64 protein-coding genes and 1 pseudogene (1 of these 65 only partly in view) are annotated in these 57,671 nt (G+C 36.1%); 48 read left to right on the top strand and 17 right to left on the bottom strand.

What is annotated here, in order from left to right; all coding sequences use genetic code 11:
- The first annotated feature begins 167 nt into the window (after positions 1-167).
- Positions 168-764, top strand: coding sequence for a DJ-1/PfpI family protein (locus tag Ana3638_RS11510; protein ID WP_161838154.1), 597 nt, complete (start codon positions 168-170; stop codon positions 762-764).
- Positions 765-945: 181 nt separating this feature from the next.
- Here Ana3638_RS11510 and Ana3638_RS11515 read toward each other — a convergent pair whose 3' ends face one another.
- The 4 genes from Ana3638_RS11515 to Ana3638_RS27040 form a co-directional block, all read right to left on the bottom strand.
- Positions 946-1,710, bottom strand: a complete 765-nt coding sequence (locus Ana3638_RS11515; protein ID WP_161838155.1) for a MerR family transcriptional regulator — start codon at positions 1,708-1,710, stop codon at positions 946-948.
- A gap of 362 nt (positions 1,711-2,072) precedes the next feature.
- A complete protein-coding gene (locus Ana3638_RS11520) occupies positions 2,073-3,263 on the bottom strand; it encodes an SDR family oxidoreductase (RefSeq protein WP_161838156.1) in 1,191 nt (396 codons plus the stop codon).
- A 29-nt stretch (positions 3,264-3,292) separates the two neighbouring features.
- Positions 3,293-3,883 (bottom strand): TetR/AcrR family transcriptional regulator, encoded by a 591-nt coding sequence (locus tag Ana3638_RS11525; protein WP_161838157.1) that lies wholly within the window; start codon positions 3,881-3,883, stop codon positions 3,293-3,295.
- A gap of 98 nt (positions 3,884-3,981) precedes the next feature.
- The gene (locus Ana3638_RS27040; RefSeq protein WP_408609520.1) at positions 3,982-4,155 is read right to left on the bottom strand and encodes a TnpV protein; all 174 of its coding nucleotides are present in this window, start codon (positions 4,153-4,155) and stop codon (positions 3,982-3,984) included.
- 132 nt (positions 4,156-4,287) lie between these two features.
- Here Ana3638_RS27040 and Ana3638_RS11535 point away from each other — a divergent pair, with 132 nt between their 5' ends.
- Entirely contained in the window at positions 4,288-5,616 is a 1,329-nt protein-coding gene (locus Ana3638_RS11535; RefSeq protein ID WP_161838159.1) for an MATE family efflux transporter, read from the top strand.
- A gap of 272 nt (positions 5,617-5,888) precedes the next feature.
- Here Ana3638_RS11535 and Ana3638_RS11540 read toward each other — a convergent pair whose 3' ends face one another.
- Positions 5,889-7,523, bottom strand: coding sequence for a M3 family oligoendopeptidase (locus Ana3638_RS11540; RefSeq protein ID WP_246241017.1), 1,635 nt, complete (start codon positions 7,521-7,523; stop codon positions 5,889-5,891).
- Positions 7,524-7,806: 283 nt separating this feature from the next.
- Between Ana3638_RS11540 and Ana3638_RS11545 the strand changes: the two genes are divergently transcribed.
- From Ana3638_RS11545 to Ana3638_RS11555, 4 genes are all read left to right on the top strand, one after another.
- Positions 7,807-9,084, top strand: coding sequence for a M23 family metallopeptidase (locus tag Ana3638_RS11545; protein ID WP_161838160.1), 1,278 nt, complete (start codon positions 7,807-7,809; stop codon positions 9,082-9,084).
- A 157-nt stretch (positions 9,085-9,241) separates the two neighbouring features.
- Positions 9,242-9,802, top strand: a complete 561-nt coding sequence (locus Ana3638_RS11550) for an RNA polymerase sigma factor (protein ID WP_161838161.1) — start codon at positions 9,242-9,244, stop codon at positions 9,800-9,802.
- 8 nt (positions 9,803-9,810) lie between these two features.
- A complete protein-coding gene (locus tag Ana3638_RS25135) occupies positions 9,811-10,053 on the top strand; it encodes a hypothetical protein (protein ID WP_246241019.1) in 243 nt (80 codons plus the stop codon).
- 59 nt (positions 10,054-10,112) lie between these two features.
- A complete protein-coding gene (locus Ana3638_RS11555) occupies positions 10,113-11,501 on the top strand; it encodes a LolA family protein (protein WP_246241022.1) in 1,389 nt (462 codons plus the stop codon).
- Between the two features lie 155 nt (positions 11,502-11,656).
- On the opposite strand, the gene Ana3638_RS11560 is transcribed toward Ana3638_RS11555, so the two are convergent.
- Positions 11,657-12,160, bottom strand: a complete 504-nt coding sequence (locus Ana3638_RS11560) for a hydrolase (RefSeq protein WP_330587991.1) — start codon at positions 12,158-12,160, stop codon at positions 11,657-11,659.
- A 238-nt stretch (positions 12,161-12,398) separates the two neighbouring features.
- Between Ana3638_RS11560 and Ana3638_RS11565 the strand changes: the two genes are divergently transcribed.
- The 18 genes from Ana3638_RS11565 (at position 12,399) to Ana3638_RS11650 (ending at position 34,228) form a co-directional block, all read left to right on the top strand.
- Positions 12,399-13,496, top strand: coding sequence for a KamA family radical SAM protein (locus Ana3638_RS11565; RefSeq protein ID WP_161838162.1), 1,098 nt, complete (start codon positions 12,399-12,401; stop codon positions 13,494-13,496).
- 159 nt (positions 13,497-13,655) lie between these two features.
- Complete coding sequence (locus Ana3638_RS11570; protein ID WP_161838163.1) at positions 13,656-14,417, top strand: serine hydrolase; 762 nt, start codon at positions 13,656-13,658, stop codon at positions 14,415-14,417.
- Between the two features lie 157 nt (positions 14,418-14,574).
- Positions 14,575-15,660: a dipeptide epimerase gene (locus tag Ana3638_RS11575; RefSeq protein WP_161838164.1), complete on the top strand. Its 1,086-nt coding sequence runs from the start codon at positions 14,575-14,577 to the stop codon at positions 15,658-15,660.
- Positions 15,661-16,105: 445 nt separating this feature from the next.
- Complete coding sequence (locus Ana3638_RS11580) at positions 16,106-17,992, top strand: peptide ABC transporter substrate-binding protein (protein ID WP_161838165.1); 1,887 nt, start codon at positions 16,106-16,108, stop codon at positions 17,990-17,992.
- A gap of 392 nt (positions 17,993-18,384) precedes the next feature.
- Positions 18,385-19,326, top strand: coding sequence for an ABC transporter permease (locus tag Ana3638_RS11585; RefSeq protein WP_161838166.1), 942 nt, complete (start codon positions 18,385-18,387; stop codon positions 19,324-19,326).
- Complete coding sequence (locus tag Ana3638_RS11590; protein WP_202621605.1) at positions 19,326-20,318, top strand: ABC transporter permease; 993 nt, start codon at positions 19,326-19,328, stop codon at positions 20,316-20,318. The genes Ana3638_RS11585 and Ana3638_RS11590 overlap by 1 nt, the downstream gene beginning before the upstream one ends.
- Before the next feature lie 12 nt (positions 20,319-20,330).
- Positions 20,331-21,371 carry an ABC transporter ATP-binding protein gene (locus Ana3638_RS11595; protein WP_161838167.1) on the top strand — a complete coding sequence of 347 codons (1,041 nt, stop codon included), beginning with the start codon at positions 20,331-20,333 and terminating at the stop codon, positions 21,369-21,371.
- The gene (locus Ana3638_RS11600; protein WP_161838168.1) at positions 21,368-22,309 is read left to right on the top strand and encodes an ATP-binding cassette domain-containing protein; all 942 of its coding nucleotides are present in this window, start codon (positions 21,368-21,370) and stop codon (positions 22,307-22,309) included. The genes Ana3638_RS11595 and Ana3638_RS11600 overlap by 4 nt, the downstream gene beginning before the upstream one ends.
- Before the next feature lie 534 nt (positions 22,310-22,843).
- A complete protein-coding gene (locus tag Ana3638_RS11605; RefSeq protein ID WP_161838169.1) occupies positions 22,844-23,635 on the top strand; it encodes a serine hydrolase in 792 nt (263 codons plus the stop codon).
- 113 nt (positions 23,636-23,748) lie between these two features.
- Positions 23,749-24,570 (top strand): C40 family peptidase, encoded by an 822-nt coding sequence (locus tag Ana3638_RS11610; RefSeq protein ID WP_161838170.1) that lies wholly within the window; start codon positions 23,749-23,751, stop codon positions 24,568-24,570.
- 49 nt (positions 24,571-24,619) lie between these two features.
- Positions 24,620-25,615: a dipeptidase gene (locus Ana3638_RS11615; RefSeq protein WP_161838171.1), complete on the top strand. Its 996-nt coding sequence runs from the start codon at positions 24,620-24,622 to the stop codon at positions 25,613-25,615.
- Positions 25,616-25,827: 212 nt separating this feature from the next.
- Positions 25,828-26,670, top strand: coding sequence for a serine hydrolase (locus tag Ana3638_RS11620; RefSeq protein WP_161838172.1), 843 nt, complete (start codon positions 25,828-25,830; stop codon positions 26,668-26,670).
- A 181-nt stretch (positions 26,671-26,851) separates the two neighbouring features.
- Positions 26,852-27,586, top strand: a complete 735-nt coding sequence (locus tag Ana3638_RS26230; RefSeq protein WP_161838173.1) for a zinc ribbon domain-containing protein — start codon at positions 26,852-26,854, stop codon at positions 27,584-27,586.
- A gap of 717 nt (positions 27,587-28,303) precedes the next feature.
- Entirely contained in the window at positions 28,304-29,320 is a 1,017-nt protein-coding gene (locus Ana3638_RS11630; RefSeq protein ID WP_161838174.1) for a LacI family DNA-binding transcriptional regulator, read from the top strand.
- Between the two features lie 114 nt (positions 29,321-29,434).
- Positions 29,435-30,883: an extracellular solute-binding protein gene (locus tag Ana3638_RS11635; RefSeq protein WP_161838175.1), complete on the top strand. Its 1,449-nt coding sequence runs from the start codon at positions 29,435-29,437 to the stop codon at positions 30,881-30,883.
- Between the two features lie 160 nt (positions 30,884-31,043).
- Positions 31,044-31,943, top strand: coding sequence for a carbohydrate ABC transporter permease (locus Ana3638_RS11640; RefSeq protein ID WP_161838176.1), 900 nt, complete (start codon positions 31,044-31,046; stop codon positions 31,941-31,943).
- Positions 31,943-32,812 carry a carbohydrate ABC transporter permease gene (locus tag Ana3638_RS11645; protein WP_161838177.1) on the top strand — a complete coding sequence of 290 codons (870 nt, stop codon included), beginning with the start codon at positions 31,943-31,945 and terminating at the stop codon, positions 32,810-32,812. Before Ana3638_RS11640 ends, Ana3638_RS11645 begins: the two co-directional genes overlap by 1 nt.
- 420 nt (positions 32,813-33,232) lie before the next feature.
- Entirely contained in the window at positions 33,233-34,228 is a 996-nt protein-coding gene (locus tag Ana3638_RS11650) for an ABC transporter substrate-binding protein (RefSeq protein WP_161838178.1), read from the top strand.
- Between the two features lie 108 nt (positions 34,229-34,336).
- On the opposite strand, the gene Ana3638_RS11655 is transcribed toward Ana3638_RS11650, so the two are convergent.
- From Ana3638_RS11655 to Ana3638_RS11665, 4 genes are all read right to left on the bottom strand, one after another.
- Positions 34,337-34,675, bottom strand: coding sequence for a DUF4366 domain-containing protein (locus Ana3638_RS11655; RefSeq protein ID WP_246241025.1), 339 nt, complete (start codon positions 34,673-34,675; stop codon positions 34,337-34,339).
- A 77-nt stretch (positions 34,676-34,752) separates the two neighbouring features.
- Positions 34,753-37,104, bottom strand: a complete 2,352-nt coding sequence (gene pcrA, locus Ana3638_RS11660; RefSeq protein ID WP_161838179.1) for a DNA helicase PcrA — start codon at positions 37,102-37,104, stop codon at positions 34,753-34,755.
- 398 nt (positions 37,105-37,502) lie between these two features.
- On the bottom strand, positions 37,503-38,366 hold the full coding sequence (locus Ana3638_RS26235; protein WP_330587996.1) for a PEP-utilizing enzyme: 864 nt from the start codon (positions 38,364-38,366) through the stop codon (positions 37,503-37,505).
- Positions 38,363-40,126 carry a PEP/pyruvate-binding domain-containing protein gene (locus Ana3638_RS11665; protein ID WP_330587997.1) on the bottom strand — a complete coding sequence of 588 codons (1,764 nt, stop codon included), beginning with the start codon at positions 40,124-40,126 and terminating at the stop codon, positions 38,363-38,365. The genes Ana3638_RS26235 and Ana3638_RS11665 overlap by 4 nt, the downstream gene beginning before the upstream one ends.
- Before the next feature lie 224 nt (positions 40,127-40,350).
- Here Ana3638_RS11665 and Ana3638_RS11670 point away from each other — a divergent pair, with 224 nt between their 5' ends.
- Positions 40,351-40,935 carry a TetR/AcrR family transcriptional regulator gene (locus Ana3638_RS11670; RefSeq protein ID WP_161838180.1) on the top strand — a complete coding sequence of 195 codons (585 nt, stop codon included), beginning with the start codon at positions 40,351-40,353 and terminating at the stop codon, positions 40,933-40,935.
- A gap of 149 nt (positions 40,936-41,084) precedes the next feature.
- Entirely contained in the window at positions 41,085-41,696 is a 612-nt protein-coding gene (locus Ana3638_RS11675) for a DUF1836 domain-containing protein (RefSeq protein WP_161840532.1), read from the top strand.
- A 144-nt stretch (positions 41,697-41,840) separates the two neighbouring features.
- On the opposite strand, the gene Ana3638_RS11680 is transcribed toward Ana3638_RS11675, so the two are convergent.
- The 5 genes and pseudogenes from Ana3638_RS11680 to Ana3638_RS11700 all read right to left on the bottom strand — a co-directional run bounded on the left by Ana3638_RS11680 (position 41,841) and on the right by Ana3638_RS11700 (position 44,578).
- Positions 41,841-42,146: a YerC/YecD family TrpR-related protein gene (locus tag Ana3638_RS11680; RefSeq protein WP_161838181.1), complete on the bottom strand. Its 306-nt coding sequence runs from the start codon at positions 42,144-42,146 to the stop codon at positions 41,841-41,843.
- 105 nt (positions 42,147-42,251) lie between these two features.
- Positions 42,252-42,464, bottom strand: a pseudogene (locus tag Ana3638_RS27045) (hypothetical protein); the annotation flags it as partial.
- 38 nt (positions 42,465-42,502) lie between these two features.
- Positions 42,503-43,366, bottom strand: coding sequence for a tyrosine-type recombinase/integrase (locus Ana3638_RS11690; RefSeq protein ID WP_161838182.1), 864 nt, complete (start codon positions 43,364-43,366; stop codon positions 42,503-42,505).
- A 189-nt stretch (positions 43,367-43,555) separates the two neighbouring features.
- A complete protein-coding gene (locus Ana3638_RS11695) occupies positions 43,556-44,233 on the bottom strand; it encodes an ImmA/IrrE family metallo-endopeptidase (RefSeq protein WP_161838183.1) in 678 nt (225 codons plus the stop codon).
- 6 nt (positions 44,234-44,239) lie between these two features.
- Positions 44,240-44,578, bottom strand: coding sequence for a helix-turn-helix domain-containing protein (locus tag Ana3638_RS11700; RefSeq protein ID WP_161838184.1), 339 nt, complete (start codon positions 44,576-44,578; stop codon positions 44,240-44,242).
- 259 nt (positions 44,579-44,837) lie between these two features.
- Here Ana3638_RS11700 and Ana3638_RS24695 point away from each other — a divergent pair, with 259 nt between their 5' ends.
- From Ana3638_RS24695 to Ana3638_RS11720, 4 genes are all read left to right on the top strand, one after another.
- Positions 44,838-45,161 (top strand): helix-turn-helix domain-containing protein, encoded by a 324-nt coding sequence (locus tag Ana3638_RS24695; protein WP_202621606.1) that lies wholly within the window; start codon positions 44,838-44,840, stop codon positions 45,159-45,161.
- 5 nt (positions 45,162-45,166) lie between these two features.
- Entirely contained in the window at positions 45,167-45,355 is a 189-nt protein-coding gene (locus Ana3638_RS11710) for a helix-turn-helix domain-containing protein (RefSeq protein WP_161838185.1), read from the top strand.
- 122 nt (positions 45,356-45,477) lie between these two features.
- Positions 45,478-45,678: a hypothetical protein gene (locus Ana3638_RS11715; protein ID WP_161838186.1), complete on the top strand. Its 201-nt coding sequence runs from the start codon at positions 45,478-45,480 to the stop codon at positions 45,676-45,678.
- 3 nt (positions 45,679-45,681) lie between these two features.
- Positions 45,682-45,834 (top strand): hypothetical protein, encoded by a 153-nt coding sequence (locus tag Ana3638_RS11720; RefSeq protein ID WP_161838187.1) that lies wholly within the window; start codon positions 45,682-45,684, stop codon positions 45,832-45,834.
- Here the strand turns inward: Ana3638_RS11720 and Ana3638_RS11725 are convergent.
- Positions 45,831-46,001 (bottom strand): hypothetical protein, encoded by a 171-nt coding sequence (locus Ana3638_RS11725; protein WP_161838188.1) that lies wholly within the window; start codon positions 45,999-46,001, stop codon positions 45,831-45,833. The genes Ana3638_RS11720 and Ana3638_RS11725 overlap by 4 nt on opposite strands.
- A 99-nt stretch (positions 46,002-46,100) precedes the next feature.
- Between Ana3638_RS11725 and Ana3638_RS11730 the strand changes: the two genes are divergently transcribed.
- From Ana3638_RS11730 to Ana3638_RS11795, 16 genes are all read left to right on the top strand, one after another.
- Entirely contained in the window at positions 46,101-46,361 is a 261-nt protein-coding gene (locus Ana3638_RS11730; RefSeq protein WP_161838189.1) for a hypothetical protein, read from the top strand.
- A gap of 264 nt (positions 46,362-46,625) precedes the next feature.
- Positions 46,626-47,126 carry a siphovirus Gp157 family protein gene (locus tag Ana3638_RS11735; RefSeq protein ID WP_161838190.1) on the top strand — a complete coding sequence of 167 codons (501 nt, stop codon included), beginning with the start codon at positions 46,626-46,628 and terminating at the stop codon, positions 47,124-47,126.
- Between the two features lie 9 nt (positions 47,127-47,135).
- Positions 47,136-47,732: a hypothetical protein gene (locus tag Ana3638_RS11740; protein WP_161838191.1), complete on the top strand. Its 597-nt coding sequence runs from the start codon at positions 47,136-47,138 to the stop codon at positions 47,730-47,732.
- Complete coding sequence (locus Ana3638_RS11745) at positions 47,732-48,388, top strand: AAA family ATPase (protein ID WP_161838192.1); 657 nt, start codon at positions 47,732-47,734, stop codon at positions 48,386-48,388. Before Ana3638_RS11740 ends, Ana3638_RS11745 begins: the two co-directional genes overlap by 1 nt.
- Positions 48,372-48,974, top strand: a complete 603-nt coding sequence (locus Ana3638_RS11750; protein WP_161838193.1) for a hypothetical protein — start codon at positions 48,372-48,374, stop codon at positions 48,972-48,974. Before Ana3638_RS11745 ends, Ana3638_RS11750 begins: the two co-directional genes overlap by 17 nt.
- Positions 48,975-48,986: 12 nt before the next feature.
- The gene (locus Ana3638_RS11755) at positions 48,987-49,466 is read left to right on the top strand and encodes a CHC2 zinc finger domain-containing protein (protein ID WP_161838194.1); all 480 of its coding nucleotides are present in this window, start codon (positions 48,987-48,989) and stop codon (positions 49,464-49,466) included.
- Positions 49,463-51,364, top strand: coding sequence for a DUF927 domain-containing protein (locus Ana3638_RS11760; protein ID WP_161838195.1), 1,902 nt, complete (start codon positions 49,463-49,465; stop codon positions 51,362-51,364). The genes Ana3638_RS11755 and Ana3638_RS11760 overlap by 4 nt, the downstream gene beginning before the upstream one ends.
- A gap of 229 nt (positions 51,365-51,593) precedes the next feature.
- The gene (locus tag Ana3638_RS25150) at positions 51,594-51,737 is read left to right on the top strand and encodes a hypothetical protein (RefSeq protein ID WP_246241028.1); all 144 of its coding nucleotides are present in this window, start codon (positions 51,594-51,596) and stop codon (positions 51,735-51,737) included.
- Positions 51,738-51,861: 124 nt separating this feature from the next.
- Positions 51,862-52,008 carry a hypothetical protein gene (locus Ana3638_RS25160; RefSeq protein WP_246241030.1) on the top strand — a complete coding sequence of 49 codons (147 nt, stop codon included), beginning with the start codon at positions 51,862-51,864 and terminating at the stop codon, positions 52,006-52,008.
- On the top strand, positions 51,999-53,375 hold the full coding sequence (locus tag Ana3638_RS11770; RefSeq protein WP_161838196.1) for a DEAD/DEAH box helicase: 1,377 nt from the start codon (positions 51,999-52,001) through the stop codon (positions 53,373-53,375). Before Ana3638_RS25160 ends, Ana3638_RS11770 begins: the two co-directional genes overlap by 10 nt.
- Positions 53,368-53,679 (top strand): hypothetical protein, encoded by a 312-nt coding sequence (locus Ana3638_RS11775; protein WP_161838197.1) that lies wholly within the window; start codon positions 53,368-53,370, stop codon positions 53,677-53,679. The genes Ana3638_RS11770 and Ana3638_RS11775 overlap by 8 nt, the downstream gene beginning before the upstream one ends.
- 3 nt (positions 53,680-53,682) lie before the next feature.
- Positions 53,683-54,522: a DNA cytosine methyltransferase gene (locus tag Ana3638_RS25165; RefSeq protein WP_246241033.1), complete on the top strand. Its 840-nt coding sequence runs from the start codon at positions 53,683-53,685 to the stop codon at positions 54,520-54,522.
- A gap of 35 nt (positions 54,523-54,557) precedes the next feature.
- Complete coding sequence (locus Ana3638_RS25170) at positions 54,558-55,415, top strand: DNA cytosine methyltransferase (protein WP_246241036.1); 858 nt, start codon at positions 54,558-54,560, stop codon at positions 55,413-55,415.
- A gap of 11 nt (positions 55,416-55,426) precedes the next feature.
- The gene (locus Ana3638_RS11785) at positions 55,427-55,657 is read left to right on the top strand and encodes a hypothetical protein (RefSeq protein ID WP_161838198.1); all 231 of its coding nucleotides are present in this window, start codon (positions 55,427-55,429) and stop codon (positions 55,655-55,657) included.
- On the top strand, positions 55,654-56,424 hold the full coding sequence (locus Ana3638_RS11790; RefSeq protein ID WP_161838199.1) for a DNA adenine methylase: 771 nt from the start codon (positions 55,654-55,656) through the stop codon (positions 56,422-56,424). Before Ana3638_RS11785 ends, Ana3638_RS11790 begins: the two co-directional genes overlap by 4 nt.
- Before the next feature lie 10 nt (positions 56,425-56,434).
- The gene (locus Ana3638_RS11795; RefSeq protein WP_161838200.1) at positions 56,435-56,794 is read left to right on the top strand and encodes a hypothetical protein; all 360 of its coding nucleotides are present in this window, start codon (positions 56,435-56,437) and stop codon (positions 56,792-56,794) included.
- An 11-nt stretch (positions 56,795-56,805) separates the two neighbouring features.
- On the opposite strand, the gene Ana3638_RS11800 is transcribed toward Ana3638_RS11795, so the two are convergent.
- A complete protein-coding gene (locus Ana3638_RS11800; protein WP_161838201.1) occupies positions 56,806-57,045 on the bottom strand; it encodes a hypothetical protein in 240 nt (79 codons plus the stop codon).
- Between the two features lie 90 nt (positions 57,046-57,135).
- On the opposite strand from Ana3638_RS11800, the gene Ana3638_RS11805 reads away from it, so the two are divergent.
- On the top strand, positions 57,136-57,405 hold the full coding sequence (locus tag Ana3638_RS11805; RefSeq protein WP_161838202.1) for a hypothetical protein: 270 nt from the start codon (positions 57,136-57,138) through the stop codon (positions 57,403-57,405).
- A gap of 13 nt (positions 57,406-57,418) precedes the next feature.
- Positions 57,419-57,671, top strand: partial view of a DUF1492 domain-containing protein gene (locus tag Ana3638_RS11810; protein ID WP_161838203.1) — the 5' portion only. Its footprint extends 194 nt past the window's final position; 253 of the gene's 447 nt are visible here — the first part of the coding sequence; its start codon is at positions 57,419-57,421; its stop codon lies beyond the right edge, outside the window.

Below are 57,671 nucleotides of genomic sequence, written 5' to 3' on the forward strand. Positions count from 1 at the left end.
ATATTAAGAGTATTATCGTATTTAATGATTAATAAATCAGTTATAGTAGTTCAGAATAGAAATAAAAAGATTGGAACTAGGTAATCGGGAAACTAGATTATTGTATTTGAAAACTATCTAGTTTCATAATTACCAAAAGATTTGAAAATTTGAGAAGGTGGAAAGTTATGAATATTAATATTATCCTTTTTCGCGATTTTGAGACCTTGGATGTTTTTGGCCCGGTAGAGATATTAGGAAAATTACCGGATGAATACAAGATAAAATATTATTCTCCGGAGGGGGGGATTGTTTTAAGCAGACAGGGAACCCAGGTGGTTACAGAGCCGCTTAATACAATAGGACATCAGGAAATCCTTTTAATTCCGGGAGGACAGGGTACTAGAGAACTGGTGTTAAATGAAGATTTCATACATCAGTTAAGGGTTATAGCTGAGCAATCCCTATTCTGCTTAACAGTATGTACCGGATCAGCTTTATTAGCCAAAACCGGATTGTTAAAGAAGCGGAGAGCAACATCCAATAAAAATGCCTTTCGGTGGGTAATGTCAGTTGATAGGGAGGTAAATTGGATAAAAAAAGCGAGATGGGTAACAGATGGTAAATATTATACTTCCTCGGGCGTATCTGCCGGTATGGATATGGCTCTGGGATTTATTGCGGATCAATTTGGACCGAAAAAAGCTAAGGAAATAGCACAAAGTATCGAATACATATGGAATTCAGATCCGGAGAACGATATTTTTGAAAGAGATGATATATAATTAAGAATGGTATGCCGGGAAGATTAAAATTCCATGGCATACCATTCTTATAGCAGTAAAAGAGCATGATGATTTCTTACATGAACCGGGTAATATCAGCATTAACCAGTAACTATCAATATAAACCAGTAAAAATAAAAGGATTGTAAAAATTTATTAATCCGATAAGAAAGAGTTTAAATTACTTCACTGTACCAGTATAAACCAAAATTGCATCTCTTAAGAACCTGGCAGTACCCGGTTGTTCTTTATCGTAATAAGCGGTAAAACGCTCATCATCTACGTACATCTGCGCTATACCCGCATGTGCCTCCTTGGAATAACTGTCCCAATAAAAGCATAGCCATTTCCGGTGAAGATCTGCTACTTCCTGTGCCAGTTCACCTGCCGGATCCCCGGTTTTATAGGCTTCTTTTAATTTCTCTGTTATTTCTTCCGCCAGTTTTGTTACCGTATCATATTCTTCCTGCGTCATATTTTTGACTTTCTGATTGGATTTTTCAACGGTTTCTTTTCCGTACTTTTCACGGATTTCTTTTCCGTATTTTTTTTCATTTTCATCTATAAGATTCTGTTTGAAACCTTCAAATTTTTCTTTATCAGACATGATTGTTCTCCCTTCGGTTACAGCTATAGTTTTTTCAACATTAGCAATTAATTGATTAAGTTGTTCTCGTTTTTCAAGAAGTTTTTCATGGTGTTCTCTTAACGCTTTGGCCCCATCAAAGGATGGTGCAGTTACTATTTCCCTGATATTTTCCAGACTAACTCCCAATTCCCTGTAAAAAAGTATCTGTTGTAAACGGTTTACCTCGGAAGTTCCGTAAATACGATACCCGGAAGAATTGATTCTTGCTGGTTTTAAAAGTTCGATTTCATCATAATATCTGAGGGTTCTTGTACTGACTCCTGCCAATCCCGCTAACTTTTGAACCGTATATTCCATAAATGTCTCCTTTCTTTTTGTAATAACGCGCGTTGCAAGGAAGACAGTGATAACTTTTGTTTAAGAATCATCATCGAACTTCTTTGCAAGTTTTATCATAGACTATTACGCTGCGTAAATGTCAATACCTTTTTTGAATTTTTATAGTTTTAATTTTTATTTTGTATCCCACGTAATATTCAGTTTTCATTGAACTGTTTTGTCAAAGGTAGTTCGGAGATTCCTCCATCCTTTTGTTTCTTATATATAAAATGAGCCGATAATCGAGGTTTTACCCACTGACTATTGGCTATGCATTTTTGCGTCTGGTTCCTTGATAACAATAGTATTCAGTTGTCGGACGTTCACCATGAGGAAGATACTTATATAACATCAATTATACCTTGCAGAGTATCAATCCAGCTATTTAGAAGTTTTGTGTCATTAGCCAGCTGTGTCGCATTTTTTTCGTAACTTTGGAGCAGTTTCTTTTGATGTTTATAAAAACTCTGCCACTTTATGAACATATCTTTGCTGTTTAAAAGGCTATCCCATTTTTGATTTTGAATATGGCTTTGTAGGGTTTCCAACTGTTTTTTGAAACTTTCGGCCGGTATCCCCATTTGCTTTTTGAAATCAGAAAGAATAAACTGTTTTTGAAATAGGTTTTTCTTTTGCCAACTTTGATATTGGTCCAAAAAGGTATTAGAAATATCTGTAAATAGTAATATTAATCTATCGTAGTCGACTTGGTGCGGTATATTATCTTGCTTTGTTGCGTCACTAATTATCAGTCCTTCATCCTCCAATGCCTGGGAAGATAATATTTCAAGCCCATTGTACTTTTTTGCATTTACGACTGAAACGGCATAACCAACCCCTGCCAACTCAGCGTCTAAAATGTATTCTTCATGAGCCTTGAAAAAATCTTCCGATGTAATTCCCATTGAAGATGCCACAACTTCTACCGCTTTAACGGCGGTATCTGTTTTTACAAATCCGGGAGCTATTGAGTATGTAATAATATGTTCAGAAACTTCTTCAGATATAATGTTGCAAAGCTCTACCTGCGCTGACTTGAATATCTCATAAGCTCCCATAAAAGGCTGTGCCCCTGTTGACGGAACAAAGACGATAATTCCGCCTGTATTTCTCATAAACGGGAGGAATTTTTGTGCTAACAGGACAGGCGCTCTCAAATTTACCGCATAGCTCAAATCCCAATCGGATATTGATACTGCTTCAATGGCTCCCATCGGAACAACAGCGGCATTATTTATAATGACATCAAGTTTAGTGTATCTGTTCGATATATATTCGTGTAGTTTATCAATCTGTTTTTCATCTGAAATGTCTATTTGAAAGAAATCAACATTTTCATTCTTATATTCGTTGTTAATTAATTTCTGTGCTTGCTTTCCTTTTAAGGTGTCTATTTCCGCAATGATTACCTTAGCACCCATATAAGAAAACGCGCGTGAAGCTTCAAAGCCTATCCCACCGCCACCGCCTGTTATCAACACAGTTTTGCCTAAAAGTGCTGTTTTGCTGTAATTATTATTCTCAAGAAACATATTGCTATCCTCCAAAAAATGAGTTTATTCTAATTTTCATGGTCAGTACTGCTTTTTAACAAATCAACAAACCAATTACTTTCCGGGTATGGTGTGTTGGGATTAAGGGCAATCATTTCCACGTATGATTGTACGGAAAGCCAAAATGCCAGTGCTAATGCCATAGGATTTCCTCTGCGAATCAGTTCTTGATGTTGACCTTCTTCGATAAGGCTGATTGATTTAGCGATCACGTCGTTTTGTTCAAGTTTGCTCCTTATATGGCTTGGTAAGCTTTGATTGCGCTGTGCTTGGTTCATCAGAACAAATAATTCCGCAATAAAATGGTCTGATTTTACCATATCAAAGATGTGGATTGATGATTTCAAAAAAAAGTCAAGTGGATTGTCATATTGAGGAAAGTATTGCCCTGAACGACCAGACAATCCAATATTAATCAATTCTTCATGTAAAAGCTCAATTGATTCAAAGTAGTGATACAGTAAACCAACACTCATTCCTGCTTTTTTTGCAATATCATTTATTTTTGTAGCTTCATAACCCTTGCGGATAAAAATACTCAATCCTGCTTTTAGGATATCTTGCCGCCGTTTTTCTTTCTGCTCATTTCTTTTAGTCATTCTATGCACCTACATATTAAAAAAAAATTCATTGAATATATATTCAATATATATATATCATCCATTCAAAAATAAGTCAAGACTTTGCGTGAAATTTTCTAAGTGACTACGTCCCAATCCCTATCCCGGAGGTGCGGGAAGAGTTGCTCCGACAATAGCACTCTGCCATACTCTATTGGCAGGTGTTCTTTTAGAAACGCTCGGCGCATTCTGTCATAGCATCCTCTGTGCCGCAAACCTCCTGACCGCAGCGTAACGGATTCTAAGAATATCCGCTTTGATCAATTATACAATATAAAACATTGTTTAAAATAATCCATTGTGATATGATACAAAACGTAACATAAATTTGGGATTTCGTTGGAAAAGGCTTAATTAACTTGTAGACTACCGAGGAGAAGGGCATGTTCACAAATAAACAACTTTATAAACTCATTATTCCACTTATTATAGAGCAGCTTTTGGCCGTAACCGTAGGTATGGTAAATATTATAATGGTAGCAAGAGCCGGAGAAGTAGCAGTTTCGGGTGTGTCCTTAGTGGACACTCTGAACGTATTGCTCATTACCATATTTTCTTCCCTGGCAACAGGGGGAGCGGTAGTTGCAGCCCAGTACATTGGACATAAGGAGACGGAAAATGCCTGTAAATCTGCAAAACAATTATTACTCATTTCAACCATTATAGCACTTATCATTATGGCATTCTCTTTATTGGGTAATTATTATATACTTAGGATTATTTATGGCAATATTGATGCGGCAGTAATGGATAATGCAAGAATTTATTTCTATGTAACTTCTTTTTCTTTCCCTTTCCTAGCAATCTATAATTCCTGTGCTGCCCTTTTTCGAGTTATGGGAAATTCAAAAATTTCCATGTACGCATCGTTAATCATGAATGCTATTAACATAGTTGGAAGTGCTGTTTTAGTTATGGGATTTCATATGGGGGTTATGGGGGTTGCTGTTCCCGCTTTATTAGCCAGAATTTCTGCTGCTTTAATCATGCTCTTTTTGATACGTAATAAAAAGAATCCTATCTACATTGACCACGTAATGAAGTTAGGACTAGACATTCCAATGATTAAACGTATTTTGCAAATAGGTGTTCCGAATGGAATTGAGAACGGTATATTTCAAATTGGTAAAATTCTGGTACAGGGCCTCACTGCAAGTTTTGGTACGGTTGCTATGTCTGCAAATGCTGTTGCACAGACCATTGCCGGATTAGAAATTATTCCGGGCAACGGTATAGGGCTTGCCATGATTACGGTAGTCGGACAGTGTGTGGGTGCCGGTGACTACGGACAGGCGAAAAAATATGCGATTAAATTGTTAAAACTTACATATGCAATTATGCTGGTACTTAATATTGGAATTATTTTATTGAGAAATCCAATTGTTAATATCTTTAATTTATCAACGGAGACTAACGCACTTACCTTACAGTTGATTATTTATCATAGTATTTGCTGCTGCACCATATGGCCGATTGCTTTTGCTTTACCCAATGCCATAAGGGCTGCCAACGATGTTAAGTATACCATGGTTATTTCAATTATTTCCATGTGGTTATGGAGAATTGGTTTCAGTTATATTTTAGCCGACTTTTTGAAACTTGGTGTGTTGGGCGTATGGATTGCAATGACAATTGATTGGTTTTTTAGGGCAATTTGCTTTTTGATTCGATTTATTAACGGTAAATGGAAACTTCATTCTTTTATACATTAAGGTACTTGTATATATTAAGAAACTATTAATACATTGGGAAACTTTTATTCATGGTTTATCATTTGGTATTAAAAATACAAAACCCGCACCACTGCACATGATTATCAGTGATACGGGTTTCTTCCGGTTTATGCGAAAGTAAAGTTAATCTTACCTATTAGTTAATTCCATAAATAAATCGATGGAATCGGAAACTGTTTTAAGACTTTGCCTCCAGAAATCAGGGTTAGTCAAATCAATATTTGCCATAAGTGCAACATCCTCAACTGAGCTTACCGTTGTTGCATTAAGAAGGGCGCGGTATTTTGGCACAAATGCGGAACCCTCTTCCTGGTACTGTGCATATAACCCCTTGCAAATAAACCGCCGAAAGCATATGGAAAGTTATAAAAATTCAGGGAATCACGGTAATAGTGACTCTTGCAGATCCACATAAAGGGATGCAGCTGTGAGTGGTCGAGTCCATCACCATAGGCTTCTTTTTGAGCGTTTAACATCATTTCTTCCAACACCGGAGAAAATAAAAAGGCTTCTTTGCGTTTTTCAAATACTGCGCTTTCAAATAAGAAACGGGAATAAATATCACAGATAATCTGGGTAACATCCTGAAGCTGACTTTCCACAAGTGCTAATTGTTCCTGGCCTTCTGCATCTTTTATTGCAGCATTCATAATGACTGTTTCATTAAAAGTTGATGCGGTTTCCGCAACCGGCATGGAATAATCCCAATTTAGGGGCAAATGCTCCTGTATATTAAGGCCATGATAGGCATGACCCAATTCGTGGGCTAAAGTAACCACATCACTTAAGGTACCGTCAAAATTAGTTAAAATTCGGCTTTGTTTTACATAGGGGAGATTATCACAGAAGGCGCCTCCCACTTTTCCGGTATGAGGATAGAAATCGATCCAATCCTTATCAAAAGCTTCTTCGATCATATCTGCCAGATCATCTGCAAATCCACGGAAATGAGAAACTAAATATTCCTTGGCATCCGCTATAGTAAAGGTACGGCTGGACTCTCCAAGGGGAGCAAATAATTCATACCAGGGAAGTCCGTTTTTATGACCCAAAATTTCTGCTTTTCTTCTAAGATAAGCATGGAATTTAGGTAAGTATTCTTTTATTGCAGTGAACATAGCATCCAGAGTTTCCTGTTTCATTTTAGAGTGAATCAGAGTCATGGATAAAGCGGATTTATAACCTCTTAAATCCACAATGGTGTTTACCTGCGATTTTAAATTATTTAAAGAAAATGCAACGGCATCCTTTATTTTATAATAGGAAGCTAATTCTGCTTCATATGCACTTTTTCTAACGGCAGGGTCATTGCTGTAAGCGAGATTGCGAATGGCAGAGAGGGTAGTTTTCTCACCGTTATAATCTACCTCCAAGGTTGAGGTTAAGTACTGCTGCATCATCGACCAGGCTGAACCGGCAGATAAATTCAGCTTGGCAATTACCTCCTCCACTTCATCGCTTAATGCAAATTTTGCATCTTTTTTAATTTCCTCTAAAAAGAATTTATAACCTTTTAACATCTCATTTGTTTCAATTAACTGATCCAATGTTTCAGCTTTTGCTATATATTTTTTTATCATAGCAATTTCTTTTGACAATGTGCTGTCAAGTTCCTCGACCTTACCGAGTAAAGCGGTTGTCTCACTATCCGTCGTATTAGTGGATTGACGGAGAAAAAGATAAGAGCTTAGCTTACTTGCAAGTACGGTATATTCCTCAAGATACGAGATTATGGCCGAAACTGCTATCTCTTCCGTATGTTCCTTTAATGTTGTTACATATCCTTTAATTGTTTGAATTAATTCATTAAATTTCTTTAAATCAAAAATAAAGGCTTCATCCTGATATCCTTTATAAAGTACATCTAATGACCATTCTGAATTCATAGTAGCCTCTTTCTTAGGGGTATTATATAACTCTACATCCTGGTTGTTTAATCCCCAATCTTTAATTAATGCCTGTATCTAATTATAGCATATTTTTCCAAAATGAAAAAGATGTTTTTGTTTAAATAATTTTTCAGGTGAATATTCCGTTTTTATTTTTTATTCGGAATAGGAAACTAAACTTATTATTGATTGGTAAAATTAATAATCTTTAAAAGAGACCGGGAATTTTTGAACTCAATAAAACATAAAATTATATTACAGTTTGTATGTGAGGGTGCTCATGATTAAAAAAGTTAAAATCAAATATGGAATAATAGGTGAACTTATCATATTATTTGCTTTAGCTTCCTATCTGATATATGAAAATTATTTAGATGGATCCATAGGTACTTTTTTTCCTAATTCCAAGACAGATTATATAAAGTGGGTAGACTTTGATGTCTGTTCTTCTGCCATGGGAAAAGCATATGAATATGATGTTGAATCCCAGACACAGGAAGTGAAACTGAATTGGATTGAACTGTTAGCATACTTGGGAACCAGGTATGGAGGAGATTTTTCCAGGTACAAAGAAAAAGATTTAAACGAATTAGTCCGAAAGCTTCAAAGTAAGGAAGAAAGTATAGGTGCACTGACGGAAGAACTAAAATACTATAATTATTATTATGAAGCCTATAGTGCGGTACTTGGCGGTTTTGTAGGTGAGTATCAGATACAGGTTCCCAGTGAAGAAAATCCGGAAGAAAAGGTTTGGGTAAAAAAATACGGGCTGAAAGCCTTTTTACCTATCGCAAAGTATTTTCCGTACAGCGATTATGATGATTTTGGAGTATCCAGAAGTTATGGGTATAAGAGAAGACATTTGGGGCACGATATGATGGGGCAGACAGGCACTCCGGTTATTGCAGTAGAATCCGGATATGTGGAAGCTTTAGGTTGGAATCAATATGGAGGCTGGCGGATCGGTATTCGCAGCTTTGATGGTAAACGGTATTATTATTATGCTCATTTAAGAAAAAATTTCCCTTATAATAAATCTCTGGTAGTGGGAAGCATAATACAGGCAGGAGATGTAATCGGATATCTTGGCAGGACCGGTTATAGTGCCAATGAAAATGTAAATAATATAGATACACCACATCTTCATTTTGGAATGCAGCTGATTTTTGATGAATCTCAAAAAGAGGGATATAATGAAATCTGGATTGACTGTTATGATATCATTAAGTTTTTATACCGCAACCGTTCGGAGACAGTTAAAAATACTGAGACGAAAGAATGGTACCGGATTTATGAAATGAAAGATCCGGCTGTGGATTATTATATTCAAAATAAAGATAAAATTAAAAATACAAATATAAAACATAATACGGATGAATCTTCTCCGGGTGAAATGAAAGAAGAGAACCAGGGTAATACGCAGGAGAATAATGGTAAAGAAGAGAATCCGAGTATTCAGGAAAATAATAGTAAAGAAGAAAATCAGGGGAATGCAGAAGAAAATAAAAACCAAGAAGAGAACCAGAGTAATATCCAGGAAAATAATAATCTGGAATAGAATGAGAATAATACCCAGGAAAATTAATTGCATAGTACCCGTTATTACATATTAAGAAATACAAAATGTTACATAGGTTTTTGTAACGTTTTGTATTTTTTTTACGTCTATTTATATGAAAGACAATTTTTAGGGAAGAAAGGAGGAATTACTGCAAATGCAAAAAAATGAAACTGGAGTACAAAATCAGAAAGACACCAAGGTAAATGGTATCAACCTAACTGAGGGATTTATCGAAGAGTTATGCTCCAGCACATGGAAAGAGGTTTATAAATTTGTTTCTTATAAAGTCGGTAACCGGACGGAAGCGGAAGACATTACTCAGGAAGCTTATGTGAAAGCCTTGGATTATTTAAGAAAAGAAAATGTTGTTATAGATAACTATAGTAATTTCTTAAAAACAGTGGCTATGAATATTCTAAGAGATGAGTGGAGAAAGAAACAGCGTGCCGGCAAACAATTTGATTTAGAGGAGTTAAGTACAATGGATTATAAAACGGAAGATTTTACCGAGGAAAGCATCAGGCGGGAATTGATTGGAGCTGCTTTAAATTGTTTGAGTATCGACCAGAAAAGAGTGATTGAATTACGGATTTTAAAAGGGTTTTCTACTTCAGAAACAGCAAGGATTTTAAAGAAGAAAGAGGCCACTGTCAGAGTAATACAATACCGTGCCTTGCAGGAATTGGCATCTGTTTTGGATAAAAATATAATTTAGGAGGAGATATGTTGAATAATCGAATTAAAAAAATATCAAATTACATTGACCAGCTGAATAAAGAAAAGAAACCAAATGAACATAATAAACCAATGAAAGATAATGAAGATGAAAAACTCATGGAAACCGTCAGATTAATTAAAAGTCTGAAAGAAGTAGAATATCCTAAGAAAGAATTTAATGAACAATTGACAGAAACCTTATCGAAACAATTCTTAAACGGAAATGGGTCAAATAATACTAAAAAATAAAGAAATCCCAAAAAGTATGGAAACCTGCCGTAGCAGTTATAGCAGCTGCTCTAGTCATAGTGGTTACCTTAAATTTTATTCTGCCGCAGACAAATCTTAACATTGTCTATGCAATGGAGCAGGCCTTTGGGGAGGTTAAGGCTTACCACGGAATAATGGAAATTACCCAGACTAATGAAGATGGTATAGTAACAACTCAGGCAGTACGTGAAGTCTGGGCAGATAAAGACGGGAACTATTATGTAAAAGAATTGGAGGGTACAGGAAGTGGAATTACCACCATTAACAACGGTCAAAAAAAATGGCAGATAGATACTGATTTAAAGGAAGTATATCAATTTCCGTCATTTCCTGATCCATACCATTTTACTTTCGAAATAGGCAGTGAGATAGAGAATGTAAAAAATGCTCTGGAAGTAAAGGTTGTGGGAGAAGCAGAAATTGCAGGCAGAGAAACATCAATCCTTTCCGTAAGACCGCAGGGAGGAGATTCCTATCGGTTATGGGTGGATCAGGAAACCAATATGCCTCTTCAAAAAGAATCTGCATTTCAAAATGCGATTCAATATAAAGTTACTTATAAAGATATAAAATTCCTGGATTCTATTCCGAAACAATTGATATCCTATCAGCTGCACAAAGGTTATAAAGAGATTGCATCGGATACGGAGCAATTTGTCGGAAATCTGGACGAAGCAGCAGCTGTCGCAGGATTTATACCAACAATTACGGATATTTTACCGGAAGATTTTGTATTATCAAAATATTCCGTAGATACAGAGAAGAAAGAGATTAAGACATATTACCTTTCAAAAGATAAACAAAAAACCGCTGTTATAGCACAACATAAAGCAACAGGTAATTGGAAACCGGATTCGTCAGCCATATTAGGCAAAGTAAATAATAATACAGCTGAAATTTCAACAAATGCAGAGATAGCAGCAGGAAATATGGGAGGCGGAACATATGGTGGCATAACCGGTATAAGCTCTATCAGGTGGCAGGAAGACGGAATGGAATATACCATTTACGGGGAACTTACTATGGAGGATTTATCGAATTTTGCTGAAAGTATATCCCAAGGTGAGGTAAGCATTCCAAACTCTGAGGCCGAATTACAGGATAAACCGCAGGTAGAAGTACCGTATGATTTAGAAGTAGAAAAAAATGAACAAAAAAGTGTCGATGCCGGTCATTCTCCCTGGAAGCTGGACCCTGTTTTTGTAACACAGGTATTTGCAAGTCTTTTGATTTCTCCCGAAGGAATTGTAGGAGATTATCCGATTGCTTACGAAGATATCAATATTATTAAAAATAATGGAGAAATGGCAATTGCTGAGATAAAAGGAGATGTAACAACGGTTGGCCGTGTTTATTTAAAACGCCTGGTAAGACAGGATTCTACCGGTATATGGACAGTAATCGGTTATGATCCTGTAAAGAAATGATAAAGGACAGAATTGTGTTGTTTAACACAGTAACCGGAGAAACTCGCAAAGCGTGTTTCTTCCGGTTACTGGCATAAGCCGTTATATATTTCATCAGATTTCCATTTCAGGAATCAAACTTCTCATAGCCAATATGGTTTTTTCAATTAATTCCGTTATTTCCCATCCCAGCATACCTGCCCATTATTAATAACTTCCCTGGAACATCCGGCAGCAAAATTAGCAGTCTTATATTTCTTCATCACTGATTTCACTTCCAGATCCGATACGCTCTTTGAAGGCCGCATGATAGCTACGGCACCGATTAGACCGGTTAATTCATCCACTGCATACAATACTTTCTCCATAAATAATTCAGGTTTAATATCTACGGTAATGCCGTATCCATGACTGGCGGCAGCTCTGATGATACCCTCGTCAAGATCCAGCTCTTTCATTAATTCCTGACTTTTAATGCAATGCTCGTTCGGATAAAGTTCAAAATCCAGATCGTGGAGCATACCGACTGCTTTCCAAAAATCTACCCGGCTTGGATCATACTCTTTTGCAAAATAACCCATAACACCGGAAACAATTTTTCCATGTTTTAAATGAAATTCATCCTGATTATATTTTTTCAATAAATCATATGCTTCTTGAACGGTTGGAATATAACTCATTTTTTTCTCCTATCTTTCTCATTTTTTTCTATTTATGTGTATATTTGTCCATATCTTATATCTTAATGATAATAATGTCAACTGCTATAAATAATCAGCAACTATTATGATACGGCTGCAAAATATAAGATGAAAAGCTTTCCTGAATTTGACAGTTTTATTTAATTTGTGTTAAACTAAATTTGTAACTTTACGGCTGCTGCAGTTATTTCAGCACTTTATATTTAGGAGGTAATAAATGGATTGGGCCAAAGAACTTGAGCAGAATGTAACAACAGTAGAGGAGTTAGAAGAAAAATTAATGCTTCATTTTACAACGGAAGAAAAGGAAAAGCTAAATGAGATTATTGATGCTTATCCTATGTCAGTAACGCGCTTTTATTTATCTCTGATTGATTTTAAAGATGAGCGGGATCCGATACGCAGAATGTGTATTCCATCTGTGAAGGAAACGGATATGAACGGTAGTCTTGATACAAGCGGTGAATCAGATAATACGGTCGTAACTGGCCTGCAGCACAAATACAGGCAAACAGCCTTAATTTTATCAACAAATCAATGTGCCATGTATTGCAGGCATTGTTTCAGGAAAAGGCTGGTGGGTCAAAGCAGTGCAGAAATTATCAAACATATGGATGAAATTATATCATATATAAATAATCACAAAGATATCAGTAACGTATTGATTTCGGGTGGGGATTCATTTTTAAATACAAATAATACAATAAAAAATTATTTGGAAAAGCTATCAGCAATGGAGCAGCTTGATTTTATCCGTTTCGGAACGAGAGTTCCAATCACATTTCCAATGAGAATTTATGAGGATAATGAGCTTTTAAAGATTTTAAGGGAATATAGCAACAAGAAAAAGATATATATTGTAACACATTATAATCATCCGAATGAACTGACGGAAACCTCCAAAAGAGCAATTAATGCATTAATTGATTGCGGAATTATTATTAAGAATCAGACGGTATTATTAAAAGGTGTGAATGATGATTCTAACATATTAGCAGATTTAATTAATAAGATGACAGGATGGGGTATTATCCCATATTACATATTTCAATGCAGGCCGGTATCAGGAGTTAAGAACCAGTTTCAGTTGCCGCTTATGAGAGGGTATAAAATTGTAGAAGAGGCAAAAGCCAGATTAAATGGACATGGTAAGTGTTTTCGATATGTTTTATCAAACAAAAACGGTAAAGTCGAGATATTGGGTATTTTAAAAGATAATACTATGCTTTTTAAATATCATGAATCAAAAGATGAGGCCAATTATGGGAAAGTATTTACGAAACCGATAGGGAAAGACCAGTGTTGGATTGACTAATTAAAAATGCATAATTATAATAGTTTATGAAAGGTTATTGACATTACAGATTGTATTTACTATAATGTTTTACATCAAACAAGGGAGTAGTCAGGGGATTACTCCCTTATTTATAACAGGAGTAGTTACTCCTGCTAAAAAATGTAGAGAGGTAATACCGTGAAAGAGAGATTATTAGAACAGTTAAAATCACTGAAAGGTGATATCAGTTTCTATTATAAAAATTTAATAACCGGAGAAGTCATTGGGTTTAAGGAAAATATTCCTTTAGAGGCAGCCAGTGTCATAAAGATTCCCATTTTAATTGAAGCTTTCTTAAGGATTTCGGAGGGAAACATACATAAGGATGATATAATAGCAATAAAAAAAGAAGATAAATTACCATCCTGCGGTGCTTTGAATTATATGCATGACGGTCTGAGAGTTACTTTCGAGGATCTATATACATTGATGATTATCTTAAGTGATAACACTGCAACGAACCTTTTAATAAAACAGCTTGGAATGGATAATATCAATATTACTATGCAGAATTTAGGCTTAAAGCAAACGAAGCTTAACCGCTTGCTGTTTGATGCAAAGCAGTCTGCACTTGGAATTCAGAATTATATTTCAGCCGGTGAGATGGGTTATCTGTTAGAAAAAATGTATTTCGGAGAATTAATATCTCCGGAATCTTCTTTAGAAATGTTAAGAATACTTAAAAATCAACGGTTAAACGGTAAAATTCCATTTTATATTCATGGCAGGGCAGACGTAGCACATAAAACCGGTGAAGATGATGGAATTACCCATGATGTGGGAATTGTTTACGCACCGCAGCCATTTGTGGTTTGCTTCTGCGGGAATAAGGTTGATGTACCTGTTTTTGAAAGATTCATGCAGGATATAACTCTAACTCTTGTAGAAATGCAGGAATAGCCAAAACAAAAAGTTAGAATGCAGACATTCAGAGAATATTACAGGTATCATAAAGTATGATAGGCAGCAGAACATAGTATGGCAGCAGAACACAGTATAGACGTTAGAATAAAAAGAAAATTAATAAAAGCCTTAAGAGGCGGACTGGAGGTTACATATGTTTATTAAAAATATAGAAATTGGTGAGATATTTATTCCACTGGCCAGACCATTTAAAACGGCTCTTAGAACGGTTAATAATGTCGAAGATATTGTAATTAAGATTGAAACCGATACGGGGCTTACCGGTTTTGGGGAAGCACCGCCAACCGCGGTAATAACAGGAGACACAAAGGGTTCCATTGTTACGGCTGTCAGGGATTTTATCACACCTGCCATAGTGGGGATGGAGCTTGATAATCTGGATGGAATTTTCCGCAAATTAAATTCCTGTATCGTCAAGAATACATCTGCCAAAGCTGCAGTAGATATGGCAATTTATGATTTATATGCAAAACAGCATAATACCCCTCTATATAAATTATTAGGGGGAAATAAAAATCTGATAGAAACGGATATCACAATCAGTGTAAATCCAATTCCGGAAATGGTTGCAGACAGTTTGGATGCAGTGGATCACGGGTTTAACATATTGAAAATAAAGGTTGGCAAAGAGGGCTTAAAGGATGTGGAACGTATCCAGGCAATAAGAGAAGCAGTAGGGCCTGAGATAAAAATCAGGGTTGATGCCAACCAGGGCTGGAATGCAAAGCAATCCGTGCAGATCATTACGGCAATGGAAGATAAGGGGCTTAATATAGAATTAGTAGAGCAGCCCGTTACGGCCCATGATTTTAAAGGAATGCAGTATGTTACAAGCCACGTTACAACCCCTATATTAGCAGATGAAAGTGTCTTTTCCGCAGAAGATGCAATCAATCTTATACAAAATGGCGGTGCGGATCTGATTAATATAAAACTTATGAAGACCGGCGGGATTTATAATGCCTTAAAAATATGTGATATTGCAGAAATCTATGGTGTGGAATGTATGATCGGCTGTATGTTAGAAAGTAAACTTTCCGTAAGTGCCGCAGCACATCTGGCAGCTGCCAAAGGGGTAATTACGAAAGCAGATTTAGATGGCCCGTCCCTTTGCAAAATAGATCCCTTCACCGGAGGCCCGTTATATGAAGAAAATTTGATTCGTATGAATGAAACACCTGGTATTGGAATAGAAAAAGTTCCGGGGTTTAACGAATAATTATAAAAATTGGTCTATTTTCTTCCATTGACACTTGAATCAGTAAGTAGGATAATGTATACTTAATTAGAGTATATTTGCATACGTGTATTCTATTCACCAATTGCAGTTTAAAGGGAACTGATTTTGTTAATACCTTACATAGTTTAGTATATATGGATGAGTTATTTCGAAATTTTAGAATTACATAGTATACTTTAATAATAACAGCATTATTTGCAATATTTATAGCATTATAAAGGTATTTTTTAAAATTAATGTTTCGTAAAATGATATTATAAGAGGTTAATTTTTTCTTATACTTTGCTGCGTTAATTTCTTATCATAATATAGGATATTTGTATTTGACTGATATAGCCTTTTAAGTAAGCATACGTATTAGGATAAATATCTATATGATAAGTGAAAGATTAGAGAAAAAAATGATAAAAAGAGGAGGAAATTTATGAAGAAAAAATTAGTTGCTTTAGCAGTAGGCCTTTCTTTAATTGCTTCTGTATTTTCAGGCTGCGGTAAAAAAGGCGGATCGGATGATTCCGTATATCGGAAGCTTTATTCCAGCGAGGTAACCACTATGAATTATCTGGTTACCAATTTAGAGAATGAATATACGATTGGTGCCAATGTTATTGATACCTTAGTCGAATATGATAGCTTAGGCCAGATACAACCATCCCTTGCAGAATCCTGGGAAATGAGCGAAGATGGCCTTACCTATACTTTTAAGTTACGTCAAGGTCAAAAGTGGTATGATTATGAGGGAAATGAAGTGGCAGATGTTACTGCGGATGACTTTGTAAGCGCTGCAAAATATCTGCTGACCCCTGCAAATGAAAGCGGTACCGTACAAAATTATTTCGGTATTATCAAAAATGCGGACGAATATTATAACAGCCAGGTTACGGATGATCCGGAAACAGAAGAAGTAGAAGGCAATAACTTGGATATTGATTTTTCTGAAGTTGGTGTTAAGGCTCTCGATAATTACACTTTGCAATATACATTAGCACAACCGACACCATATTTCCTATCCTCATTAACTTATGTATGTTATATGCCGGCTTACGGACCGTTATTAGATCAGTTAGGTCCTGAATTTGGTACGGATAACACAAAGATGTACTATAACGGAGCATATATTCTAAGCGAATTTGCACCTCAGGAAAAACACGTTTTTACTAAAAATGAACACTATTGGGATGCAGACAAGGTATATGTAACTAAAATAGAAGAAACTTATAATTCGGAAGCACTTACTCTTGCACCTATCATGGCTGAGAATAATGAAATAGACTACGCTGAGATTGGTGCTGATATAGCGGATGACTGGTTATCGGATTCAAACAGATCACAAATGGTAAGCAAAACCCGTATGAAGTCATCCTATTCCTATTTTTACAGTTTTAACTATGATCCACAGTTTGATGCGGAATATGAACCGGATAACTGGAAACTTGCTGTTAATAATGAAAATTTCCGTCAATCCTTAAAAGCCGGATTAGACCGTATTAAAGCTCTCACAATCAGTGAACCTCAGGACCCGAAAGCACGCGTCAGCAACACCATTAATCCGGCTAACTTCGTAGATTTAAACGGTAAGGATTATACGGAATTCGGTGATCTTGCTGCAATTACCAGCGGGGACAGTTTTGATGAAAAGGCAGCTCTGTCTTATAAAGAAAAAGCAATGACGGAATTAAAAGCAGAAGGTGCTACTTTCCCTGTTAAGATTTTAATGCCATATAATCCAACTACTACCAATTGGGATAAAGAATGTGTTGTAGTAGAACAGCAGCTAGAAGCCTTACTGGGAAAAGATTATATCGATATTATTGTTGAAGCCGGCCCCGGTACTGACTTCTTGTCACAGGTACGCCGTGTTGGTAAGTATGCATTTATGTTATGTAACTGGGGTGCAGACTATGCGGACCCTCAGACCTGGACGGATCCGTTCACAGCCGAAAACTCCTACAATTTCATGGATATTGCCATGAATAACGGAGATGGAGTAGCGGATACCGTTAAAGAATATTATTCCTTGGTAGATGCTGCTAAGGCAATACCAATTGATATTAACGCAAGATATGAAGCTTTTGCCAAAGCAGAAGCATATTTGATACAACATGCTCTTGCAGTGCCTTATTCCATAAGCAGTACCTATTTTGTGGTTACGAAGCTCAATCCGTTTGAAGGACAGTATGCTCCTTTCGGTGTATCCGTATTACGTTATAAAGGCCAGCATCTGTTAGATAAACCAATGTCTATGGATGAATTCAATAAAGCTCAGGATGATTGGAAAGCTGCACGTGAAAAACTTGCCGCACAGAAATAATATAACTTTTTAAAGTAAGCAAAATTCAATGAAGAGGTTGTCCCATATGGTGGTTTACAACCGCCATGGGATGACTTTTTATTTCCGCGAAAGCAAAGTGAGAATTAGCAAGCTTGCTTGCAATAATTCGAACGGACACGCGGGCCGAAGAAACTCGTAAAGCGTGTTTCTTCCGGTTACTTGGAAATTAAAAGTACTCTGTTAAGCAATGGGATTGACAGAAGATACGTTTTTTATTTCAATCATATTGTCTAGCGGAGTAAAACAGAAATTGTAAACAGTTTTTTGAGAATAAAGCAAAAAATACTTTAGCATCATATTTCTCCGATCTAATAATTGTCTAAGCATAAGATTTTATTGACTAACCAAAAAAAGAAAAAAGGAGCCGTACAATGATAAAATATCTTGCCAAAAGATTAGCACGATCCGTTATTACATTAATTATTATTATATCGATTGTATTTATATTGCTTCGTTTGATGCCTATAGAGGGCTATTTCCAAAATTTTGATAAATTAACCAAAGAGCAGATTCATACAGGTATTGTTAATATGGGATTGGACAAACCTGTTCCGATACAGCTTAAGAATTTCTTTATTCAGTTGTTACATGGGGATCTGGGAGTTTCCCGTATATACCGTGCCAATGTTCCCATAACTAAGATTCTCTCCGGAAAAATTCCCATTTCCTTGACTCTCGGCGGAATATCTTTATTCTTATCCCTTGTATTAGGTATTCCTCTTGGTACTTTAATGGCAAGGTCTAAAGGAAAGTTCTGGGACAAGTTCGGAACCGCATTTATTGTATTTATTCAGGCTGTGCCGGCTGCCGTATATTATTTATTCATTCAGGTATATGGACATGATTTTTTTGGTTTTTCCATGTTATTTAGCAAGGATAATTTCGCAACCTGGATATTGCCTATTATCTCTTTATCATTAGGTAATATTGCTTATTATTCCATGTGGCTGCGCCGTTATATGGTGGACGAGAGCAATAAGGATTATGTAAAACTGGCTGTTGCCAAAGGTGTTTCCAGTAAGAATATTATGATGAAGCATATATTCCGTAATGCATTTGTTCCCATGATTCAATATTTGCCCAGTTCATTTTTAAATACCATTATCGGTTCTATCTATGTAGAATCTTTATATAGTGTACCTGGTATGGGAGGGCTGTTGGTCGATGTTGTAAAACGTCAGGATAATACCATGGTACAGGCGATTGTTATTCTTTTTGCCTGTGTAGGTATTCTTGGTTTAATTCTTGGTGATATACTAATGACTATCATTGATCCCAGAATCAGTTTCAGTAAAAAGGGAGGTGCCCGTTAGTGACTATATTAGGACATAAATCCGTTAAGTTAGAAAACAGTATTAATGAAACAACAAAAGGGGCACAGAACGATTTATTTGAATTTGCAGAATATGATGAGAGCTCTGCGGAAAAAACAGGATATTCCAATTATTCCTATTGGAAAAGTACGATACAGGCATTTTTACATAATAAAGTAGCCGTAACTTTACTTGGTGTTATTCTGTTTATTTTATTATTTACCTGTATTCAGCCCTTTTTACCCGGACAGATCGATCCTAACCTGGTTAATAATAATGCCAGCGGAATGCAGATCAGCAATCATAAACCGGACTCCACATTCTGGTTTGGAACCAATTCCATAGGACAGGACTTATGGAGCCGTGTATGGGCCGGTACCCGTACCTCCATTACTATTGGTTTTTTAGTTGCGCTGATTGAAGCAATTGTAGGAATCACAGTCGGTGTTTTATGGGGGTATGTTCGTAAGTTAGACTTTATCTTCACAGAAATATATAATGTTTTGGATAATATCCCATCCACAATTGTGTTAATTTTATTTTCTTATGTCATGAAACCAAGTGTTATCAGCTTAATTATTGGTATGAGCCTTACCAGGTGGATTGGCATGGCAAGATTTATCCGTAATCAGATACTGATTATCCGTGACAGGGATTATAACTTAGCTTCCCGTTGTCTTGGAACACCTACAGGAAGAATTGTGCTCAGAAACCTCCTGCCTTATCTGGTTTCCGTTATTATGCTTCGTATGGCCCTGGCAATCCCGGAAGCAATCGGAAGTGAAGTATTTATCACCTATATCGGATTGGGTTTACCGGTTGATATACCCAGTCTTGGCAATCTGATAACAACGGGACGCACCTTACTTGCAAGTGCTGCTTTACGTTATCAGCTAATCTTTCCTACCATTGTCTTATCCATTGTAACCATATCATTTTATATCATCGGAAATGCCTTTGCAGATGCTGCAGATCCGAAAAATCATGTATAGGAGGCATTCAGGATGGAAAAAGAAATTGCATTATCCGTTAAGAATTTAAATGTGAAGTTTAATCTTCGTGGAAAAGTGCTTCATGCAATCCGTGATATTTCCTTAGACATATATAAAGGAGAAAGTTTGGCCATAGTTGGAGAATCCGGTTCCGGTAAGTCCGTATTTACGAAAACTTTTATGGGTTTATTAGATAAAAACGGATATATTGAATCCGGCGAGATCTTATATAAAGGCCATAATCTGGCTGATTTTAAGACGGAAAAGGACTGGAGTTTAATTAGAGGCCGAGAGATCGCTATGGTATTACAGGACCCCATGACCAGTCTGAATCCTTTAAAAACGATAGGTGCACAGATTGGCGAAGCTATCGAACTCCATCAGGGCCTAAAAGGGAATGATTTAAAGGCCGCTGTACTGGAAATCTTAAAAGACGTAGGTATTACCAATCCGGAACTCAGGATGAAACAATATCCCCATGAATTCTCAGGCGGTATGAGACAGAGAGTTGTAATTGCTATTGCAGTTGCCTGCAGGCCTCAGACTTTAATCTGCGACGAACCTACGACGGCATTGGATGTTACGATCCAGGCACAGATATTAGAACTGTTAAAGAATTTAAAGGATAAATATCAGTTGACTACCATATATATTACACACGATTTAGGTGTGGTAGCAAATGTTGCCGACCGGATAGCTGTTATGTATGCCGGTGACATTGTGGAAATAGGAAACTGTGAAGAAGTATTTTATGATGCCAGACATCCCTATACCTGGGCATTGTTATCATCCCTGCCTCAGTTAGGTGTAAGAGGAGAAGATTTATATACCATTAAAGGAACACCTCCTAACCTGTTTCAAACCATGAAAGGCGATGCTTATGCACCAAGAAATCCTAAGGCTCTTAAAATTGACTTTATTGAAAGGCCGCCTTATTTTGATGCGAGCCCTACCCATAAGGTACGCTCCTGGTTAATGGATCCGAGGGCTCCTAAGGTAGAACCTCCGGAGCATATTAAGAAACTTCGCAGTCAGGGAGGGATTTACAGGTGACAGGAGAGAATAATAGAAAGAAGCTGTTGGAGGTTAAAAACCTGAAAGTCAGCTTTGGAGAACATAAACATAAAACAGTAGTTGTAAATGATGTCAGCTTTGATATTTATAAAGGCGAAACTTTTGGTTTGGTTGGAGAGTCCGGTTCCGGTAAAACTACTATTGGAAGGGCGATTATCCGTATCAATCCGACGATGAGCGGTGATATCCTGTTTGATGGTAAAAAAATTAACGGGAATATAACAAAAGAATTGGATAGGGAAGTTACCCAGAAAATTCAGATGATTTTTCAGGACCCTATGGCATCTTTAAATGAAAGAGCCAAGGTTGATTATATTGTATCGGAAGGCCTTTATAATACCAATCAGAAATATACCAAAGAAGAAAAGAAACAGATGGTGGATAAAGCACTTCTGGATGTAGGACTTTTACCGGAATTCGCAAGCCGTTTCCCGCATGAATTTTCAGGTGGACAGAGACAGCGTATTGGTATTGCAAGGGCTCTTATTATGCAGCCGGAATTTATCATTGCCGATGAACCGATCTCTGCTTTGGACGTTTCCATTCGTGCTCAGGTATTAAATCTTTTATCCGAGTTACAAAAGAAAAGGGATTTAACTTATCTTTTTATTGCCCATGACTTATCCGTTATGAGATTTATCGCAGACCGTATTGCGGTAATCCATAAAGGGGTTTTGGTGGAATTAGGTGAAACCGAGAAACTTTATTCCAATCCCCTGCATCCTTATACACAGGCCTTATTGTCCGCAATTCCAATGCCGGACCCCATAGCTGAAAAGAAAAAGGTGCTTAAAGTTTATGATCCCTCAAGACATGATTATTCTATCAACAAACCCAGTTGGGTGGAAATTGAAGAGAATCATTTTGTTCTGGGAAATGAACCGGAAATAGAAAAATATAAGAAAATACTGAAATAATATAAATCTTCAAACGGAAAAGAGATTACGATTATATTTATTTAGAACGGACAATATTGGCCTGCTGCTTTATTAGTAAAACAGTTTACCGGTATTGTCTGTTTTATTTCCGACGATAGCAAAGTGAGAATCAGCAAGCTTGCTTGCATAAATTCCAACGCCCACGTGTACCGGAAGAAACTCCCAAAGTTTGCTTCTTCCGGTTCCTGCTAAGACAAAGTATTTGGCTAAAAAGATAAACTTTCATACTGGCACTTGATTTATAAATTTATTGTAGTACTATGTTAATAGTTATGGAAATTTATATGAAAGAGACATAGTTCGAAATAGGTATAGGCAGAAATAGGTATAGGCAGAAATAGGTATAGGCAGAAATAGATATAGATATAGATAATTAATAGATACAGATGCAAATAGATATAGATAAGTAATAGATATAGATGCAAAGAGATATAAATAAATAGATGTAGATTTCAATACATAGGGAGATAAATGGATGTAAGTGCAAGATACTGAGTAAAGGGTGGAGGCAGCATGGATAAAATAGCGTTACAAAAAGCGGTTGAAGAAGAAATAAAGGAGGCGCAGGCTAAAATTTCCCTGTATATAAAAAACTTGAAAACCGGTGAGGTTTTATTTCAACATAAGGAAGATCTATCAGTTGTTTCTGCAAGTATCATTAAAGTTCCCATTATGGTAGCTGCATTAGAAGAAATACAAAAAGGGGTACTATCTAAAGATACTTTGGTTACTGTTCCCAAATCGACTATTTTGGAGGACTCGGAAGTATTTGAATACGGAGAAAGACAATATACTCTGGATGAATTATTGGTGTGGATGATTATAAACAGCGATAATACGGCAACGAATAGTTTAATTGATTTATTAACCATGGATAAAATTAATCAAACCTGCAGGCAGCTTAATTTGAAAGTTACTAAACTGGAAAGGAAGATGCTTGATTTTGATGCGGTAAAGCTAGGATATAATAATTATACTTCGGCTATGGATATGTGTCTTATTTACAAAGCTTTGTATGACAAGTCCATATTAACGTCTGATTTATGTGATTATGCTGTTAGCATTTTGTTAAGACAGCGTCATAAACAGAATTCCATGCGTTATATCACGGATGAAGTAAAAATAGCTCATAAAACCGGAAGCCTTGATTTTCTGAATCATGATGCTGGTATCTTTTATTTAAAAGAAAATGATTATTATTTCGGAGCTTTTGTATGGGATGCACCTGACGATGTATATGGAATGAAATGGATTGGAAGGGTATCTAAAATGGTTTATGAATATTACAGGCATTACGGGCATTAAATATTAGTAGTTATAAACTTTTTATAACTTAAAAGATAAGAAACGATAAAAGCAATGTGCATAAAATCTGAATTAATAAAACTATTAAAATATTTAGGAAAGGCGAAAAAAGAATGAATTATGCAATGATTAACCATACCCTGGGATTTTTAATGAAAGAACCAACGTGGGAGAGTTCATTGGAAGATGAAGATTTTTACGGAAGAAAAGTGGAAATTCTTTCCTGGGAGAATGATGAATGGTGTAAAATCAGAACACATTACAATTATTCCGGTTATGTACATGTATCCCAGCTTCTCTTTGATGAGGAGAAAATCAACATTTGGGATGCAGTAAATAAAAAACTGGTTGTCCAGCCCTATGCGGATGTTTTGTCTGTGCCAAAAGTACAGGGGTTTCACCAGATGAGTTTAACAAAAGGAGCGTTAGTTGGTATCCTTGAAAATGCTAACGAAGACGGCTGGGTAAAGGTGTTGTTATGTGACGGAAGATGCGGCTATATGAAAGAAAAATTTTTAGGCAGCTTTCTTACTTCCTATTCACTTGATAATGAGGAAAAACTGCGTAAGAATATAGTAAATACCGCACTTACCTATATGGGAACCCAGTACCGCTGGGGAGGCAAAAGTCCCTTGGGAATTGACTGTTCCGGATTGTGTTCCGTGGCTTATATGTTAAACGGAGTCATTATTTACCGTGATGCAGCTATAGCAGAGGGATTTCCGATTCATGAAATCTCCTATGAGAGAATGAAACCGGCCGACCTTCTTTACTTCCCTGGGCATATAGCCATGTATATCGGAGATGACAAATACGTTCATTCCACCGGTAAAAACGGAAGTGACGGTGTGGTTATAAACAGCTTAAATCCCAGAGATAAAGAGTATCGGGTGGATTTATTTCATAATCTAAAAGCTGTTGGAAGTTTATTTTAAAAAAGAAAGGGCTGTTACTTCGCGGTGTTTCGGCAGAATGGAGATTATAATGAAAGTAGTTGATATGCATTGTGATACCATATCTGAGATTTTCTATGGATTACGGGATGGAAAGGACATGGGAATTTCAGGTAACAATTTACATTTGGATTTAAAAAAGATGGAAAAAGCAGATTATCTGGTTCAGAATTTTGCTATGTTTGTGAGTCTTAAAGAATATGCAGACCCTTTAGAGCATTGTTTAAAACTAGTGGATTTATTTTATCAGGAATTACATAAAAATCAGAATAAAATAGCATTGGCACTCACCTATGAAGATATAATAAGAAACCAACAAGCCGGTAAGATGTCAGCATTATTGACCATCGAAGAGGGTGGTGTAACCAAGTGTGAATTAGCCCATTTAAGAAATTTCTACCGGTTAGGTGTCAGAATGCTTACCTTAACCTGGAATTACGAAAACGGAATCGGGTACCCGAATTTCAAATTAATAGAGGGAGAAAAACCGGATTTTCATTCACCCAATACCAAAGACGGCCTGACCGAATTCGGCCTTGAATTTATCCATGAGATGGAGATGCTGGGTATGATTATTGATGTTTCCCATTTATCGGATGCCGGTTTTTATCAGGTACTGGAAAACACAAGAAAACCTTTTGTTGCAAGTCATTCCAACGCCAGGGGCATCTGTAATCATGTGCGGAATTTGTCTGATGATATGATAAGAAAATTGGCTGAAAGAGGCGGTGTTATGGGGATGAATTATTGCCCCAGCTTTTTACAGGATGTGGAAAATGAAAAGGATGCTGTGGGTACTATTACGTCCATTGTGGATCATATTAAATATATTACTTCTGTTGGTGGATACGAATGTATTGGTTTAGGTTCGGATTATGACGGAATTCCCGTACATAAAGATATGCCGGATGCTTCTTATCTGCCGTTGTTAGCGGAGGCTCTGGAAAAAGAAGGTTTTAAACAACATGAAATTGAAGCTTTTTTTTATAAGAATGTATTGCGTTTATACAAGGACATATTAAAGTAAATCGTCTTAACTGGGGACAATAAGAACTTATGAATGAGTACGGAGGTGTTTATTCATAAGTTCTTCCCTATTGTTTGAGATGTCCATTATGGGGCATCATGACAGGAAAATACAACAATGTTGGAAAGCTTTCAAGGACAAGGCTTGTGTCTGCATAATCCTCGGCACAAACTTCAGATTAGCAAAAAGTACACTTAGGATCGGAGAAAAATATGAGAGAAATTACGTTAGAAGAAAGAATCAAAGCGGAATTAGCCAGTTATAATGGTTTGATGGGGGTATACGTAAATGATTTCAAAGGAAATAAGGTAGAAATCAATACGGAGGAAAAATTTGAGACCGCCAGTTGTATCAAAACGTTCATATTAGGAACATTATTTGATGAGGTGGAAAAAGGGAATAAAAGTCTGACAGATATTTTGACCTATACAAAAGAAAATGAAATAGACGGCAGCGGTGTATTAAGGAGCTTGGATTTTGGAGTGCAGTTAACTGCAAAAAATATGGCAACCCTTATGATTATTGTAAGTGACAATGCGGCAACTAATATTATGATAGATTATTTAGGTTTGGAGACCATAAATAATTTTATAAAATCCCATGGTTTTATGGATACCGTTTTACATAATAAAATAAATTTTGTAATGTATGATCAACTAGGGACAACGACACCTAAGGATTACGGCAGAATTTTTGAATTAATCTGTAAAGAAGAATTAATCAGTACCAATGCTTCAAGGCAGATGCTTGAAATATTTAAAAAACAGCATTATAATTCAACTTTGACAAAAAGTTTTCCCCAGTATTTTCTGGATAGTGAAGATACGGGAGAGGAAGAATTAATCTATGTTGCTTCAAAAAGCGGCAGTATGAACGCCTGTAGAAACGACGGCGGAATTATTTCTACGCCTTATGATAAATATGTTATAGTCCTGTTTAATAAAAATTTTACGGACCCAATATATTATCCTGATCATCCGGCTACCGTTTTTAGTTCTAAAGTAAGCCGCCTGATTTTTGATCAGTATCTGACATTGCAGGGAAAGTTGAAATAATTGTTGGAATCTAATTAAAACTTATCATATTAAATCTGTTTAAGCAGGCTTATGATACTAAATCGCTTAGATTCCTATTAAGGAAAAGAACAAATGTTTACCTGGAATTTTTAACATGACATACTGTTGTCATATTCTCTCTGATACAATTATATTATCAAATATAAAGGAGAGATAGCAGATGGATATGAAGTATGTTTTCAAGGAAAAATTTTCAGTATTAGGTAAGCTTGGTCAAGGTAACGCAGAAACCCCCTGGATTTGGATAAAACCGCTCTGGGATGATGCCAATGGTAATTTTTCGGAAATTGAAGAAGTGGCAATTAAAAATAATAATGGTGAACCATCGATCTGGGGAATTATGAGTGATTTAGGAGAAAATTTTGACAGATGGGATGATAAGGCTGGTAAATATTTGGCTAGTTGTGAAGTTAAAGAAGAAACAGTATCCCCTGACGGATGGGTTAAATGGGATGTTCCATCACAAACTTATATTGTGGCATCAAGTAATCAGGAAGAGTACCTTTCGGTATTTCAAAAAGTTATTAATGAGTATATTCCTAAAAATAACCTGAAATTAATTGGTGCTGTACATGAACATTATCCGGAACCAGGGAATCCGGACATTGTAGAATTATTCTTTCCTATAGCGAGAGGTAATTATTTCTGTCAAAGTTGTGGCATGCCCATGGCTTGTGATGATGACAGAGGAACAGAGAAAGACTTAAGCAAAAATGGAGATTATTGCCGCTATTGTTATGATAAAGGAGAATTTACGTCAAACGAAACAATGGAGGAAATGATAAATACCTGTATACCATTTGCTTTGGAGGCAGGAACCTATCCGGATGCAAAGACAGCCAGGGAAGTTATGCTTTCTTATTTCCCTGCATTAAAAAGGTGGAAACAGGTATAAAAACAGTTTGTATGATTCGTATCTTGGGTTGTTGCAGAATTATTATTTTACTGAACTTGATTATGAAATTTGTATTTTTTCTCTCAAGTAAGGTAAATAAGGAATTTGCAACAACCCTGTTTTATGATCCTCAATAGGCAGCCTTTGAAATCGGGTATTAAGGACAAAGGCTTGTTAATTAAATAAGGTAATAAAGTACTTTAATTAACTTAAAAATTTAGTATCATTTTTTTGTATAAATCGTAAATAGTTCTGTGTTGTGTCTATATTTATATCTATTTTGGAATTCATAATTCGTATCCATTATAAAATACCACTTATATCGTTATTATAGAAAACGTTTAAGCTATATTTTCAATAAAAAAGCAGGATGAATTATGGCTAAATAATGTCTAACCAGGAAATATTATGTCTTTTTTTACATTATTTTATAAATATTGGGACGAGTGTATAATTAAGGTAATAAAGGAAAAAATTGTTAAGGGATTTTTTGATAAAAAAGTAATAATCAACATATAAACACTGGTATCTTGATGATAATTATTAAGAATTACAAAATTTAAAAAAATAAGTATTGCAATAACTAGTAAATTATTATATACTATAACCGAACTTAATCGTTATAGTAAATCGATTAAGTAGTAAATGTATACATATTACTGATAATTATTATTTATTTAGCTAAACGTTAACCTGTACTGGGTAGGAGGAACGTTCATGGTGTCTATGAAAGATATCTCGGTTGTTTGCGGTGTATCAGTCGCTACAGTGAGTAAAGCTCTAAATGGACATAAGGACATTGGTGAAGAGACAAAACGCCTGGTTCGTGAAACGGCGAAAGAAATGGGGTATTTTCCTAATTCATCGGCACGTACTTTAAAGACGAATCGTAGTTATAACCTCGGAGTCCTTATGATTGATGAAGCAAACAGCGGTTTAACACATGACCATTTTGTTATGGTACTGGAGAGTTTAAAAGTTTCTGCAGAGAGGCATGGATACGATATTACCTTTATCAGCGGAAGCAAGCAGAGAAAAGATAAGATGTCCTATCTGGAACACTGCAGATACAGAGGACTTGATGGTGTGGTTATTGCTTGTATTGATTATGATGAAATAGAAGTTCTGGAATTAATACACAGTGATTTACCGGTTGTAACCATTGATCATCTGTTTAACGACAGAACAGCAATCATGTCTGATAATATAAATGGTATGAGAGAATTATTTAACTACGTTTATGAATACGGACATAGAAAAATCGCCTATATTCACGGTGCTGAAAATGCGGCGGTAACCAAAAACCGTCTGCACAGCTTTTATAAAATAGCCGAAGAATATGGCTTGGACATTCCGGATGAGTATATCAGAGAATCTGCTTACAGGGATACAGTAATAACGGCACAGCTTACAAATGAACTTCTGGATCTTGCGGATCCCCCTACATGTATTTTATTTCCGGATGATTACGCCGGTTTGGGCGGGATGAATGCAATTAAAGCAAGAGGGCTAAAGATACCTAAGGATATATCGGTCGCAGGGTATGATGGAATCCGAATTACGAAAATTTTGGATCCACAGCTGACTACCATAAACCAGGATACGAAAAAACTGGGACAGTACGCGGCAGAAAAACTAATTGATTTAATTGAAAGACCTAAAACCACATTTACGGAACATATTCTCGTTCCCGGAGTTCTGGATAAAGGTGCAACTGTAAGTAAATTAAAATAATTGAATTTATTTAATTTACAAATAAAGTAATTTAATGAATCGTGGTATTTTTATTACCTTAATGGTGATAATAATATAAATGAAACATATTTAGAAAAAATGGAGGACTAGCTTATGAAAAAGAAGTTTTTAAGCGTAATACTTGCAACTGCCATGGTTGCAACATTGCTGACAGGCTGTGGTAAAAAAGCACCTGCAACTGATGGTAATACTGCAACAGAAACCGCAGATCAGACACAGACCCAGGATACTGCAACCGCAGAAAACACAGGGACTACAGATACAGCAACAACAAAAACAGGTGTGGCTCAGACAAATCTTGCTTACAAAGGTGAACTTGAACTTATGCACTTTTCAACTTCAGAAGAATCGGAGGGAAATGGTGGTTCTGAATCTTTCCGTTCTGTAATTGCAGATTGGGAGACAGTTCATCCTGATATTAAATTAGTACAGAATGTATTGGCAAATGATGATTATAAAACACAGATTGCTACACTTGCAGCAGCTAACGATTTACCTGACGTATTCTTATTACAAGGTATGAATACAAAAGGTTGGGCTTCTCAAGGTCTTGTAATGGATTTAACAGATATCATTGCTAAATCTCCTTATGCTTCACAATATGAAAATTCCACTTTTTATCCATTTACATCTGATAGTAAGATTTATGGTTTCCCTGTATTAACAGCCGGTACCTGTGCAGTAGTAGTATATGACTCTGCTAAATGGAAAGAAGCAGGTTTTGATACTTTCCCTGAAACTTGGGATGATGTCCTGAAAGCAAAAGATTATTTTGCAGATCAAGGCATTGATACTATCGCATTTGGTAATGGAAGTAAATGGCAGGTTAACTCCACTTTCTTAGCAACAATCGGTGACAGATTCACAGGTCCTGACTGGACTCACTCTTTAATCGAAAAGAAAGGTGCTAAATTTACAGACAAGCCGTTCGTAGATGCTCTTAAATTCACAAAAGATGCTTTTGCTTCCGGTGTTTTCAATGAAGACTTTAATGCAATTACGAATGAAGATGCAAGAGAGTACTATATCTCCGGTGATGCAGCAGCATATATCGGCGGTAACTGGGATGTTTCTTATATCCAGTCTGCTTTAAAAGATACAGATCTTTATAATACAACTAAATTTGCAGTACTTCCTCAGCCGACAGGTGCTACAGCATCCACTAAGACTCATGATATCGGTCTTGGATATGCAGTTGCTATCAATCCTAAATTAGCTGATGATCAGGATAAATTAAATGCAGCTATCGATTTAGCATATGAAGTTACAGGTCCTGCATTTGCTAATTATGTAGCATCAAACTATGCTTTAAGTGGTTTAACTAAAGTTGAAAATGTTGATTTAAGCAAATTCGATCAGTTTACACAGGATTTCTATAACTATCAGTATGTTGATAATAAACCTTGTGAAATTTACGATTCTTATATTTCCAGTGCTGTTTGGGATGTATTAAATACAGACCTTCAGACAATGTTAAACGGTGAGATATCACCGGAAGATGTTGCAAAAAATGCACAGAAAGCTTATGATGACAATTATTAATTCTTAAGTAATACTCTTTAAAAATTAAAAAGTACTAATATAACTTGAAACAGGCCTTGTCTGAGCAGAGTTTCTCAGATGAGGCCTAAATAAATAACTGAATATACATCTTCTTCATAACTATATATTTTATAACGATACATTTTTAAGGAGGCGAAAAATGTTAAGTTCAATTCGACCTAAGAATAGAGTTATTTTTGCATATTTATTATTGCCAATTGCATTGTACGTATTTGCAGTCTTCATTCCTTTAGTTACTGCAGCTTTTTACAGTTTTTTTGAATGGAAAGGTGGACCTAATAAAACCTTCATTGGATTTGAAAATTATGCGACTCTTTTAAAGGATTCTGTATTCTGGAATTCCTTTAGTCATAACATATATTTAGTAATTGCTTGTATTATCGGCCAGATAGGCCTTGCATTTGTTTTTGTTTTGATGATTAATTCCCGTTTGGTAAAGTTTAAAGGAATTCATCGTACGTTCGGATTTTTCCCGAGTACTGTTTCAGCTGTTTCCATCGGTTTTATCTGGACTATGATATATGACTATAGACGTGGTGTTTTAAACTGGTTTTTAGATGCTATCGGTAAACATGATGCCACTAAGGTATGGTTAAATGAACCTAAACTGGTTATGCTGCTAATATCGATTCCTTTAATTTGGCAGTTTATTGGTTATTACATGGTTATTATTCTGTCTGCAATTTCTTCTGTTGATAAGGAAATTTTCGAAGTTTCTGAAATAGATGGTGCAAATGGTTTTCAAAGAGCTATTTATATTGTATTACCGTTGATAAAGAATACTTTACTGGTATGTGTAACTCTTTGCGTAGCTGGTAATATGAAAGCATTCGATCATATTTTTGTTATGACTGCCGGTGGACCCGGTAATGCTTCCATGGTTATGGCTCTATATGGATACAAAATTTCATTTGCACAGCAAAACATGGGATATGGTAGTGCAATATCCATCGGTATCTTTTTAGCAAGTTTAGTAGTAATTGGCGGTTCTCAGTTATTGGTTAAATTATTATCAAAGGAAAAAGGAGGAGAAAGATAATGGCTCGTCAAAAATCGGGAAGAGATATTTCTTCTGTAGTTAAAACCAGAGTATTGTCCATATTTATGAATGTTATCCTCATTATTTTCTCCATATCCTGTATCTTTCCTTTAGTATGGATGTTTTATTCCTCATTAAAAGAGAAAAGAGAATTTAATGCAAATGTTATGGGCCTGCCAAAAAGCCCGGACTTTCATAATTATATCAACATCCTTACCAACAAAGATTATCACATATTTGAATCCGTTATTAACAGCTTTAGAACGACTATAATTTCAGTTTTTTTAATTGTTATATTTGGTTTTATTATTGGGTATATTTTGGCTAGAATTAAATTTCCGGGAAATCGTTTATTATATGTAGTTTTCTTAATGGGTATGTTAATTCCTATTCATTCTTTACTGGTTCCGGTTTATGTTGTATTTACCCGTTCCGGTTTAGGAAATCAATGGTTTACTTTAATTATGCCTTACGTAGCATTTGGTTTCCCTATTGCCATATTTTTGGTAGAAGGGTATGTAAAGGGTATACCGGTTGCTTTGGAAGAGGCCGCAGCTATCGATGGCAGCAGTTTCAGCAGAACTTTGTTCTCTATTATTTTACCTATGTGTAAACCGATCCTTACTACAATTGCAATTATCCAGACATTCTCCTGCTGGAACGAATTCTCCTTTGCATTAGTACTTATCAAGGATCCAAGATTACAGACAGTACCTTTGGCCGTAACACAGTTTACAGGACAGTTCAGTTCCGACTATACTAAAATTATGGCTGCTATGCTTATAACAATGGCACCTATTGTTATTTTCTATTTCATATTCAGTAAGCAGATTATTCAAGGTATGGTTGCCGGAGCTGTGAAAGGTTGATAATTGATACGATTCATAATCGGCTTTTGCATATTTTGTTTTGTATTAATATATATGCAATCACATCATGAAGTGTTTTTTAGAAACACAATAGACACGATTATTCCTACTTACCATAGTGTTATCCTATTATACAAAAAAATCTCCCCAAATCTTTTTATAGATGTGAGGGAGATTTTTTTGTTTATGATTTCCGCGAAAGCAAAGTGAGAATTAGCAAGCTTGCTTGCAATAATTCGAATGCGCACCGAAGAAACTCGCAAAGCGTGTTTCTTCCGGTTTGGTATTGATGAATAATGTAATAAAAATTAAATATTATCCATGGAAACTTAATCTGTGAATCATTACGGGACATGCACAAATTTTTATATCAAGTTATATATTGTTATATATTTATGGATGTCTTGCAGGAGGAACAAGATGAAAAAAAGTGGATTTGTTACCCTGCTAATCATGGTTTTTATAGTTCTAGGTCTAACAGGCTGTAAAAAAAGCAATGATTTAGTAAAGGTTCAATTAAATGAAGTGGCACATTCCATATTTTATGCACCTCAATATGCAGCAATTGAATTAGGTTATTTTAAAGACGAAGGTCTGGATGTAGAACTGATAAATGGCTTAGGAGCGGACAAAACCATGACGGCGGTTTTAAGCGGAGATGCAGATATTGGTTTCATGGGTTCGGAAGCCTCAATTTATGTGTATAATGAAGGCAAGGAAGATTATGTTATTAATTTTGCCCAACTAACACAGCGTGCGGGAAATTTTTTAGTATCCAGGGATAAAAACGAAAACTTTAAATGGGATAATATTAAAGGCAAAACTGTAATCGGCGGCAGAGCCGGCGGTATGCCTCAGATGGTCTTGGAATATATCCTTAAGAAAAATGGGATAGATCCTAAAACGGACTTAACGATTGTCCAGAATATTGATTTTGGTTTAACGTCACAGGCATTTGCAGCAGGAACCGGAGATTATACAGTAGAATTCGAACCAAGTGCAACTGCACTTGAAAAAGAAGGTAATGGTAAAGTAGTAGCTTCCTTAGGTGTAGAAAGCGGCAAAGTTCCTTATACCGCATATTCCGCTAAAAAGAGTTATATCGAAAAAAATCCGGAAGTAATTCAGAAATTCACCAATGCAATTCAAAAAGGATTGGATTATGTTAATTCACATACTCCGGAAGAAATAGCAAAGGTTATTGCTCCACAATTTAAAGAAACTGATCTTGACACGGTTACAACGATTGTGACAAGATATTATGAGCAGAATACCTGGAAAGAAAATACGGTCTTTGAAGAAGAAAGCTTTAACTTATTACAGGATATCTTAGAGGAAGCAGGAGTTATAACTTCCAGGGCACCTTATAAAGATTTAGTAACAACTGATTTTGCAGCCAAAGCTTACAAAAAATAAATCAATAAATAGAATATAGAATATAAAAATGAGCCTGTTATTCCTTGCAGGCTCATTTGCTTGTCCGTAAAACTACTAAATAAAGGAAAGTTATAAAAGACGTTACAATTATACTTCCGGAGCGGCTTCATCTTGTAAAGAGGACGCTTTGGTAGCTTTATCTCCAAATTCACAATTGCAGGCACTCTCTTCTTCATCATCAAAATCATCATCAAAATCATCGTCAAAATCGTCTTCAAAATCTTCAAGGTAATCCGGTGTTAAGTATTTATATACTGCATAAGCAATACCGGCTACCGCAGCAACTGCACCAATTACAGCTAATATCATAAGTACGCAGTTGGTTCTTTTTTCCTCTGCTGCTTTTTTACTGTGAAGTAAATCACCTAATTTAGCTGCGTTTAATAATTCTTCAAGTTTATTGTTCATCATAACACATCCTTTCATCGTAAAATGAGTTCTATCCTATTATACCACGATATGAGACTTTTTACTATAGAAATTCAGGAAAATACATGAAATTACTACAACTTTTTTAGTTTTGCAAAAGATGCCAGCATTTTTTTAATGCCAAAATTAGAAAAATCTACCGTTACTTCATAATCCTTGCCGCCGGAATTAATATTGGTTACTATACCAACACCAAATTTTACATGCTGTACAGTATCGCCAATACCATAATCCAGGGTTCCCATATTTTTGCCCTCAAAATCCTTAGGAGCGGAGGCTGCATAAGGTTTTTGAAAAATCGTATCATTTAATTTGTTAAAAACGCCTGAACCGAAAACGGCTTTTTCATTCGGAGCAGAAGCACCTCCTCTGGGATTAACTCTGTCCGGAGGCAAGCGGTCATTTTTATCACGGGATAAACTCATATAGGAATTACGTTTAAATGGGTTAGATTTAAAGGGATTACGTTCCATGGTTAATAAATACCGGGGAATTTCATTAACAAACCGGGATGGACGGTTAAACTGTGTCTCGCCCCGTATCATACGCTGGGATGCCGCACTTAACCCCAGACGTTTCATGGCTCTGGTAATTCCCACATAACATAATCTTCGTTCTTCTTCAATTTCCGTTTCGGGGTCATCTGCATGGATGGATATATAACTGGGGAATATGCCTTCTTCCATACCGCATAAATACACATATGGGAATTCCAGACCTTTAGCAGAATGTAATGTCATAAGAACCACTACGTCATTATCCTCTGACAGATTATCAATATCGGAAACCAGTGCAACTTCCTCTAAGAAATCACTTAAAGTCGGCGGTTCCAAGGCATTCTCTTCATAAGTCTTAATTTTACTTTTTAATTCACCGATAATCTCAATGCGGTCTTCTGCATCTTCCGTATCCTGTGCTTCCAGATTACTGATATAACCGGTTGCATCTAAAATTTCTTCCAGTAAATCAGTCAGAGTGTAATCAGGCGAAGATAAGTTGGACTTCAAAACTTCAATCATACTGACGAAAGGAGATATCTTTGCAGCAGCTCGTCCAAGTGTAGGAATATAATCCGCCCGTTTTAACGCTTCATAAAAACTGATACCATTTTTCAGGGCATACTCGTCTATTTTATCAATAGATGCCAGACCGATGCCACGTTTCGGTATATTAATGATTCGTTTCACTGCCAGGTTATCCAAACCGTTATCAATGGTTTTTAAGTAAGATAATAAATCCTTTACTTCTTTTCTTGCGTAGAAGTTAATACTTCCGATGATTTTATATGGAATATTTTTTAATATTAATTTTTCTTCAAATACACGGGATTGCGCATTGGTACGGTAAAGTATGGCAAAATCCTGATAAGCTGCTTCACCGGATGATACCGTGCCGGCGATCTCATTTACAATACTGTCTGCCTCTTCATAATCATGATCAAACTGTGTAAAGCGCACAGGTTCACCCTCCGCATTATCTGTCCATAAAGCTTTATCTTTTCTTCCGGTATTATTGCTGATCACTTCATTTGCCGCTTCCAGAATCCGTTTGGTTGAACGGTAATTCTGTTCCAGCTTTATAACGATAGCATCAGTATATTCTTTCTCAAAATTAAGAATATTATAGATATTGGCACCGCGGAATTTATAAATGGACTGGTCATCATCGCCAACAACACAGAGATTATGCTCCCTGTAACCATCTTCGTTAATTCCATTCGCTAAAAGACTGATCAATTTAAACTGGGCAGTATTCGTATCCTGGTATTCATCCACCATAATATAATGAAACCGATTTTGGTAATAATTTAAAGCCTCTCTGCTGGTTTGAAATAACTCTACCGTTTTAAAAATTAAGTCATCAAAATCCAAAGCATTATTAGATCTTAATCTTTTTTGATATTCCTTATAAACAGCAGCGTATTTCGCTTTTGTATAATCTCCTACCGCACGGAGTTCGTATTCCTCCGGAGAGAGGAGTTCATCCTTAGCTGAAGAGATAATGGATAAAAGAGAACGTTCCTTTAAAGTTTTGGTATCTATATTCAAATGTTTGCAAACTTCCCTCATTAAGGATTTTTGATCATCCGAATCATAGATGGTAAAACTTCTGTCATATCCGATATGATCAATCCAGCGTCTGAGAATTTTTACGCAGGTTGAATGAAAGGTACTGACCCATATGTTTTCAGAACCGTATCCAACTATCTTATCAACACGTTCACGCATTTCATTAGCTGCCTTATTGGTAAAGGTTAAAGCCAATATGTTCCATGGATTTACGTCCCTGTGTTCTATAAGATAGGCTATCCTGTGGGTTAAGACTCTGGTTTTCCCGGAGCCGGCACCGGCCAATATAAGCAAAGGACCTTTATCATGCTCAACCGCTCTTCGTTGTTCTTTATTCAGTGTATCATATATGCTCATGTTAATTACCACCTGACTTATGTATTTCATGTATATGAAAAAATAAAATCATATTTTTCAAACTCTGATTTTAGGCAATAAATCATCAAACTGCAGGTGATTTATGCATGGGAACTAGTATGTTTATTAATTTTCATAACGATAACCGGTAAACTGCAAAACAATCCGCCGGTTAGCTGCAAACATATGTTTATATTATAACATGAAAATAAAGACTGTACAACCGGTATCTTTTAATACTGTAAGACAAAACCATATTATAAGATAATTGGAGGTACGGGCGGTGTGGTATCGGATTCCGTTTTAGGCTTTAATCTTTTCTCTCTAATTCTTCCGGACTCATAGAATCACCTCAGTCTTAGTAATTGTTTAAATCTAAGAGTGCATTTTTAGTTATATTAATCAATGATTTCTACATATCCCTCCGTGCCGTTTACTCGAATCTTTTGTCCGTCTTTAATCAACTTAGTTGCATTTTCAACACCAACGACTCCAGGCAAGCCATATTCCCTTGTAATCACAGCACCATGAGTCGTAAATCCTCCTACTTCCGTAACTAATCCTTTAATTGTAACGAAAAGGGGAGTCCAGCTGGGGTCGGTAAACCGGGTAATAAGAATATCGCCTTCTTCTATATTAGCCTCATCCACAGTTAATATAACTCTGGCACGGCCCTCGATTACACCGGAAGATACAGGAATACCGGATAATGCTCCATCCGGGATTGAATGCTTCGCTAAACCGGTTTGCGGAACAAACCCATCGGAGGTCATGATTCGGGGAGGTGTTAATTTGTCAAACCGGATATAGTCTTCTTTTCTTTTTTGTATAATATTATCATTTATCTTATTTGATTTCATTCCTTCACATAATTCATCAAAATATAAATAGAAGATATCTTCGCGTTCTTTTATAATCTGCCTCTTGGCTAAATGATCTGCTTCCCGCAGTAATGCATTTTTATATAATTGATAGCGGCGTACAATATAGTATTTTGGATATTCACGGCAGCCAATGAAATTACGAAGTAAACGGATGCTTTTTTCCATTTTTTTTGCTTTTTTCTTCCCTCCCGGAAGCTTCTTTATCCTTAATATAATTTCATTACTTTTTGTAAGGGCTTCTTCTTTACCTTTTTTAAAGTTCTCATAATGTTCATTTTTTTTCAAAACCCGGATATTATTTAGTATGATAGGAATTAATTGAGTTGGTTTTTCGGCAAATCTATCTTTTGTAATATCAATTTCACCGGGGCATCTCATGCCGAATTTCTCAAAAATTTCATAAATTCATTCCTTACTGTCATACCACCCGGAAGCATTGCTATATCGTCAAGAAATGCGTCATTCGTCGGATTATCGGATAGAAAATGATATATTTCAGGATATTCCCGTATGGAATCAGCGACATCACATAGATTCAATCCCATCTGGGTCGTTATATTATTGTCTAAAGACTTGGTTAAAATATCAGCTGCATTTTTAATACCCAACCATTTTTCAACTTTCTTATTTATGGAATCATTTACAAGGATGGCAGCTATAATTGCACCTAACATCCCAGGGTGATACGCCATATCATAAAGTGCTTTACGGTCATTTTTGATAAATTTTAGAACCTCTTCTCCTGTCAGGCTATCCAAATGCTCCTTTGTTACAGTTATTTCATTCTCGAATTCCTGAATTAAATCCTTTATAATTGCAGGATTATTCTTCTTATAGATTTTATAAGTCTCCTTGAAAGAGGAAAATGTAAAAATTCCTCCTTTTATATTTCTCTTTCCTTTTGGCAGTAATTCCATGAATTGCTTATCTGAAATTAAATTCTTAAGGGCATTTTGTATTAACGGATCCTGTTTTCCCGATGCCAGTAACAATCGATTTTTTCCCATAGCAGAAGATAAGTCATGGGTAATATCAGCATAAATTCGGCCGCCGATTTTCTCCATAACTGAATCCGTGAGCATTTCAAAAAATGACATTCCAAGTGGTTTTATGGTATCTGTCATCATCTGAGTATGACCAATTGACATATATACACGCGGTTCCTTGGCAGACGTGACCTCCGGCAATGGAAATAACGTGGTGATAGAACGGCTTTGTACAATATAGAATTTATTATTAACCAAGCACCATTCAATATCTTGCGGTGCGCCAAAATGAGCTTCAATCTTCTTGCCCGCCAAAGCCAAAGCCAAGATTTGAGAATCGGATAATACAGTATTGGGTTTCATTTCTTTTCCTAATTGTATCTCTTTAACTCCTCCATTTTGATCCGGTTTTAATTGAAACTGTTGTGTTCCTAAAGTCTTACCGGTAATTTTTCCGTCCCTGATTTTGTAGATGTCGGGATTTACAAGACCTGATACCAATACTTCACCCAATCCGAATCCTGCATCAATGGATAAGGTTTTACGGTCCGATGTCATAGGATCAGCAGTAAACATTATACCTGAAGCTTCGGATAGAATCATCTTTTGAATTACAACGGAGAGCAATACTTTTCTGTGATCGAAACCATTTTGTATACGGTAGGTGACAGCGCGGTCAGTAAAAAGGGAAGCCCAACAGCGGACGATATGATTAAGTATATCTTTTTTTCCTATGATATTTAAGTAAGTATCCTGCTGTCCGGCAAAAGATGCATGAGGAAGGTCTTCGGCGGTGGCGCTGGATCGAATTGCAAATCCTTGGTTATTTTCATATTTTGATAACGCTCTCGTAATTTCTTCTTCAACATCTAGAGGTATCGTAAAATGTTCAATAATATTACGGATACTTTCACTTAATGTAACGATCTGCCCTCTTTCTATCGCTTTTGTTTTTGATAATGTATCTATTAAATCATGTAATTCATCATTTTTGTCCATGGCTTTTTTATAAGCATCGGTAGTTACACAAAATCCATCTGGTACTTCTATTCCTGCAATTTTAGATAATTCCCCCAGGTTTAAGCCTTTCCCGCCCACTTTTGAAAGATTATTATTTTTTATTTCTTTAAAACTTAATACATAAGAATTCATAGTATCCCTCCATAAAGGTTTTGAAATTTGATATGCTATATTTCATAATATACATAGAAATAAGTTTTGTCAATATGATTTGAAATATGATTTGATATATTTCAAAACTATGCTATAATAATCAAAGTAAGCAGATTGCTTCATAGAAATAAAAGCGTAATGCTCGTTTAAGCAGAGTCAATTGGCTCCTATAGAAAGATATAAATAATAAGGCAGGTATCGGTATGAACGGATATGAAAAAAGAACGAATGCTAAAAAAGAAGCTATTATTAATGCAGCCGGTGAGCTCTTTACAAATAGGGGAATCACCGATGTTGGAATAAGTGAAATAGCGGCAAAAGCAAATGTATCTCAAGTATCTATTTATAATTATTTTGGTGATAAAAATGCGCTTGCGAAAGAAGTTTTAATTAAATACCTAGATCATATCATTGAAGGGTATGATGAAATATTACAAAAGGAAATTCCATTTTCAGAAAAATTAAAGATTATCATGGAAAAAAAGGTAGAAGCTGTTAATGCTTATGGAAAATCTCTCTTTAGTAAATTCGCTTGGAATGATAAGAACTTTCAACAGATTTATAAGGAAGCAATCAATAATAAAGCAATCACCATATACACGAAATTCATAGAACAAGGGAAAAAAGAAGGTGCAATTGTTAAGGAGATTCCTGATGATGTTATACTTGATTTCCTCTTATCTTGTGTGTCTTTTATGCAGCAGACTAATTACATTAAAACAGATCCTAAATATAAAATGGGAATTCTAAGACTATGCTTATATGGATTGCTGGGAAAGGAAGAATAATATTATTCGATTAGAATATATGAGTCATTACTTACTGATAAATCATTATTCAGTCATAAATGGACGGTAAAAGGACTGCAATCATAAAAATGTATTTACATCTAGTATTAAATACTATATAATATACGTGAGAGGTGATAACAGTGGATATGAGTAATGAAGATTGTTTAAAAAGCTTAATAGAAAGCATTAGGAAATTGGATTATATTAATCCGGATGATATTCCTAATATTGATTTATATATGGACCAGGTTACCACATTCATGGATGAACATTTAAAATCTTCCAAGCGGTATAGCGAAGATAAACTTCTTACAAAAACCATGATTAATAATTATACCAAAAACGAATTGTTACCACCGCCTAATAAAAAGAAATACTCAAAAGAGCATATTCTGTTATTAATCTTTATCTATTATTTTAAAAATATTTTGACTATAAGCGATATCCAGCATATCTTTAATCCTCTGACGGAAAAATATTACGGTAAAGGTGCCGACATCGGTTTGGAAGCTATTTATAAAGAAGTATTCAGTTATGAAAAAGACCAGATGGATAATCTGTTAAAAGATGTCATACGTAAGTTTAATAAGTCCAGAGAAACATTTTCTAATATAGAATCCGAGGAAGAAAAAGAATTTCTTAATACTTTTTCCTTTATATGTATGCTTAGTTTTGATGTTTATGTTAAGAAACAGATGATAGAAAAGTTGATTGATGAATCTATATTAGACAAAAAGAAAATGAAGAAAAAAGATTAATTAAAATGATAAAAAGATTAATTAAAATGATAAAAAGATTAGATATAAAAACCCCCTCTAGGTTGCTTAACCGGAGGGGGTTTTAACATACATGTCCTATTCTTGAAAAAATTTTGCGGTCATTTGTTAAGTCGTTAAGACTGTTTAGTCATTCGTATCTTTCATATCCGATATTCTCGAAAAGACCATATCATATCCATCTTTACCATAGTTAAGTGACCGATTTACCCTGCTGATGGTTGCAGTAGAAGCTCCTGTTTTTTCGGCTATCTCTAAGTAGGTTTTATGGTTACGCAGCATGCGTGCTACTTCAAAACGCTGGGATAAGGATAATAGTTCATTTACAGTGCAAATATCTTCAAAGAAAGTATAACATTCTTCCGAATCTTTTAAACTTAATATTGCTTCAAATAAATGGTCCACGGCAGAAGTTCTGATATTTTTGCTCATATTTCCATCTCCTGATAAGTATATTCTAACAGTCTAATTTTAACACGATAAAGTCGTAAAGTAAAGTATTATTTTTGGGAGGTGGGATTGGCTTAAAGTCTGTGTTTATGAGATTTTATTTTGTGTTTTTCGGGGTTTGACTTCCGTTTGACTTCCGTAGAAACAATTCATTTCATTACCATTATTAATGACTTCTCTTGATAATTTAGTATAAATATTTAATGTCGTGCCAATGTCAACATGTCCTACCCATAGTTGAAGCTTTTTTACATCAACACCTGCAGCATAACATTCACTTATAAAATTATATCTGAAACAATGTGTTGATAAGTCTTCGCCTAAACCAACTTTTCTTTTTACCTGATTAAAGAAATGATTTTACTATTGACAGCCATAAGATTTCCGTTTCTGTTAAGAAATAGATATTCTGTATCGATAGAATTTATGTATTCAAAAAGTGGTTTTGCCAAAGGTAAAAGTATCGGGACATTTCTTTTTCCGGCTTCTGTTTTAGTGTTTTCTTGCACATAGGGTTTACCATTATTATCTATCAGAGTTTTATTGATCCGGATTGACATATGCTTTTTGTCTATGTCTGATCTAGTTAATGAAAATATTTCACCACGACGCATTCCAGTATATCTCATTAACAGTAAAAATACTTTTTCACGATCTTTAAGTCCGGAAGCGTTATTAATGTTCTCTTTTTCTTCTTCTGTTAATACGCGTTTTGTTTTTTCATCATATTTAACTGTTAGGCCTTTACAAGGATTTCTAGCTATAATATCATTTTGTATAGCATAATCGAAGATAGCTTTTAACATAATTAGTATAGAATCTGACGTCTTATAAAGGCCCTCTTTTTGCGTATCTGATAATAAGGATTCAATAGTATACATTGTAACGTCTTTTACTTTCATATCGCCAATTGCAGCATCAATGCGTTTCATGATAGAAGAGTAAGCGCATTCTGTATTCCGTTTAACTTTACCCTCTTTTTTTATGCGATACCATTCTTTACGCAATTCTTTCACCGTTATACCTCTGTTATCAAGGACAACACCTTTATCTATTAATAGCATTAGTTCCCGGTAATTCTTTTCAACCTCCTTAATTGTTTTTCCATATACTGTTTTCTTAACTGGCTTACCATTTTTTAACCCAACAGTAACCTGTTTGGCATATCTGCCATCTTTTCGTTTTTTTAATTTTTCAGCCATATTATACATTCCTTTCTCTAAAAAGGGCATAAAAATTGCCCTGGTTCGTCAAACTAGAGCAAATGTTCGGTATTGAATTAATATACCGATATGATATAATATGCTTGCCGAGAGCGATATTATAGGCACTAGTCTGTAGTATCTATTTAAGCCGTTCCTATTGCAAGTAGGAGCGGTTTTTTTATGTACTCATATTCCACCATATAACCATGAGTTTTCTGCATTAATAAAATCAATTCTCTGCCTATCAAACCTAGAAATATTCGATACCGGTTTATCGCAGCATTCACATAATGGTTTATTAGAGTTGTAAATTAGTGTATCACAATAAGCACAAGGAGTAATCTTAAAGACAAACTTCCTTACCTCTTCGTCATAAAAATGATTATATATCTTCCAATCTACGTCAGTCATTCCATAATGTTTAACGCTATATACCCATTTTTCACATGTTTCATATGCATACTTAGCACATTCTAAAGAGATATTAAATATATTTGATATTTCTCTTATATTCGATAATTTTGAATAATATACTGCCATAGACGGAGCTAATATAGTGCTGGCAAAATTATTGGCTTCAGCCTCATCTTGGGAATCTAAAGCGAGATGACCAAGTTCATGCATTAGTGAAAATCTAATTCTTCTTTTTGATTTTTTATCATTGTAAAATATTTCATTTCCCAACGTACATGCATCTTCACTTAAACGCAAACAGGCTTCATATTTAGATTCTGATAAATGTGAATATTTCTTACAGGAAAACCCCATTGTCTCAAGCAAACCAATACAATCAAAGGGCAACCTATTAATCGCATATTTTTCATAGATTAAATATATAGCATATTTAATTTTGTCATAGTCCATTATTAATTAATCCTCATCTGATAAAATTATTTGGGCAAGTTTCATTTTTTCTTGTGGTGTTAGATTGTTTTTTCCTCTGGTATAGATCTTAAGTAGATCCTCATATGATGCATTATCAACATTGTCTTCATTAGAAACTGTATCACTTCTCCCCTCAACTCTTCCAGTTAAATAATCAATTGATACACCAAAAAAGTCAGCGACATCGCCTAATTTTTTTACATTAGGGGTAGACTTATCCCATTTAACGATGGTTCCATTACCAAAACCTAATGTATTTTCTAAGTCTGGCAGGCTCATGCCCTTTTCATTTGCTAATGCGCGAATTCTATCTCGCAGATCCATTTTATCCTCCAATATGATACAAGAAAAAAATCTCGTAATAGTACTTGACAACAAGAAAATAATCCTGTACAATAAGGCTGTAACAAGAAAAAAATCGCGTTAATTAAATAATCTACTAAAGAAACGGCAATTTCAATGTAGATGCACAAGAAAAAATTCTGTTGTTCTGTCTTTTTATATAATAGAATATTTTCTCGTATATGTCAATATTTTTTACGCGAAAATTTTCAAAATTAGTACTATGGTCTTAAGGGAAGAGGTGAATACAATTTTATACGATAATGTAAAAAAATTATGTGACCAGAAAAATATTACTATAAGTAAGTTAGAGAATATTCTCAGTTTTGGTAACGGCACCATTCATAAGTGGGGATTTGTTCAACCTAGCATTGATAAAGTAAAAAAGGTAGCGGTTTATTTCGGTATTGGATTAGATACTATTTATTCTGGCGATGAAGTACCAACGCAAGAGTCTCTTGAAATTGCTAGAGAGTATTTTCTACTTACTCCTAATCAAAAAGATTTAGTGAAATGTTATATTTCGCTAATAAAAAATAGCCAGGAGTCTAAGAAAGGAGATTAATAATTATGCCAGCGCTGACTACTGAACAGGTGATGGAACGTTTCCAAATAAAGTCCATAGATACAGCAATGGAGCTTTTTCGAAAGAAAGGATCACCAGCTTATAAAATAGGTAAAGGCCGAGGTCATTGGAGAGTAGATGAAGAGGATTTTAAAAAGTATCTTCAGCAGGAAGCTGAAAAATATAAAGGATAGGAGGGGACAAGCCTATGAAGCAGATAATTAAATTTATTACCCATCCAGTATTCATAGGAACTTTATCCGGAACAATAACCAGTTTAATCATTCATATTTTGATTTATTAACAGGAGGTACTGATGAAGCAAAAGTATAAATCACGCCTGCAGGCATTCCTGGTTATAACATTCTTTCTGGCTCTACTTTATGTATTTGGAGTAGCGGGATCTTTGGAGCTGGACCGGCTAACTGTGAGACAGGCTTTGGTAAGTGGTGGGATAGGATGTGCGTATATGGCCGTATCGGTCATTACATATAAGTATATCGGAAAGGAGGAATGAGGGATGCTAGAAAAACTAGATAAGACTATAGAGAATATCTGTGATTGGGTTGATTCTAATTTATGCCATGTCTCTACTGCGGACAATTCACAAGTAATGGCGGATATGGTAAAGGCTCTAGCAGAGTTAGTTACCGCCAGAGCCAACCTAGGTTAATCGTTGTTTATAGTTTTTAAAGTAGTTTTGTAAAAATCAGTTACAGCTTTAGCACCATCTTTTGGATCGCAGTATTTTGGTATTAGCTCAAATTCAATAGCTTTAAGAGTGATTTCTTTGGCAAATGAAATTGTATTAGTTGGGGTCATGTGTAGATTAGCATCCATAAGTATTTTCTCCTCTCTCATATGTACTCGGCTTGGCAGAGCCTGTAAGGAGATTATACCATAATATAACAAATAATTACAGAAAAAGGAGGAACAGGAATGCATAGGAGTGTAATTGTGGATGACACCGACGTCCAGAATATAATCAAGACTGTATCGGAATTACAGGAAGAGGCGGACCGTGTTACTGAAGAATCAACACCCGCGGAAATCAAAGAGGCATTTCACAAGCACGGAGAAGCCCAGGGATACATACGTTGTTTGAGGGATTCAAAGTTAGTTTTGGTATCGGACTACGGAAGATTACTTATGCGGAATACCCGAATCGGGGAAAAGATAAAAGCCCTGAAAAAACTATGAGGGCCAAGTGTCAGACTTGTGGGCTATATTGGATTATCAGTGTTTTGCAAAAGATACCTAAGGCCGGTTACGAATGCCCGCAGTGTGAAATAAAAAGAAAAAAGGCTTGCCGATACCGCAAATATCGGAAAGCCCAGTAGTAAATAACCTATGTGCATTATAGCACATCAAAAACAGGAGGTAAAGCATTAATGGAATATGTCCCGGATAATTATGACCAGTTTCTGAAACATGAAAAGGAATTGGAAGAACAGGAGGAAAGTAATGAGCAGCTTATATCAGATAACAGAGAGCTATGATGCAGTTCTAAATATGCTTTATGATGAAGAAATCGACGAGCAGACTATTATAGATACCCTGGAAGCAATCGAGGGGGAATTTGAGGATAAGGCTGATAACTATGCCAAGTTATATAAAAGTCTCAAATATGATGCAGAAGTAATTAAGGCCGAGATTGACAGACTACGCGCCAGGTTAAATACCAATGAAAACAGGGCTCAGATATTAAAAGATACTTTGGAAGCCAATATGAAGCAGATAGGTAAAACTAAATTTAAAACCACTTTATTCAGCTTCAATATACAGAAAAATGGAGGTTTACAACCATTAAGACTGGATGTATTGGACGTAAAGGATTTACCGAAAGCCTATCGTATTCCGCAGGATCCTCTTCCAAACAATGAAAGGATTAGAGAGTTACTTTCAACACAACAGGTGACCTGGGCGCATCTGGAGCCACGGGGCGAAAGCCTAAGAATACGATAGGAGGTACATATGTTTATAAATCCGACACACTTAAAAAAGCTTATGACAGCAGCCTATAAGGGAGGAGGTATCCGGATTGGTTATTTTGACGAGGGATACATAATTATAGCCGGTACATGGATGGTTTGGCTTGATGTAAATTATATTCCCAATAAAGTCAAAGCAATTATTATGGAGCTTGCCGGAGTTCTTCCGGAAGAAGATACGGTATTTATCGTAAGTAAAGAAAAACCTATGCCCCAGACAGAAATGGATATTCATAGCTACTTCCATATTAATACCCTGGAAAAAGAAGCAAAATATCCGGTTACTCTTTCAAATGTGTTATTGGACAAACACTTTAATGTCTATCGCCTGATGCAGGTTAATGAAAGTAAGCAGCTGGTAATGATGGACATGAATCATTTAAATCTGATTGATTTAAATGAAATTGATTATGATCAGGAAAATACTCTTTCCGGTCCATGTACAAATTTTGGACAAAGCATGTATTTCTGGAGAAATGCCACTTGTACATTACTTTTAATGGGAACAGCGGTACCCGCTGAAAATCCTGTGATTACAGCATTGTCAGTAATTGATTTTGAAAAGGAGGCGAAAAAGTAATGGGAATCCCAGTATTAATTATAGGTAAATCAGGTAGCGGAAAAAGTACAAGCCTTAGGAATTGCAATGATGGATTTGCCCTGGTCAATGTCCTTGGAAAGCCGCTCCCATTTAAATCAAAAATACCTAAGGTAGTGACCGATGATTATCAGCAAATCATGAAGCAACTCTGTAATGCCCAATTTAAAAGTTTTGTTATTGATGATGCCGGTTATCTTATTACAAATCACTTTATGTCAAAACACAGCTCTGTTGGCGGTGGAAACGCTGTATTTAGTCTTTACAACGACTTAGGGGACTACTTCTGGCGGCTCATTCAATTTGTTATAAAAAGTCTGCCTGCAGATAAAATTGTTTATTTTTTCATGCATGAGGATGTTAATGATTTTGGAGATATCCGACCTAAGACCATAGGTAAACTGTTAGATGAAAAAGTATGTATAGAGGGGATGTTTACGATAGTCCTCCGGTGCGTAGCTGAAAATAATGTGCATAAGTTTATTACTCAGGCAGATGCAGGGGCCGTCTCAAAAAGTCCTATGGGGATGTTTGATACACTGGAAATTGATAACGATTTAAAGCTTGTAGATGATACCATTCGGGATTACTACGAATTGAATTATAAGGAGGAAAATAAAAATGCAAAAACCAAATGATTACGATAATGTACAGGCTTATGGGGAATTTACTCCGCTGAAACTTGGAGGACATATCTGCAAAATAATGCAGGTAAAAGAGACAAAATCAGCTAAAGGAAAGAATATGCTGGAAATTAGTTTAGATATTGCTGAAGGTGATCAGAAAGACTATTTTGCACAACAATATAAAACAGATACCAGGGAAAACAAGAAATGGGGCTGTACTGTATATCAATTAATAAATGATGCAAATGGTAATACCGGCAGAGGATTTAAATCTTTTATAACAGCTGCGGAAAATTCAAATCCTGGGTTTAAAGTAACCTGGGGCGACAAGTTTGCTTCCTGCTTTAAAGGCAAATTAATAGGTGGAGTTTTTGGCCGCGAACAATACTTAAATAATCAGCAAGAGAAAAAGTTTGCTACTAAATGTATGCAGTTCCGAAGCGTAGAAGTTATCAGAAATGGTGTTGACACTCCTGAGGATAAATTACTTCCTGAAAGCCAAGATAACGGTTATGGCCCAGGATATACGCCGAGTGCTGTCGGTGACGGCTTCATGAATATACCGAATGGACTGGAAGAAGAACTTCCATTTATGTAGAGGTGATTTTATTTGACCAAGGATGAGCTAAAAGCAACAGTGACAATGAAAGAAGTCCTGCATCGTAATGGAATCAATATAAATAGGAACGGGTTTATATCCTGCCCGTTCCATATTGAAAAAACTGCTTCTATGAAAATATATGATGATTCATTCCATTGCTTTGGATGCGGAGCTACAGGAGATATCTTTGACATGGAGATGCATCTGAATGGATGTAATTTCCGAACGGCTTTTGAATTGCTTGGAGGTGCCGATAAGCCGTCTTGGCGAACTATGGTGATGGCAATGAAAGCAAGGAAAGCAAGAAATGAGGCAGAACAACTTAGGCATGTAAATGCCATGAGGATACGAAGTATTCAGTTACGTGTTACAGCTTATCGTAACATAATTACTGCAGAACCTCCTTTTTCGGACCTTTGGTGCTACTGCATTGATAAATTGCAGTATCAAGTGTATCTATTAGAAACTGTATTGGAGTTGGATAAATGATAAATATAGCAGAACTTAATAAAGAGACTATCCTAAATGATGAAATATTCTTTGAACTCTATGAAGAAAAAGATCCGATTCTGCATGCAACCCTTACAGTTGATCTTATGGCCAGGGCAAAGTCGCTTGGGGTAAAGCAGTTATTTGACATAAAATACAAGGCTTTTGCCAAATCCAAACGTAGTTTTACGCTAAAAACCGGTGGGAATTATACAGAATTTGAAGGTGCTTACCCTCAACTCTTTACCGGGGGATGGATGGCGAATGAAGAGGGCATAACAATATTGACTAACTTTGGTGAAAAGACAGCCTGCAGTCACCCAATTATGCCTATTAAATCCTTGGTAAATGCAGAAACTGGTTATATTAAAACAGTGTTAGCATTTAAGGTCCGGAACAGGTGGAAAGAAATCATCGTAGACAAAGAGGTGATGTCCTCCAGTAATCGTATTACCGGATTATCTAAATATGGCGTGCGCGTCACCAGTGAGAACGCCCGTGCTCTTGTGCAGTATCTGGCCGACATAGAGAGCATGAATGATTCAGCAATACCGGAACAACTATCTACTTCAAAATTAGGTTGGCTCAATAATAGTTTCATTCCATATGATGAAAGCGTGATTTTTGATAATGAGGATAATCTGTCCGGTGCCTTTAAGAGCATAGAGAGCAATGGATCCTACACTAAATGGCTTGAATTAATGCATAAAATCAGGCAGAGTGAGCGCTTAGAACCTAAGATTTATTTAGCCGGAGCTTTTGCAAGTCCTTTATTACATAAATTTAATGCATTACCGTTTATTATAAATACGCATGGTAAGACCGGTAAAGGAAAGACTGTCGCATTAATGGTTGCGACTTCAGTTTGGGCAGACCCAACAGAGGGCAAGTACTGGATCAAGTCCAAAGCAAATGAAATAGCATTAGAAGCCAGGCTGGACTTTCTTAATCACTTACCCCTTGCCATAGATGATTTTTCTGAAATCCAAAAAAAAATGAAAGATGATTTTTCTGGATATGTTTACAGTCTATGCTCTGGTGGTGGTAAGGAACGTTCCAATGTCAATATAGGTTTACAGAGACAGCGATATTGGAAAAATATTATTCTGACTAATTCAGAGCGCTCCTTAATCAGCGAAACGATGCAGGGAGGAGCCATTAATCGAATAATTGAATTTGAAAGTGACGAAGGAAGTATTTTTGGTAACATATCTGAATCAGCAGCCGTTGTAAGTACAGTAAAAGAACATTATGGGTATGCCGGCAGAGAGTTTATAGAAATTATTAGCGACATGGATCTACAGGTGCTTAAGGATATGCAAAAAGACTTCCAGGATCGGATCTATGCTAAAGCCACAGAAATGGGAATTGAAAAGGAAGATAAGCAAATATTACCTATGTCTATCCTTTTGACAGCTGACAAAATAGCAACGGAGCAGATATTTGAAGATGGTATGTATCTGGATTTTGATATCTGTTTTAATTTACTGAAAAGTAAAGACGAGGTATCGGAAGAAGAAAGAGCTTATGGATTTATTATGTCTGATATAGCTATACATAAAAATAATTTTATTCCTGATAATTACGGCAATTATAAAGGCGAAATATGGGGATTTATTGAGCGTGGGTACGTGTATATCGAACCAAATGTCTTTAAAAGCATGTGCGAAAGGGGAAACTTCTCCAATAAATCTTTCCTTACCTGGGCAGACCGGAACGGGCTATTATTAAAAGATAATGATCGTGGGGGAACCAGGATGGAGAAAAGTAAGAAGATTAACGGTAAAAAATCAAGGTACAATGTCATAAAGATGAGCGACGAAGAAAGCGAGGAAACCATTGAAAACACTGACTTTATACCAATTGATGAGCAAACAAGGTTACCCTTTGATGATTAGCGGTTCCCCAGTTCCCCAGGTTCCCCAAGAAAATACACCTATATAATACTTGGTGTGTGTGTTGATGAATACATACACACACAACTCTTATAAAGAGAAACCTAGAAATTTGGGGAACCGGGGGAACCTTAACCGCAAACCATTGATTATACTGAATTTTATAAGTTCCCCAATGAGTACCCAAGGTATAAAAAAAGGGGAACTGGGGGAACTACATGGGAGTGATAACTTGAGATTAAATAATAAAAAAGCAGGAACAGATTTTGAATATGAATTTATACATACCCTTTCAAAATATGGTTTCTGGGTACATAAATTACAGGATAACCATAACGGACAACCTTTTGATGTGATAGCAGCCAGACAGGGGTAATACCTATGTATTTGACTGTAAGGATTGTAAGAATGATACATTTCCTTTATCAAGAATTGAGGAAAATCAATGCAATGCCATGACATTATGGCAGCAATGCGGAAATCATGAGGGTTTATTTGCGATGAATACCAGTAAAGGAATCCGGATAATCTCCCTGGAAGTACTTGAATTTTTAAAAAGTAAAAATATAAAAGTAGTGAATAAAAATGATTTATTGTGGTACTCTACACCGCTAAAGAAATGGTTGGAGGGGATAGGATGCACATAACGATAAGCAGTGAATTAATCATACAGGATCCGATTTCTGATTTAGTAAAATGGGTCCAGGATAATTTGATAATTAAAAACCCAGATTTCCAGAAGAAAAAACGTATGGGATTATGGGCCGGGAACACTCCGGAGTATCTTTTGCTTTATCGGGTTGATGGAAACAGCCTTATCGTTCCGGTTGGTATAGGAAAGCATATTAAACAGTTCATACCAGGTGCTGACATTAAACAGGATCTTGCAAATAATCCATTTATTAATTATCAGGCAGATATCCCTTTGTATGAATATCAGGATCCAGCGGTTCAGGTTATGAAGAAAGCAGGATGTGGGATTTTACAATCTCCATGCGGATCCGGAAAGACACAAATGGGAATTGCACTGGCTGCATCGATAGACAGGAAAACTTTATGGATTACACATACTGCAGATCTTTTAAACCAGTCCTATGATCGAGCGGCAATGTACATGGATAAAAAGCTTCTGGGGAAGATTACTGAGGGTAAAGTGCATATCGGTACAGGTATTACTTTTGCAACGGTACAAACGCTTACCAAACTGGATTTACAGCAATATAAATACACTTGGGATGTCATTATTGTTGATGAGGTCCAAAGATTAGCTGGTACACCGACACAGGTTACTATGTTTTCTAAAGTTATGAACAGCCTGGCTGCCAGATACAAATACGGTTTATCAGCAACGGTACACAGAGGGGACGGACTTATTAAATCCACCTTTGCGATTGTGGGTGATATTGCTTACACAGTACCGGAAGAAGCTGTTGCAGATAAGACAATGCAGGTTACGGTCCATAAATGCAATACCGGTATCAAAACCAGTGAGGTGTGCCTTGATACAGACGGAACTATGATTTACAGCGAATTAATGAATTACCTGGTATTTAGTCAAGTACGTAATTATCAGATTGTGGAACAGCTAAAAGTAAATAAAGACCATAGTAATTTGATTCTTTCTGATCGGCTAGAGCATCTTGAAATACTTATGAAAATGTTAGACTCACCGGATGCAGTCATGATAAGCGGAAAAATGACCAGTAAAAGCGCGAAAGCTGAGAGAGTAAAGGCCTTGGAAGATATGAGAACTGGTAAGAAAAAGTATTTGTTTGCTTCGTATTCCTTGGCAAAAGAGGGTTTGGACATTCCGTGTCTGGACAGGTTATATCTTACTACACCGAAAAAAGATTTTGCCGTTGTTGTACAGAGTATAGGCCGCATTGCTAGGGTATTTAAGGATAAAATAGACGCAATCTGTTATGACTATGTAGATGATATCCAGTTCTGTGAAAATCAATATAAAAAGCGTAAAACCCATTACCGGAAGAAAGGTTGTGTAATCCGTGAATGATGTAAAAAGTACATTTAGCAATACTTATAAACTATACAAAGATAATTTAAATAATTCTTTATTCTGGGCCATTATAGGAAATATCAAAAGTGAAACACCTGCTAAGGTAGTTCAGATAACGACTGATACTTATAACTTTTATGCTAAGTGGGATAAGGCCAAAGAGCAAGAGGAATTTGACTGGGGCCAAATGCGGACTGAATCAATTGAGTTGACTCATAAGTATAATGACAGTGATTTATGCAGGAAAGTATTAGCAGAGCTAATGAATATCATTGAGCAAGAGTTTAAACCAAGGAGGTAATTAATGAGAGAATTAATAATTGATTGCTTTGCCGGTGGAGGTGGTGCAAGTGTTGGAATTGAAATGGCATTAGGCAGGGCCGTTGACTATGCAATTAATCATGACCCATTTGCAATTAAAATGCACTCACGAAACCACCCTTATGCGTACCACTATACAGAAGATATCATGAAAGTAAAACTTAAAAATAGGCTAAAACATGGTGATATTGTAAGATTTATGTGGGCAAGTCCAGATTGTACGCAGCATAGCAGAGCAAAGGGCGGTAAGCCGGTGGAAAAAGGTCTCAGGATTCTTCCTTATGGAGTCCGCAGGTTATGTGTTCAGATTCAGGATATTACAGGTAGCTTACCGGAAGTAATCATCATGGAAAATGTGGCAGAGATTCAGGAATGGGGTCCTCTGGATGAAAATAATAAGCCCATTAAGGAGCGAAAGGGTGAAGATTACAAAAAGTTTATCAACTCCATGAAAGCCCTTGGCTATGAATTTGAATGTCGTGAACTGGTTGCTGCCGATTATGGGGTACCTACCACAAGGAAAAGATGGTTTGCAATATTCCGATGTGATGGAAAGCCTATTGTATGGCCAGAACCTACACATAATAAGGACGGAAGTAATGGACTTAAAAAATGGGTACCTGTTAGTACAGTTTTGAATTTTAATGATCTTGGTAAATCAATTTTTGGAAGAAAGAAGCCATTAGCTGAAAAAACTATGAAACGTATAGCTGGCGGAATGGATAAGTTCGTATTCAATGATCCGAACCCTTTTATGGTAACTGTTAATCATGGTGGAGATAACTTCAGGGGCAGAGCATTGATAAGCCAATATCTACAATAACACAGAAAAATGGTGTAGGAGTGGTAACGCCGCTCATGCTGAACTATAAGTTTGATAACGAACCAGAGAATGTATCAAATCCACTAAGTACTATAACAACTGTAAATAGTCATTATGTGTGTAGTCCTTACATAATGCAGATCGGACAAACTGGATTTACTGACTATAGAAACCGGAAAGTCGAAGAACCATTATCGACAATTGTTACAAAGAACGAGCATTGTCAGATTAGCCCATATATTATTCAATATCATTCGGAAACCAACAGTCAACCAAGAGGTCAGTCAGTTAAGGATCCCATTCAAACCATTGATACCAGTAATAGATATGCTTTATTAAGTGCATTTCTTACAAAGTTCTATAAGACCGGCATAGGACAAAGCCTATTTTCTCCATTACATACCATTACAACAAGCCCGGGGCATTTTGGACAGGTTACAATTAAAGCAATTGAGTGGGAAAGATTAAAAGAAGCCGGTATATCGGAAGATGTAGCACAGAAATGCACATGGGTATCACAATTTATTATGGAATATTACGGCTGTGGTACAGGACAGAGTCTTAATGACCCATTGCATACCATTGTTACAAAAGATAGATTCGCGTTAATTACAGTACTCGGAAATGAGTATTGCATCGTTGATATTTTTTTGAGGATGTTAAGCCCAGAAGAATTGAAACTATCACAGGGATTCCCAATTGACTACATCATTGACACTTATGAGGATGGCACTCCGGTGACAATCTCCGAGCAGGTAAAAAGAATTGGTAACAGTGTTTGCCCTGGTCTATCAAAGGTACTAACAGAAGCAAATGTCCCTTACCTGAAAGTCGGTGAGCGAATGCCAAACATGATGATTGATGATAGCCAACCACAATTAAGATTCGCTTAAAAGGAGGTAGTATGAAAGAAAATTACTATGCACTTTTAATCTGCATCCTTAAACCGGTTACGGTCGAACAAAGCTTTATGATGATGGATGGTGTTTTCCCGAAGCAGAATAGGTCAATCTCTAAAAGAGATGTTAAGTTTATGATTATATTTAAGCGCCAGGGAATGGCATATAAAGAAATAGGTGAATTATTTGGTATAAGTGCAGGTGCTGTATACAACCGGATAAGGAGGAATATATGAGAACACTTTTAAGATACCCAGGGAGTAAACAGCGGATAGCACCCTGGATTATAAGCCAGATGCCAAAACATCACAGTTATTTGGAACCGTATTTTGGTGGAGGGGCAATCCTTTTTAACAAGGAGCCCTCACGGATTGAAACCATAAACGATTTAGATGATGATGTAATAAACCTCTTCCAGGTAATCCGGGAAAAGAAAGAGGAATTGATTGAAAAGATTGTATATACTCCATATGCCAGAGCAGAGTATGATAATGCCTTTCCGGAAAATCCGGAAGAATTAACGGACGTGGAACGGGCTAAGAACTTCTTGATTCGGTCTGGAATGGGACATGGTTTCCGTCTATGTGAAAAATGTGGTTGGAAAAAGGATGTATATGCCAGGGAGGCCGCTTATGCGGTTCGGTATTGGAATGACCTGCCTACAGTTATCACCAATGTGGCACATCGATTGAAAATGGTACAGATAGAGCATAAGCCGGCCGTAGAACTGATTAAGGCATTTAACCATGACAACGTATTGATCTATGCGGATCCGCCTTATGTACTGTCTACCAGAAGCCGGAAGCAATACCGGCATGAGATGACAGACCAGGACCATGTTGAGTTATTGGAAACGCTCCTACAGCATACTGGTCCGGTGATGTTATCCGGATATGACAATGAGATTTATAATACATATCTGTCAGGATGGCGGAAAGAATCTATTCCGGCCAGAGCGGAAAACAGTTTACCGAGGACAGAATATCTTTGGATGAATTACTAAGGAGGTTAGCATGAAAGTATTCAGTAAAGAACAATTTAATCTTAATGCTTCCGTAGGGATAAAGAAACTGTTATCTGGTCACCTGGATGTACTGGACGGAAAAGAGGTAATTAATGGACAGATAAAATCTTATCGGGTAGAGGAAGAAGAATATTACCTCTATCCGGTACAGGATGATTGGACAAAGGAGGTCAGTATGAAACTAAAAGGATTAGGACGTACTATAAAAGTAAATCCCAGGATGGTACAGGCTATTAAGACCCGGTTCGGCTGCCGGATAGTGGTTAACTGTATTCTTCCGGAGGAGCTAAACGGTTATGAGCTGGAAAAGTTGGAGGACAGGATCCGGACGGTCCTGAGAAAGGATTAAGCGAACTAAATTTATTCTTCTATCATCCATACATGTTTATCAAAATAATAATACAAATAAGCGTCCATTAAAAAATTGTGTAATACATAAGACACTCTGTAAAAATAATGGTCCGCATACTCATTGCAGTATGTGACCTCTAACAGTTTAATAGGAGCGACTTCCACTTGGATGTAGATAGGCATGATTTGGCCCTCTTTGTTAAAAGATGCAATGACTGGAATAGGTTTTTTATTAGATTCCTTAGGCATGGTTATCGCTCCTATGAGATTATTTAGTATATATCATAACAAACACATGTTCGAAAATCAAAGGGATTATTAAGGGAAAGAGGAAAATATATGATAGAAGTAGCTAAAAATTACTTTGCGCAGAATTTGGATAAGAATAAATGCCATAAATGCGGAAATGAATTTATTGTCGGTTTAGAAAGTAAACAGGGAGAAGAAAGAACAATACTTCATTGCCCGTTTTGCGGAAGTTTAATGACAGAAAGCACGGCTTGCACAACTGATGAAATATTACGAGAATTTGATGATTGCGGCCTACTCGGTTGCAGCTGGATATACTTAGAGAAACCCGATGATGATATAAAGGTACTAAAGGAATAAAGGAGGAGTTTTATTGACAGAGAAAGAATTGAGTCAATATAAGGCAATAAGAAATGAGATAGCTGACCTAAATAGAAGAATAGAGGAAACTAAACAAGCTGAAATTATACCATTCGGAACAGTGAAAGGATCAAGTAAATACTTTCCCTACACTCCCATGACATTTCGTGTTGCCGGCATTGATCCGGCTGACGCAACACAAAGGCAGGATAAGATATCAGAGTTGTTAAGGCAGCGTGAAGTGCAAAGGGACGAGCTTCTTAAAA

Origin of the sequence: Anaerocolumna sedimenticola (assembly GCF_009931695.1) — a bacterium.
GTDB classification, from domain to species: Bacteria; Bacillota; Clostridia; order Lachnospirales; family Lachnospiraceae; genus Anaerocolumna; species Anaerocolumna sedimenticola.

What these genes read in the sequence shown, in the direction of transcription:
- Ana3638_RS11510 (WP_161838154.1), top strand. Translation starts at nt 168, where the DNA reads ATGAATATTAATATTATCCTTTTTCGCGATTTTGAGACCTTGGATGTT.
- Ana3638_RS11515 (WP_161838155.1), bottom strand. Translation starts at nt 1,710, where the DNA reads ATGGAATATACGGTTCAAAAGTTAGCGGGATTGGCAGGAGTCAGTACA.
- Ana3638_RS11520 (WP_161838156.1), bottom strand. Translation starts at nt 3,263, where the DNA reads ATGTTTCTTGAGAATAATAATTACAGCAAAACAGCACTTTTAGGCAAA.
- Ana3638_RS11525 (WP_161838157.1), bottom strand. Translation starts at nt 3,883, where the DNA reads ATGACTAAAAGAAATGAGCAGAAAGAAAAACGGCGGCAAGATATCCTA.
- Ana3638_RS11535 (WP_161838159.1), top strand. Translation starts at nt 4,288, where the DNA reads ATGTTCACAAATAAACAACTTTATAAACTCATTATTCCACTTATTATA.
- Ana3638_RS11540 (WP_246241017.1), bottom strand. Translation starts at nt 7,523, where the DNA reads ATGAATTCAGAATGGTCATTAGATGTACTTTATAAAGGATATCAGGAT.
- Ana3638_RS11545 (WP_161838160.1), top strand. Translation starts at nt 7,807, where the DNA reads ATGATTAAAAAAGTTAAAATCAAATATGGAATAATAGGTGAACTTATC.
- Ana3638_RS11550 (WP_161838161.1), top strand. Translation starts at nt 9,242, where the DNA reads ATGCAAAAAAATGAAACTGGAGTACAAAATCAGAAAGACACCAAGGTA.
- Ana3638_RS25135 (WP_246241019.1), top strand. Translation starts at nt 9,811, where the DNA reads ATGTTGAATAATCGAATTAAAAAAATATCAAATTACATTGACCAGCTG.
- Ana3638_RS11560 (WP_330587991.1), bottom strand. Translation starts at nt 12,160, where the DNA reads ATGAGTTATATTCCAACCGTTCAAGAAGCATATGATTTATTGAAAAAA.
- Ana3638_RS11565 (WP_161838162.1), top strand. Translation starts at nt 12,399, where the DNA reads ATGGATTGGGCCAAAGAACTTGAGCAGAATGTAACAACAGTAGAGGAG.
- Ana3638_RS11575 (WP_161838164.1), top strand. Translation starts at nt 14,575, where the DNA reads ATGTTTATTAAAAATATAGAAATTGGTGAGATATTTATTCCACTGGCC.
- Ana3638_RS11580 (WP_161838165.1), top strand. Translation starts at nt 16,106, where the DNA reads ATGAAGAAAAAATTAGTTGCTTTAGCAGTAGGCCTTTCTTTAATTGCT.
- Ana3638_RS11585 (WP_161838166.1), top strand. Translation starts at nt 18,385, where the DNA reads ATGATAAAATATCTTGCCAAAAGATTAGCACGATCCGTTATTACATTA.
- Ana3638_RS11595 (WP_161838167.1), top strand. Translation starts at nt 20,331, where the DNA reads ATGGAAAAAGAAATTGCATTATCCGTTAAGAATTTAAATGTGAAGTTT.
- Ana3638_RS11605 (WP_161838169.1), top strand. Translation starts at nt 22,844, where the DNA reads ATGGATAAAATAGCGTTACAAAAAGCGGTTGAAGAAGAAATAAAGGAG.
- Ana3638_RS11610 (WP_161838170.1), top strand. Translation starts at nt 23,749, where the DNA reads ATGAATTATGCAATGATTAACCATACCCTGGGATTTTTAATGAAAGAA.
- Ana3638_RS11615 (WP_161838171.1), top strand. Translation starts at nt 24,620, where the DNA reads ATGAAAGTAGTTGATATGCATTGTGATACCATATCTGAGATTTTCTAT.
- Ana3638_RS11620 (WP_161838172.1), top strand. Translation starts at nt 25,828, where the DNA reads ATGAGAGAAATTACGTTAGAAGAAAGAATCAAAGCGGAATTAGCCAGT.
- Ana3638_RS26230 (WP_161838173.1), top strand. Translation starts at nt 26,852, where the DNA reads ATGGATATGAAGTATGTTTTCAAGGAAAAATTTTCAGTATTAGGTAAG.
- Ana3638_RS11630 (WP_161838174.1), top strand. Translation starts at nt 28,304, where the DNA reads ATGGTGTCTATGAAAGATATCTCGGTTGTTTGCGGTGTATCAGTCGCT.
- Ana3638_RS11635 (WP_161838175.1), top strand. Translation starts at nt 29,435, where the DNA reads ATGAAAAAGAAGTTTTTAAGCGTAATACTTGCAACTGCCATGGTTGCA.
- Ana3638_RS11640 (WP_161838176.1), top strand. Translation starts at nt 31,044, where the DNA reads ATGTTAAGTTCAATTCGACCTAAGAATAGAGTTATTTTTGCATATTTA.
- Ana3638_RS11645 (WP_161838177.1), top strand. Translation starts at nt 31,943, where the DNA reads ATGGCTCGTCAAAAATCGGGAAGAGATATTTCTTCTGTAGTTAAAACC.
- Ana3638_RS11650 (WP_161838178.1), top strand. Translation starts at nt 33,233, where the DNA reads ATGAAAAAAAGTGGATTTGTTACCCTGCTAATCATGGTTTTTATAGTT.
- Ana3638_RS11655 (WP_246241025.1), bottom strand. Translation starts at nt 34,675, where the DNA reads ATGAAAGGATGTGTTATGATGAACAATAAACTTGAAGAATTATTAAAC.
- pcrA (WP_161838179.1), bottom strand. Translation starts at nt 37,104, where the DNA reads ATGAGCATATATGATACACTGAATAAAGAACAACGAAGAGCGGTTGAG.
- Ana3638_RS26235 (WP_330587996.1), bottom strand. Translation starts at nt 38,366, where the DNA reads ATGAGATGCCCCGGTGAAATTGATATTACAAAAGATAGATTTGCCGAA.
- Ana3638_RS11665 (WP_330587997.1), bottom strand. Translation starts at nt 40,126, where the DNA reads ATGAATTCTTATGTATTAAGTTTTAAAGAAATAAAAAATAATAATCTT.
- Ana3638_RS11670 (WP_161838180.1), top strand. Translation starts at nt 40,351, where the DNA reads ATGAACGGATATGAAAAAAGAACGAATGCTAAAAAAGAAGCTATTATT.
- Ana3638_RS11675 (WP_161840532.1), top strand. Translation starts at nt 41,085, where the DNA reads ATGAGTAATGAAGATTGTTTAAAAAGCTTAATAGAAAGCATTAGGAAA.
- Ana3638_RS11680 (WP_161838181.1), bottom strand. Translation starts at nt 42,146, where the DNA reads ATGAGCAAAAATATCAGAACTTCTGCCGTGGACCATTTATTTGAAGCA.
- Ana3638_RS11690 (WP_161838182.1), bottom strand. Translation starts at nt 43,366, where the DNA reads ATGGCTGAAAAATTAAAAAAACGAAAAGATGGCAGATATGCCAAACAG.
- Ana3638_RS11695 (WP_161838183.1), bottom strand. Translation starts at nt 44,233, where the DNA reads ATGGACTATGACAAAATTAAATATGCTATATATTTAATCTATGAAAAA.
- Ana3638_RS11700 (WP_161838184.1), bottom strand. Translation starts at nt 44,578, where the DNA reads ATGGATCTGCGAGATAGAATTCGCGCATTAGCAAATGAAAAGGGCATG.
- Ana3638_RS11710 (WP_161838185.1), top strand. Translation starts at nt 45,167, where the DNA reads ATGCCAGCGCTGACTACTGAACAGGTGATGGAACGTTTCCAAATAAAG.
- Ana3638_RS11715 (WP_161838186.1), top strand. Translation starts at nt 45,478, where the DNA reads ATGAAGCAAAAGTATAAATCACGCCTGCAGGCATTCCTGGTTATAACA.
- Ana3638_RS11720 (WP_161838187.1), top strand. Translation starts at nt 45,682, where the DNA reads ATGCTAGAAAAACTAGATAAGACTATAGAGAATATCTGTGATTGGGTT.
- Ana3638_RS11725 (WP_161838188.1), bottom strand. Translation starts at nt 46,001, where the DNA reads ATGGATGCTAATCTACACATGACCCCAACTAATACAATTTCATTTGCC.
- Ana3638_RS11730 (WP_161838189.1), top strand. Translation starts at nt 46,101, where the DNA reads ATGCATAGGAGTGTAATTGTGGATGACACCGACGTCCAGAATATAATC.
- Ana3638_RS11735 (WP_161838190.1), top strand. Translation starts at nt 46,626, where the DNA reads ATGAGCAGCTTATATCAGATAACAGAGAGCTATGATGCAGTTCTAAAT.
- Ana3638_RS11740 (WP_161838191.1), top strand. Translation starts at nt 47,136, where the DNA reads ATGTTTATAAATCCGACACACTTAAAAAAGCTTATGACAGCAGCCTAT.
- Ana3638_RS11745 (WP_161838192.1), top strand. Translation starts at nt 47,732, where the DNA reads ATGGGAATCCCAGTATTAATTATAGGTAAATCAGGTAGCGGAAAAAGT.
- Ana3638_RS11750 (WP_161838193.1), top strand. Translation starts at nt 48,372, where the DNA reads ATGCAAAAACCAAATGATTACGATAATGTACAGGCTTATGGGGAATTT.
- Ana3638_RS11760 (WP_161838195.1), top strand. Translation starts at nt 49,463, where the DNA reads ATGATAAATATAGCAGAACTTAATAAAGAGACTATCCTAAATGATGAA.
- Ana3638_RS25160 (WP_246241030.1), top strand. Translation starts at nt 51,862, where the DNA reads ATGAATACCAGTAAAGGAATCCGGATAATCTCCCTGGAAGTACTTGAA.
- Ana3638_RS11770 (WP_161838196.1), top strand. Translation starts at nt 51,999, where the DNA reads ATGCACATAACGATAAGCAGTGAATTAATCATACAGGATCCGATTTCT.
- Ana3638_RS25165 (WP_246241033.1), top strand. Translation starts at nt 53,683, where the DNA reads ATGAGAGAATTAATAATTGATTGCTTTGCCGGTGGAGGTGGTGCAAGT.
- Ana3638_RS25170 (WP_246241036.1), top strand. Translation starts at nt 54,558, where the DNA reads ATGCTGAACTATAAGTTTGATAACGAACCAGAGAATGTATCAAATCCA.
- Ana3638_RS11785 (WP_161838198.1), top strand. Translation starts at nt 55,427, where the DNA reads ATGAAAGAAAATTACTATGCACTTTTAATCTGCATCCTTAAACCGGTT.
- Ana3638_RS11790 (WP_161838199.1), top strand. Translation starts at nt 55,654, where the DNA reads ATGAGAACACTTTTAAGATACCCAGGGAGTAAACAGCGGATAGCACCC.
- Ana3638_RS11795 (WP_161838200.1), top strand. Translation starts at nt 56,435, where the DNA reads ATGAAAGTATTCAGTAAAGAACAATTTAATCTTAATGCTTCCGTAGGG.
- Ana3638_RS11800 (WP_161838201.1), bottom strand. Translation starts at nt 57,045, where the DNA reads ATGCCTAAGGAATCTAATAAAAAACCTATTCCAGTCATTGCATCTTTT.
- Ana3638_RS11805 (WP_161838202.1), top strand. Translation starts at nt 57,136, where the DNA reads ATGATAGAAGTAGCTAAAAATTACTTTGCGCAGAATTTGGATAAGAAT.